The sequence below is a fragment of the Shinella sp. SUS2 genome (assembly GCF_001262505.1).
Lineage (GTDB): Bacteria > Pseudomonadota > Alphaproteobacteria > Rhizobiales > Rhizobiaceae > Shinella.
The window spans coordinates 1-40,473 of sequence record NZ_KQ410750.1 but is presented as its reverse complement, the minus strand read 5'-3'; the positions used below and the strand labels follow the sequence as shown (position 1 = coordinate 40,473).

Here is a 40,473-nt window from a genome sequence, read left to right as displayed (position 1 = left end):
TGTCCTTATGCCTGTCCATAGCGACAAAACGACAGATTCATCTCAACCGCTCAAGGCGGCGCTCCTCGGATGCTTACCACCTAGTCGCATATTTTAAATTAAAATTAGACTTTAAAGAGCTAACTTTGATCGAATCGGTTTTCGAGCACCGCGCGCATCAAAGTTACTAAAGATGGCACGCGGCATCGCCGACTGGTGTCATGGTTCCGCGTCTGGTCGTTGCAAAGGAAGGCAGCCCTCGACGAATGCCGGGTATTCACGTCCTGGCTTGCCCTGTGTTTGGATGGATTGCGAAGGCATGTCTGCAATGGACGAACGGCGATACGACAATACGGTTGCGGCAGAGCTCAGGGCTCTCAATCAGCTATTCGCGACGGTCCGTTATGATCGCAGGGGACGCATCAATTCGGCCAATCACCGTTTCGTCCGCTTGCTCGGACACGAGCTCGAGGACATTGTTGGCTCGAGTGCCGCGCTCTTTGAACGTCCAGGTGCTACGCCACTCTTGCAGACGGGCGCCTGGGACCGAATCCTGGATGGAGAGACCCATCGTGAAGGGCGGTTCTGGTTGACGAAGACGGGCCAGGAACTTTGGCTCGACATGACGTTTGTGCCAATCGGTATACCCTCTGACGACGACTTCGAGGTTGTGCAGATCATCTCGGATCTGACTGACCAGCAAGAGAAGATCGCAGACGAGCGTGGCCAGATCGAAGCGATCGGAAACTCCCAAGCCGTTATCCAGTTTTCTCTCGATGGCCATGTTCTTGATGCCAATACGCTCTTCCTCGAGACGATGGGTTACTCGCTGTCCGAGGTTCTAGGGCAACATCACTCGATGTTTGTCGATCCTGACTTTGCCAGCCACCAGGACTACCGTGATTTCTGGGCTTCGCTTGGGCGAGGGGAGCATCAGTCGGGTGAGTATCGCCGGCGCCACAAGTCTGGCCGGGATGTCTGGTTACAAGCCGTTTATAGCCCTGTTCTTGATCTCGCTGGCCGGCCCATCAAGATTGTGAAATTCGCCACAGATCGGACGGCTGAGAAACTGCGACAAGCCGATTATGAATGGCAGATCAATGCCATCCACAAGTCCAATTGTGTGGTAACGCTTGGAATGAACGGCACGATCCTCGATGCCAACGACAAGTTCCTCGACGCGGTCGGCTTCAGCCTTCAGGAAATCGCAGGCCGTCACCACCGGATACTTGTGGATGGCGCTGAGGCCCATGGTTTGGCCTATAATCAGTTCTGGCATGCGCTGAGACGCGGTGAGCATCAATCCGGCCTTTACAAGCGCGTCGGCAAGGATGGTCGCCAGATCTGGCTTCAGGCAACCTACAATCCGATCTTTGACGCAAACGGTGTTCCGTCCAAGGTGGTCAAGTTCGCTTCGGTTGTAACGGAAGAACGTCTTCTGCAGGCTGAATATCAGGGACAGATTGCAGCGATCAATCAGGCGCAATGTGTGATCTCGTTTGCACTTGATGGGACTGTCATCGATGCGAATGATAATTTTTTGGAACTCACCGGCTACAGGTTTGGCGAGGTCTACGGACAACATCACAGCATGTTTGTCTCTGCCGATGCAGCAGACTCTGACGAATATCGCAGTTTCTGGCGCGAGCTTGGCTTGGGCCGACATAAAGCGGGTGAGTACAAGCGTATTGGCAAAGATGGTCGCGAGATCTGGCTACAGGCGACTTACAATCCGATCCTCGACATGGAGGGCCGGCCATTCAAAATTGTCAAATATGCAGTTGACGTGACCGCCGAACGGCTGAGACAGGCCGATTACGAGGGACAGATCGAGGCTATCAACAAGTCGCAAGGCGTCGTAGAGCTTGCACTTGACGGTATCATATTGGCGGTCAACGACAACTTCCTTTCGACCCTCGGCTTTGAGCGTGACAACGTGGTCGGGAAGCATCATTCAGAGCTCGTCGAAAAGTCCTATGCCAAGAGCGTCGAGTATTCCCTGTTTTGGGAGACACTTCGCAGTGGGCAATATCACGCAGGCCTGTACAAAAGGCTCGGTAACGACGGTAGGGAGATCTGGATACAGGCTTCTTATAATCCAATCCTCGACCTGAATGGTTGCCCTCGCAAAGTGATTAAATACGCGACTGATGTGACTTCAAACGTCGCGCTTGCCGAGGCTTTTGAGGATGCAAAACGGCAGGCCCATTTGGATTCGGGTACCTCCCTGCCGAACCGGACAAAATTAGTAGCTTTCATGGAAATCGCTCTGGCGAGCGCTGCGGCAAGCATGACGGTATTCTACGTCGATCTGGACCGCTTCAAACCAATCAATGACACTCATGGTCATCATGTTGGCGATCTGGTTTTGGGGGCCGTTGCAGATCGCTTGCGGCGTGCCATACGCGCTGATCACATGGTCGCACGCGTGGGCGGCGACGAATTCGTCATTGCAGCGCCCGGAATGCCAGCCGAGGCGGTCGAACGGTTCTGCATGAAGCTTATGGAAACAGTCGGTGCGCCCATTCGCCATGAAAGCGGTGAGTTGACAGTTGGCATGTCGATTGGAGTGGCGATTGCGCCCATGGACGGCACAACGCCGGATGAGCTCCTGCGTGCCGCTGATACGGCGCTCTACCGCTCCAAGCAATCCGGACGCGGGCAGTTCAGTTATTTTGCTGCTGAGATGAACGACAAGATCATGTTGCAGCGTAAGATGACGGAGGATATGCGCCATAGCCTGACCGCCGGCCATTTCTTCCTTGAATACCAACCGCGTTTTGATACGCGTGCCCGTCAAATGCGCAGTGTCGAGGCCTTGGTTCGCTGGGCGCATCCGGAGCGCGGCCGCATCCCGCCATGTGACTTCATACCATTGGCCGAGCAAAATGGTTTAATCGTGCCGCTCGGGGACTGGATCCTCGACACTGCATGTGAGGCTGCCGCGAACTGGTCCGGGATCGGCGTTTCGGTCAACGTCTCGCCAGTGCAGTTTCGCGATACAAAATTCGTCGACAAGGTCAGGGATTGCCTTCGCCGCTCCGGTCTGAAGGGTGAACTTCTGGAACTTGAGATCACCGAGGGCGTCTTGCTCGAAGATGCTGAGCGGGCGATTGAAGTGCTCAACGAGTTGAAGGCCATGGGCGTGAAACTTGCCATGGACGATTTTGGCACTGGTTACTCTTCGCTTAGCTATTTGCGCAATTTCCCCTTCGACGTCATCAAGATCGATCGGAGCTTCATCAGCGATCTGGGTACGCGAGAAAGTGCGCGGCCGATCGTTCAAGCAATCCTCGGCCTTGGTCGCGCACTCGGCTTAAGCGTAACAGCGGAAGGTGTCGAAACAAACGAACAACTCGCCCTGCTGACGGCCGACCATTGCTCCGAGATCCAGGGCTTCCTGATGTCGAGGCCGCTGTCGCAAGCCAAGATTTCCGAGCTGATCGAGAAGGTGCCGGAAATCACGGGGGAAGCGTTGCTGCAAACTGCCTGAGCTTCAAGACAATTGATTGGTCAGACGGAACGACTATGTCGAGGACGAGATCCTCGGCCGACTGGAGGCGCTCGACAAGGACCCTTACGGCAGGCCGGGCTATCTGGCCAAAATCTCCTACTCGGACGACGACATGGGGGAGGATTTCCTTCAGTTCCTCAATATTGTCTTCGGCAACAGTTCCATCAAGCCAGGCCTGAAGGTGGAAGACATCAGCCCCTCACCCGGCGTGCTGGCGCTCTGCAAAGGCCCGCGTCACGGCATTGCCGGACTTCGCGCCAGGGCGGGCATAGGTGACACACCCCTTCTGATGTCTGCCATCAAGCCCGTGGGCCTGTCGACAGCACAGCTGGCTCGTCTCGCCCATGACTTCGCGCTCGGCGGCATGCATTTCGTGAAGGACGATCACGGCCTCGTCGATCAGAAGACGTCTCCGTTCGAAGAGCGGTTGCGGGCCTGCGTCGAGGCCGTCGGCGAGTCGAACGCGAAATCCGGCGGCCAGACAAGCTTTGTCCCCAACATTACCGGGCCAACGACATCACTCGTCGAGCGCGCAAGACGAGCGCAGGAAGCTGGCGCGGGTGCCGTGATGATCGCCCCGGCACTGGCCGGCTACGACGCCATCCGTGCGCTGGCGGAGGATTCGGACTTCTCGCTTCCCATCATCTCCCACCCCGCCTTTTCCGGCGCGAATGTCGTCTCACCCGACTGCGGCTTCTCGCACCGCAGCTTTTTCGGCACCTTGCACCGGCTGATGGGTGTGGACGCTGCCATCTACCCGAACTTCGGTGGGCGTTTCGGCTTTACTCGCGAAGAGTGCCTGTCGATTGCGAGGGCTTGTGCGGCCGACATTGGGGGACCCAAGGCGATCGTTGCCGCGCCGGGTGGTGGCATGACCTTAAGCCGTGTGCCCGAAATGCGAGAGGCCTATGGTGACGACGTCATGTATCTGATCGGCGGCGCGCTGCTGCAGGAGCCTAACCTGGTCGATGCCTGCCGCCGCCTGGTCGCCGCCGTCCATGCCTGACGGCCATTCCGCCTTGAGAACCCCGCATCAATTATGAGCCACTAGCAGTCCCATTTTATTCGCGACGGAGCAGTTGTTGAGGTCCTTCTGTGTGGTGGCAACAAAATTGAGCTCACGTATTTTCTATTTTAACAGATTTGGAATCCCGATTGACCCAATCTGAAAAAACGCAGCCGCGTCACCCCTCTCGTGCAACCGCGCCTCGCAGTGTAATGGTCGCCCGCAGGCCGCCCTTGGCCCGGTTCGTTAACTCCACCGTTCCGCCATGCGCGTGCAGTATGGCTCTCGCAATGGGGAGACCCAACCCGACACCCCCGGTCTCACGAGAGCGGGATTGTTCAAGCCGTGTAAACGGCTCGAAGACGCGGGAGAGATCCGCATCGGGTATGCCCGGTCCTGTATCGTCGATGGAAATGACGACATCGCTGCCCATTCGACTGAGACCAATGACCGCTTCGCCCCCGTAACGCTGGGCATTCTCTATCAGGTTGCGCAAGGCGCGCCGCATCGGCGTCCGCCGAAGCGGCAAGGTGACGGGTTCCATCGTGCCGGTTACCACCTGCGGACCGGTTTCGCTCAGTTCGGAGGCCAGATCCAGGAGCAGTCGCGAAATGTCCGTCGGTTCCATCGGCTGGTCAGGCGAGACGCCACGGGCATAGGCCAGCGTCGCCTCGACCATGTCCTGCATTTCATCCAGCGTCGCTGCCATGCGCTCTCGCGTCTCGTCATCATCGACCATCTCCGCCCGCAGGCGCAGCGCCGTGATGGGCGACCTAAGATCGTGACCGAGCGCCGCCAGCATTCGCGTCCGGTCGGCAACCATGCCGGATATGCGTGCCTGCATCCGCTCCATCGCGTCGGACAGTGCGCGCACCTCGTCGGGCCCGCCGCGCGGCATGGAAAATGCCGGACCGTCGATCCCCATCTCTTCCGCCGCCTTAACAAGGTGTCGCAGCGGGCCGGTGATCCGGCGCAGTCCAAGCCAGAGCGCTGCCATGATCAGCGCCAACGAAAGCAGAATAGTGCCCAGGATAGCCGGAGGGAGCTGGAAATCCCGGCGGTCGTTGCGGGAGCGGACATTGAGCCAGGTCCCGTCCTTCAAGAGCACGGACAGGCGAAGTTCGGTTGGAGCCACGCCTGCGGCCAGCAGCCGGTCACGCAACCAGGCAAGCGCGGCAGGAGGCGTCATGGGACGGCCGTCGCGCGGGGAGATCCCGACTTCTTCGGCACGAATCTCGCGCGGGCTTCCCAGCACATCTGTTACCCTGGATCGGACCGCCGGTAGCTCAGTTTCCTTCAAACTGATCGCGCTCTCTCCCACCTCGAATTGCGCTTGATGCGAGCGGGCCGCGGCAAGGACGCCCGGACGATTTTCCGGTTCGGCGGCTTCCAGTGCGAGAACGACCGCCGCTGCCCGCTCGGCGGTTTCGACTCTGAGGCTGGCTTGCAAGGCGGTCCCGCGTTCACCCGTGAAAAGCCAGAGGCTTATGAACTGGGCCACCAGGAAGGCGACCAGGATCAACAGTGCCAACTGCCCGGTCAGGCTGCGAGGGGCAAGCCGCATCAATTCACCTCTCGGACATCGGTCGCAAGGCTGTAGCCACCCGCCCGAATGGTGGCGATGATCCTGGGGCTTGCCGCGTCATCTTCGATCTTGCGGCGCAGGCGGCTGACCTGGTTGTCGATGGTGCGGTCGAAAACCTCGGCTACCCGGCCGGACGTCAGGTCCAACAGCTGATCGCGCGACAGCACGAAGCGCGGGCGTTCCAGAAAGATGGTCAGCAACTTGAACTCGGCGCTTGTCAGGCTGACTTCACGCCCGTCCTGATGCGTGAGGGCGCGGGTATCGGTGTCGAGCACCCAACCTGCGAAGGCCAGCTTGCGCCCACCAAGAGTACCAGCCATGGGCTCGGGCCGGTCAGAACGTCGCAAGATGGCCTTGATCCGCGCCAGGAGTTCGCGCGGATTGAAAGGCTTCACCAGATAGTCGTCGGCGCCGATTTCCAGACCAACGATGCGGTCGGTCTCCTCGCCCAAGGCGCTGAGCATCAGGATCGGCGGGCCGCCGCTGGCCGAAACGCGCCGCGCGGCGGAAAGCCCATCCTCGCCTGGCATCATCACATCGAGAACGATCAGATCGAACCTTCCGGCCTTCAGAGCCACGTCCATTTCCGCGGCATCGCGAGCAGGCGTTGCGCGCATCCCGTTCTTTTCCAGATATCGCGTCACCGCATCGCGGATTTCGCGATGGTCGTCCACGACCAGGATATGGGGCGATAGATCAGTCATGCCCTTACATAGCCTGCCGTTGCAGCAAGCGGGAGGAATTTTGCGTATCCGTCTGTCGCACTCCCTGTCCTTGCGACAGACGGATACAATTCAGGCCCCGTCGCGGCATCCTTCTGCGACAAAGCCCCTCCATCCTGGTCTCATTCGAAACACAGACCCGAAGAGGTGAGACCATGAAACGCAAGACGATCCTTACTCTTGGCGCCATCGCTGCCGTCGCAGTCATCGGCGGTGCGACCATTCCGGCCATCGCGGGCGGCGGCCCCTGGGGCATGATGGGAGGCCATGCACCGGGCATGATGATGCAGGGCGCCGACGGCGCAGGATGGGGGCCTGGCCGGATGGGCCAGCGCGCCGGCCATGGCCCGATGGGCATGAACGGCTTTGCCGAAAATCCGGTCTTCCAGTCTTTCGATGCCGACAAGGACGGCAAGGTCACGGCTACGGAGGCAGAGGCCGGTGTTTCCGCCCTGCTCGCCACCCATGATGCCGACAAGAGCGGCGCTCTGTCCGAGGCGGAATTTGCCGCGCTCTTTTCCGAGGTGACCAAAGGCATGGCCGCGCGACCCTTCGCCATGCTCGATGATGATGGCAACAAGGAAATCAGCGCCGAGGAAATCACCTTTCCCGTGAAGATGATGGCCCGCATGGGCCGCTTGACAGACATCAATGCCGGAACCCCGACCAAACCGTAACCAGACAGGGGATAGCGGGTGCCGAAAGGTGTCCGCCCAATCATTCAAAGGGACAGAGCCATGACACATCCCACAGGTTATTCCGGAGCGCAGATCGCGCTCCACTGGATCGTCGCCCTGCTGGTCGCCGGTCAATATATCTTCAAGGACTCCATCGCCTCTGCCTGGGATGCGATCCGGCAGGGCACGGACTATGCCTTCGACCCACTGATCCTGGCCCATGTCGCGGGCGGCGGGCTGATCCTCGTCTTCATCCTGTGGCGACTGGCCCTGCGTCTGACGCGTGGCGCGCCTCTACCGCCCGCGAATGAACCCGCGCCGCTAAAGCTGCTGAGCCATGTCGCCCACTGGGCCTTCTATGCGGTACTGGCGATCATGTCTGTATCGGGTGCATTGGCGTGGTTCGTCGATCTCACCATTGCCGCACAGGTCCACAACATCTTCAAGGTCGTGCTTCTGGCGCTTGTCGCTCTGCATGTCCTGGCTATTCCCTTCCATCGGATCGTGCTGAAAAACAACGTCATGATCCGCATGATCCGTCCGGCGGAGTAGCGGCGACTACCGAGTGGGGCTCGACCGTTAAAGGTCGCCGGCGGGGGGAGCCTGGCGAATGTGCTGGACAAGAGCAGTCATGGGTCATCATGCTGGAAACGTCTCGACGTAGCGGGTTCAATCGGGTTGGGCATCAATCCAAATTTCCAAGATCGACAGAAAGAGAAGACCGCCATGTCAGCGCCCGAAGAGCAAAGCCTTCCGATTGATCTGAAACTGTCTGAGCCGACAGTTGCTCGCCGGCGCCGCTGGTTTCGCAAGCGCTATCTGCTGGTCCTGCTGGTCCCGGTGTTCATGTTCTCGGGCGCGGTGCTGGGACTGTATTTTCAACCGACGGGCTTGCAGAAGTTCTACGCACTGACGGGCCTTACTCCCGGTGGCGGCTCGGATGCACCCATTGCTCTGCCGCCCGAGATCGAGCTGCCGTCGAAGATGGCGGAAACCCTGCTGCCCACCGATGTGGTGGGGTTGGCGCGGGTGATGCCGCGTGGCGATGTCTCGGTTGTGGCGGCACCCTACGGCGCGGGCGATGCGCGCGTTGCCGAAATCCTCGTATCCGTGGGTGACCGGGTGGAGAAGGGCACCGTGCTGGCGCGGCTCGACAATCACTCGGCTCTGACCGGCGCGGTCCTGACGGCCGAGGCAAACCTTGCCGTGCGCGAAGCAAACCTCATTCAGACCCGTGCCGCGATAGAGGCAAGCCGCAACGAAGCACAAGCTACGCTTGATCAGGCCCTGGCCACTGCGGCAGAAGCCGCCACGACGCTGGCGCGAACGGCAGAACTCGTTTCGCACGATGTGGGCACACAGGCTACGCTCGATGCCGCCCGTTCGGCGGCAGAGAGCGCCCAACTTTCCGTGGTGCGCGCCGAGGCGACGTTAACGCGCTATGCCGCAGTCACGCTGGACGAACAGCCCGATGTGATCGTGGCGAGCCGCAATGTGGATGCCGCCCGATCCGACCTCGCCCGTGCGCAGCTTGATCTTGCGCGCGCCGAGGTCGTGGCCCCGATCACCGGTACAATCCTCGACATCCATGTTACGCCCGGACAGCGCCCTCCTACCGACGGCATCATGGACATGGGCGACACCGACCAGATGATGGCCGAGGTGGAGATCTGGCAGGACCGCATCAGTAATGTTTTGGTCGGCCAACCGGTGGAGTTGGCCACCCCGGCACTGGGTGTCACGCTTCAGGGCCGGGTGGACAGCATCGGGCTGACCGTGGGACGGCAGGGACTGATTTCGGACGACGCGGCGGAAAACAAGGATGCGCGCGTGATCCAGGTCCTGGTGGTGCTGGACAAGGCCTCCTCTGAACTTGCCGCACGCTTCACGAATCTCGAGGTCATAGCCCGCATTGACACCACTGCGCGGGTCAATCCATGAGCTACCTGCTGCAACGCCTGTTCGGGCGGCTGCCGATCGGCTGGCTGCAATTGACCCATAACCGCACCCGCTTTGCGGCGGCACTGGCCGGCGTGGCCTTTGCCAATGTGCTGGTCTTCGTCCAGCTTGGGATCATGAATTCGATGGGTGCTGCAACATTGCGACCCTATGATTTCTTCCAGGCAGATATCATGATTTCGGCCAGCGACGCGAGCACCCTGACCGATGGCGGCAATGTCGCAAGGCAATGGCTGCTACAGGCAATGGGTGATCCGGATGTCTCCGCGGGCATGGGTCTCCTGATCGCCAATGTTCCCTGGGACCGGGGCGAGAAGGACATCAGTCTGACGACCTTTGGCGTGGACCCGGTCAAGAAAGAATTCCTGGCCGCCGATATCGCAAGCGATCTGTACCTCTTGCAGGTGCAAGATGCGGCGATACTCGACCGGCTGGCCCGGGGACTGGGCAAGGATGAAGCTTCCGCGATCCGTCCGCAATCACCGCTCTCCTTTGAAACGCAGGGCCGTACCGTCACCGCTTACGCCACCTTTGCCGGCGGAGGCGGGTTCGGTGGCGATGGCTATATGCTGGTCTCGGATCAGACCTTTTTGTCGCTGTTCCCGACGCGCAGTTCCACGGCGCCCGACCATATCCTTTTGACGCTGCGCCCCGGCGCGCAGACGGAGGCCGTGATCGCGCGCCTGAAATCCCTGATCTCCGATCCATCCCTGCGCATCCGCAGCTATGAACAAGCCGCGCAGGAGGACCTGCGCTACCAGCAGACCAAGCGGCCCACGGGCATCATCTTCGGCTTCGGCGTACTGATAGGCGTTCTCGTCGGAATCGTGATCGTCTATCAGGTGCTGTCCACCGACGTGGCCGACCACCTGCGTGAATACGCAACCTTCAAGGCCATGGGTTATGGCCCCCAGTTCTTTCTCGGCATCGTCTTCGAAGAGGCGCTGGGGTGGCGTCGCCTTAACCGAGTTTGGGATGCGGTAGTCTCTTCGACCTGAACTTCACGCATCAATCGACAAAGCGATTTCCCGCCAGGTCGAGATGGCGTGAGTGCGAAGCTGGCGATGGTCTGCGGCGGTCAAGTCTTTGCGGTGAAGAAGGAAGAGATTGGCGATCTGGCCGTGAGTGGAGACGAAACGCTGACATTGCCGCGCGGACTTGAAGCGCATCATGCGCCGCTCTCGTCGTCGCACAGCAAGATGGGAATTTTCAGCCTGGTTGTTCAATCCCTTGTGCGAGCGATGTTCGACCTTCGGCATCAAATCCGCCTTCGCAGCCGAATAGGAACGCAGCTTGTCGGTCAGCATCACGCGCGGGGCGATACCTTGACCCTTGAGCAGTTTGCGCATCAGACGCAAGGCTGCTGCCTTGTTCCTTCGGCTTTGCAAGAGGGCGTCGAGAACGTAGCCGTTGGCATCGACGGCGCGCCACAGCCAGTATTTCTTTCCCTTGATCGTCACCACCATCTCATCGAGCTGCCACTTGTCGGCAAACTGGCCTCGTGAGCGGCGTCGGAGCTGATTGGCGAACTTCAAGCCAAATTTCGCCGCCCATTCCGAGACGGTCTGGAATGAGACGTTGATGCCGCGCTCGGCCAACAGATCTTCGACGTCGCGTAAACTGAGCGGAAATCGGAAATACAGCCAGACCGCATGGGTGATGATCTCGGCAGGAAAGCGGTGGCGTCTGAAGTGGGCGGCAGGGAATTCGGTCATGACAATCCGAATATCAAGTCGGCTAAAACAGGCGGTTAAGGCGACGCCACCTCCGCGACCATCTGGACGATGCGAGCCAGCATCGTGTCGCGCCCGACTTTTTCCGCCCGGATGACGAGCGCGCCGGTCTGATTCAGCGTCCCTCCTACGACCGCTTCGCCGACTACGCGCGTCACCGGCATGGATTCGCCGGTCACCATCGATTCATCGATCGATGAGCGCCCCTGCTCGACCACGCCATCCACCGGCACGGTTTCCCCGGGCCGGACCCTGAGCCGCTCGCCGATCGCAATCGCCTCGACCGGCACATCTTCTTCCACACCGTCTGCCCCGATGCGTCGTGCGGTCTTCGGCGCGAGATTGAGAAGCGCGCGGATCGCGCCGGGCGTCTGTTCCCGGGCGCGCAACTCCATAACCTGACCAAGCAGCACCAGCACGGTGATGACGGCGGCCGCCTCATAATAGACCGCGACCGCGCCATCAGCGTCACGGAAAGCCTGCGGGAAGAGCTGCGGCGCGAATGTCGCGACGATGCTGTATCCCCAGGCGACGCCGGTCCCCATCGCGATCAGCGTGAACATGTTGAGGCTGCGGTTGACGATCGACGCCCAGCCACGCGCGAAGAACGGCCATCCGGCCCACAGCACCACCGGCGTCGCCAGGGCGAACTGGATCCAGATCGAGATGTGCATCGGCACCAGATGGTGCAGCGCCGGGATCAGGTGGCCGCCCATCTCCAGCAGGAACACGGGCAAGGCGAGCGCGAGGCCGATCCAGAAGCGCCGGGTCATATCGGCAAGTTCGGGACTGGGTCCGGCATCCGCCGCCGCGATCAGCGGCTCCAGCGCCATGCCGCAGATCGGACAACTGCCCGGCGCGTCCCGGCGGATTTCCGGATGCATCGGGCAGGTCCAGATCGTGCCCTCCGTTACGGCTGCCGTTAACGCCGCAACGGGGTGATGCTCATGGCGATCAAGTCTATGGGTGTGGCTAGGGTGGGAATGATCGCCATGGGTAGCAGCACCCTCATGGTGCGGCTCGGCATGCGCTACCCGTGCTGCATAATGCACGGGGTCGGCGTCGAACTTCGCCTTACAGCCGGCCGAGCAGAAGGCGTAACGCTCGCCTTCATACTCAGCCTTGTGAGCGGTCCTGGCGGGATCGACCACCATGCCACAGACCGGATCATGGTCGACGTGACCGGACGGCGTTTCGCCGTCCGGCTCATGATGGTGATGATGGCCGTGCGCCCCAGTCACCTCGGCGGCGCGTTCGCTCTTCTGATCGTCGTCGGCCATTCATCACCTTTCACACGCCGCGCGTGCCTTCCGGTCTTTGTTCACTCCTCGATCAGATGGAACTCTTCGAGCAGCTTGGCGATCTCCGTGCCTTCGAGCTTCTTCATCAGCAGCTTGCGCAGGAAGGCCGGTCCGGGAAGATCGATGCCCTTGCCGTCCCGCAGCGGACCGATCGCAGCAAGAAGTGTACGAATATCATAGGTCGAGTTGAAGACCTCCGGCACGCCGCGCTCGACATTCATCAGCGTGTAGACGGCCTCCATCGGGGTTCTCACCGAATATTCCGTGGTGAAGATGCAGTCCCGCTGCTTCGATTCCGCGAACTGGCCGATGAAGGCGAAGTTGACCGCGCCCTCCGGCACCACGTCCGGCCGGTCACCCGCCTGGCGCGGCATGAAGAAGGCGGTAATATAGGGCATCATCGTGGGAACGGTGCTGGCGCCGGATGCCGCGAGTTCGGGAATGTCCTCGACCGGCACGCCGAGGTGATAGAGCCATTCCTGGGTGATCTCCTCACCGGTGCATTCCTGCATCGGCTTCTTCACGAAGTCGCCGGGGCAATCGACAAAGAGCGCGTAGAACCAGGCGATCATCTGATCTTTGGGCTGCTTCTTGAAATGCGGCTGGCGATGAACCGTCCAGCTCAGCAGCCACGCCGAGTCCTTCACCGTGACGATACCGGCGGAGACGATCTTGCCGGTAAAGGGGTTCCGCTTGGTGATCTTCTCGACATAGGCCGGAATGCGGGCGTCGAGGGCAGTGATGGAGGCGGAGGCCCATTTCGTCTCCGGGATATGGGCGCCGAACACGTCGGGGCGGCCGAAGGCCGGATCCTTCGCGGCGATGCGGCGCCACAGGTCCCAGGCCGGCGCCGGTCCTTCATTGAGCTTCGCCGGCGTCCTGTGGTCGCCATTGTCGGAATTCTCGGTCAGCGAGCCGATCGTGATGAAGACGAGATCGTCTGGCCCGAGATCGACGCCGCCTTCGACGCCGCGCTCTTTCCAGTGAATGCGGGTCGCTTGCTTGCGGCCGGGCTGGATGTCGAAATCGACATCGGTGACCTCGACGCCGTAGCGGAACGTGACGCCGTGATCGGTCAGCCACTTCACCAGCGGCAGGACCATCGATTCATACTGGTTATAGCGGTTGAACTTGAGCGAGGAGAAGTCGGCGAGACTGCCGATATGATGGATGAAGCGGTGCAGGTAGAGCTTCATCTCCAGCGCGGAATGCCATTCCTCGAAGGCGAACATGGTGCGCCAGTAGAGCCAGAAATTGCTTTTGAGGAAGTCTTCGCCGAAGACCTCGTTGATACGCTTGTTCTCCATCTCCTCGCGCGTCGCGAGGAAGACCGAGAGCAGGTCCTTCTGGGCCTTGTCGTTTAGCGTCAACAGCGCTTTGTCGGGCACGTCCTGGCCCTGGTTCTGCGTCGTGCGCTGGAGCGAAAAGTTGGGATCGTCCTTGTTGAGCCGGTAGAACTCGTCGAGCACGCTGGCGTCCTCGATCTCCAGCGAGGGGATCGAGCGATAAAGGTCCCACAGGCACTCGAAATGTTCTTCCATTTCGCGGCCGCCGCGAATGACGAAGCCCTTTTCGGGCACGTCCAGACCATCGAGCGCGCCACCAGGGATTTCCAGCTCTTCAAGGATGGTGATGCGGTCGCCGGAAACGCCGCCGTCGCGGATCAGGAAGGCCGCGCCGGCAAGCCCCGCCAGCCCCGAACCGACAAACCAGGCCGTCTTCTTGTCGGCGCCCTCGGGCTTGCGGGGACGCACGAAGGCTTCATAGTTTCCGCTGCTATAGTGCATGGCGAACTCCTGTTCTTCTTGTTGGGATCAGTCTGCGGAGGGCTTGTAGCTGTAGAAGCCTTCGCCCGAGGCGATGCCGAGCCTGCCCTTGTCGATGTAGTTTTCCTTCAGCCAGGCGGCGAGCGACTGAGCATGCTCGTCGCCATGCGAGAGGATGTTGTAGGGGGTGTTCAATCCGATGATGTCGTAGATCTGGAACGGCCCCATCGGCGCGCCGGTGGCGATCCGCCAGACCTTGTCGACATCTTCCGGCTCGGCATAGCCGCCGGCCGCCAGATCGGCGGCCGCGTTCAGGAGCGGCACCAAAAGCGAATTGAGGACGTAACCCGCTTTCTCCTTGCGCACCGGGATCGGCACCATGCCGATGGCGGAGGCGAAGGCGATCAGGGCATCGAACACGGCCGGATCGGTGTCGTCCGTGCCCATCACCTCGGCGGTGTTGAACTTCCAGATGCTGTTGGCGAAGTGCAGCGCCAGAAACCGGTCCGGTCGGCCGGTGTAAGCCTTCAGGTCGCTCGGCAGCAGGGTCGAGCTATTGGTGGCGAAGATCGTCCTGTCCGGCGCGAGCCCCGCCAGTTTCTCGTAGAGCGCCTGCTTGATCGAAAGAACCTCCGGAACCGCCTCGATCACGAGGTCCGCGTCCGCGACGGCCGCGCCGAGATCGCTCAGCAGAGCGATCCGCTTGAGCGCCCCGGCCGCCTTGCCGCCAGCCGCGCCCGACACCTCGTTCGTGTAGGTTTCGACGAGCGCCGCCAGCCGTGCGCGCGCCTGTTCGAGCGCTTCCTCGCTGATGTCGTAGGCGACAACATCGAAGCCGCTATAGGCCGTCTGGAAGGCGATCTGGCTCCCGAGGACTCCCGTGCCGAGAACCGCCACTTTCCTGATATCGCTCATCCAATTTCCTTCTGCGCGGTATCGTCACTTAGAAACGGAGCCGCCACCTCCACCGGGACGCGGGCCAGCTTGCCGGTTTCCCGATCGACCAGGGCCAATTGGGTCAGCGAGGCGACGATCGTCCGGCCGTCTTCGGCATGGAATTCGACACATCGTGCATAGCGGGCACCCCGCGGCGCTCGGACGACCCAGGTGATCGCACTGACCTCGTCTCCCGCCCGGACATTGCCGCGATAGTCCACCTCATGGCGCAGCAGGACCGCGACGAACCGGTCGCGATCCTGCGGCCGCGCGGCCGTCAGCCAATGCGCCACCGACGCATCCTGAATCCAGGTCACCCAGACCGCATTGTTGACATGGCCGAGTTCGTCGATGTCGGCGTCCCGGGCGCGGAAGCGGATATGGAAGCGCCGATGCTCATCCACCTCGCCGACGAGTGGGTGTCCGTGCTCATCGCAGCCGATGCGTCGACGATCTGAAACGATCCCGCTCACGAATACGCCTGCTCCTCATGCGACGAACCCAGTCCTGCCATGGCGCGGAAGAAGCCGACGAGCATCTCGTCGCGCGGCATGGCGCCTTCGACATCGCCCTGCACCGCCAGTCCCATCCAGAGCGCGTAAAGACCGATACCGGTCTGCATCGGCGGCAAGGCCGGACGAAGTGCGAAGCGTTGCGTCAGATCGGCGACGAGCTCACCGAACATCCGATAGCAGGCCGCCTTGCCCTCCCGGTGCCGCTCGGCGAAAGCCGGATCGCGCCGGGCATGGAGCTGCAATTCGATCGAGAGCAGTGACCATTGTGCCTCGTCGGCCAACTTCGCGAGCCGCGCGGCCAGCACCTGCAGCGTCGCCTCGATATCGTCGCCGGAGCAGTGCGCGACCAGGTCGCGAAGCAGTGTGACCTCGTCCTGGATATGGCTTTGCAGGATCTCGACCAGCAGATCATCCTTGCTGGCGAAGTTCGAGTAGAAGGCGCCCTGCGAATGCCCTGCGGCGCTGCAGATGTTGCGAATCGACATGGCAGCGACCCCCTCCTCGATAATCGAGGAATGCGCGGCCGCGATCAGCCGGTCCCGCGTCTGGCGCTGCGTGTCCTTGCGCGTAAGCGGCATGGGTTCGTTCTCCAACCAACGGGCGAGACGTGCGAAACCTTTTCGGAGGTTCCGCGTTCTCAGTGAAACCAGATATCAACTGATATCCTAAATCAACGGCGATTTCGACTCGAAATCGTTCCTGGGCAACGAAATCTCAGTGTGAAGGAGCGCTCTTGGCTCAAACCTACATTGGCTATTCCCCGGACGTGGAGGTTCTCGGCGAGGACGAGGAGCGGCTGACCGCCGAGATCCTCGAGATCATGGCCACCACCAACCGGCGGGCCTTCGAGCGTCATCGCCACGCCGTGCGCGACGCCCATGCCAAAAGCCATGGGTTCCTGAAGGGCGAACTGATCGTTCATGAACTGCCCTCGCATCTGCGCGAGGGCTTGTTCGCCCGACCCGCCAACTATCCGGTGGTGATCCGCCTCTCTTCGGCGCCGGGCGACATCCACTCCGATACCATTCCCGCGCCGCGTGGCATGGCGATCAAGGTGATCGGTGTCGATGGCGAGCGGCTTCTCCCCGAAGACCAGGGCCACAACCAGGATTTCCTGCTCGTCAACATCCCGACCTTGAGCTTCGGCACGATCGGTAAATATCGCCAGCTCATCAGCCTTCTGGAGAAGAATGCCCAGAACCCGGCCTTTCTCCAGCGAGCGATGGCTGGGGTCGCGCGCGGCGTGGAGGCGGCAGTCGAAGCGGTCGGCGTCGAGCCCGGCGCCACGCTGCGCGGGCTCGCTCGCGACAATAACCATCTGCTGGGCGAAACCTATCATTCGATGGCGGCGATCCGCTTCGGCGACCATATCGCCAAGATCAGTGCCGCGCCGTTCTCCGACAACGTCCGTGCACTGACCGGCAAGGATGTCGGCGCGGTTGAGGATTCCACCATGCGCGATCTGGTGGTTGAACATTTCCGCGAGCAAGGCGCAGAGTATCAGCTCCGTGCTCAGCTCTGTGCCGATCTCGACAGGATGCCGGTCGAGGACGCCGCCGTGCTCTGGCCGGAAGACCTTTCGCCGCACCAGCCGATCGCGACCCTGCGCATCCCGCCACAGGAGGCCTATTCGCCGGCGCGGCGCGTCTACGGCAATGATGTGCTGTCGTTCAATCCCTGGCACGGTATCCGCGATCATCAGCCACTCGGCTCGATCATGCGCGTGCGCATCGCCGCCTATGAACGATCCACCCGCTACCGCCACGAAATGAACGCGCAACCGCGCGTCGAGCCGGCGAGCATCGACGTCATTCCGGACTGACGATCCGATCGTCACACGCAATCACGAAAGGAGGCCAGCCATGGCCGAGACCGAAGAAACCCCGCAGATCGATGAAACCCGCTTGCAGGCCATCCGCCGCCGCATCGAGGAAGTGGTTGGCGATGCGCCACAGCTCGCCAAGCTCGCCCTCGAGCAGATGGTGACGAAGCATAATCCCGACCTCAAGGGCACAGCCGGCTCGGCCGGTCGCGTCGGCGCGCAGTCCGGCAATGTCTCCGAGCTCACCGCCATCGCCAACCTCAAGCCCGGCGGCGCGGATCGGCTGAAACGCATATTCGGGCTGGTGAACGGCAATTTCGACGGGGCGCAGAAGGTCGGCACGCTGCACAACATGCGGTTCGTGTTCTTCGACAACGACACCCGCATCCTGTTCGCCACCGCCTATGACGGCGACTGGGACACCTATATCAACGACTTCGCCACCAAGATCCCCGATCTGATGGACCTGATCTTCGCCTCGGTCGAGGGCTGGCCGGGCATCGCCAGCCCCGAGGTCAAGGACTTCATCGCCGAGCATCAGATCACCGCCGCCGGCTGGTTCGTCGCCAATCCGCAGGTCACCGTCGTCGATGTGCGCCGGCTCCAACGGCTCGAACATGCCGTCAACGAATTCCTGGACAAGGTGGGCTGAGCCATGGCGATCCTTCAGAAACTAAAAGAGCACTTCTCGCGGGATAGCGTCACGCTCGACCTGCAGGACATCCAGGCGCTGATCCTCAGAAGCCGGCCGGAACCCTATGTCGGCGTTCACGCCATGCTCCATTTCGACGAGGCAGCGGGAGCCCGCAATCTTCTCGGCCGGCTGGCACCGCATATCGCTTCGGCCGACAATTGGAGCGAGGATCTCGATTTCTGGATCGGCGCTGCGCTCAGCTTCGAGGGTCTGAAGGCGCTCGGCGTTCCCGACGCCCAGCTCAAGACCTTTCCGCTCCCGTTCCAGCAGGGCATGGCCGCACGCGCGGAGCAGCTTCGCGACTTCGGACCCAACGCGCCGGAAAACTGGGAAGACGTGTTCAAGCCGGGCAACTGCCATCTCGCGCTGACCATCTACGCGGTCGACGATGATGCGCTCGACAAGGCGCTGGCGACGGCGCGCACCGAACTCGACCGGAGCAGCGGCGTCACCTTGCTCGGCGAGCACCGCTTCGGCGCGCCGGACGGCGCGAAAAACCCGTTCGGTTTCCGGGATTCGATCTCCCAGCCCGCAGTGGAGGGCAGCGGCGTTGATCCGCTGCCAGGCGAGGAGCGGCCGATCAAGGCCGGCGAATTCATCCTCGGCTATGAGAGCGAGAACGGCCAGCCGCTCGGCATGCCCGAGCCTGCGGTTCTCGGAAGGAACGGCACCTTCGTCGTAATGCGCAAGTATAACAGCCGGGTCGGTTGCTTCAACGCCTTCCTCAAGGCACATGGCGACACGCCGGAGGAACGCGAGCGCCTTGCCGCCAAGATGTTCGGGCGCTGGCGCTCCGGCGCACCCTTGACGCTGGCGCACGATCACGACGATCCCGACCTCGGCGCCGATCCGCAGCGCAACAACGACTTCACCTTCAAGGACGATCCCAAAGGCCGCGTCGTGCCGCTCGGCTGCCATATGCGACGGCTCAATCCCCGCGATTCCGAGTTGACGCTGCTCACCGACGTCAACATCCACCGCATCATTCGCCGTTCCTCGACCTTCGGGCCGGTTTATTCCGAGGATGTGGGGCCTGAGGACGATGCCAACGGCGATCGCGGCCTGTTCTTCATCTTCATCAGCGCGCGTGCCTACGACACGATCGAGTTCATGCAGCAGGAGTGGATCAACCGAGGCAATTTCGTCGACCTTGGCGAAGAGCGCGATCCGATCGTTGGCCTGCATGAGGATGATGGCCGGTTCACGATCCCGCAGGCGCCGGCGCGCAAGCGCATCGACGGTGTGCAGACTTTCAATGTCATGAAGGGCGGCGAATATCTGTTCATGCCAAGCCTGTCCGCGCTCAAATGGCTGGCGGCCGGGAGCTGGGGTTAGGAACCCGCCGGTCAGTCGTTGGCCTTTGTGAAGATGAACGTGCAATTCATCAGGATCGCTGCGTTCGGCCTCACCATGATCTTTGCCAGTCGCGTCTGGCCCGATCGGTAATCCTGACGTCTGCAAAAACTGCCTCTAACGCATGATCGGCGAGGACGCTTCGGTCATCCGGACCGCTTGAGCGCAGGCGTTTCGGATCCCGGGTGGCTTTTGCTCTTCATAAGAGCTTGTCCTTCAGCAGCGTCTCAAGCCAATCGGCAAATACCTGCAGCCGGTGTGAAAGGTGCTGGCGGTGGGGATAGAGTAACGTCATAGGCATCAGCTCGGCTCGATGGCCGGGCATCACCTCGACCAATTCTCCCGCCTCAAGATGCTGTTTCACGTCATAGGCTGGGATCTGGATCATGCCGAGGCCTGCGAGGCAACAGGCGATGTAGGCCTCGGCGCTGTTGACAGTGACCCGCCCGCGCAACGGAACCCGATGCAGCTTCCCTTGCTCCAGCCACTCCCAATCCTCAACACGGCCGCTGGTCGGAGAAGCATAATTGACCGCCCAGTGATCTCCCAGATCTTCAGGAGAGCCTGTCGATCACGATGGAAGCAGCCTTCTGCATCGAGGCGGTGGAGGAGGCACTTGCCCGTCATGGCAGGCCGGAAATCTTCAATACCGACCAGGGATCGCAGTTCACCTCCATCGACTTCACCGCCGTGCTGAAGAGGTCACAGATCGCCATCTCGATGGATGGCAAGGGTGCGTGGCGAGACAATGTCTTCGTCGAGCGGCTCTGGCGTTCGATCAAATACGAGGAAGTCTACCTCCATGCCTACAAGACTGTGTCCGAGGCACGCGCTGGCATCGGCCGATATCTGAACTTCTACAACACCAGACGCCCACATTCATCCCTTGACCGGCGGACGCCGGATCAAGCCTACTTCAACGCGCTGACACCAATGATGGTGGCGGCATAATCGAGGCGGAAATCCACTTAGCGAAACGCCCGAAGCTGTTCAGACAAACCGAGCCACCTCTCAAGCGCTTGTCGTTTGCGAGTAGTTTCAGGAAAGCCGCAGCTTCATCCTTGTTCGGCAGCGCAAGGCAAATGCGTCGAAGGTCTGGAAGGAAGGATGGTCGATCCGGCGTGCCGGGATCGCTTTTCTCGAACTGGGTTGCCGTTCGCTGCTCCACCATCATTTCCTCCATTCGCACGACCGTTTCGCGGCTACTTGCCTCTGTTCGGCGGGCAGAACGCGTCGTGCAAAGCCTGCACGACAGTCAGGATTTCCGGTCGGACAATCGAGTAATAGACAGTCGTTCCCTCGCGCCGCGCCTCGACCAGCCCGTCCGCTCTCAACCGCATAAGTTGTTGCGACATCGGCACTTGTTCGATTGCCAGTCCTTGTCGCAGTTCGGCGACCGATCGTTCACCATCGACCAGCGCGCACAGAACGAGCAGCCGCTGGGGGTGCGACAGACTGCGCATCAATTCGGCGGCCTTTTCGGCGGCCGGTATCATTTCCTCTACATTCATACTCTTGAATTTAAAACCTTTGAATGTTAGATGCAAGCCATAAAGCCTGGAAGCGTCTGAATTGAATGGCCTCCGGCAACCAGAAGTGGGCAGACCCATCATAGAAACAGCGGAGCGAAAGCCATGACTCATATTGTCATTCTCGGCGCAGGCCTCGGTGGAATCATCATGGCCTATGAGATGAAACGCAAGCTCCGGCGTGAAGATCGCCTGACCGTCGTCAATCTCGGCTCCAGCTATTCCTTCGTTCCTTCCAATCCATGGGTCGCGGTTGGCTGGCGGCAGCCGCAGGACATAACCGTCGATCTCGTTCCCGTTCTGAAGCAGCATGGAATCGCACTCAGGCCCGAGGGAGCACGTCGGGTCCAGCCCGCGCAAAACCGCGTCGAACTCAATGACGGCTCCCTTCTCGATTATGACTTCCTGATCATTGCTACCGGCCCCGCCCTTGCCTTCGATGAGGTGCCGGGCCTGGGACCCGATGCTCATACCCAATCCATCTGCCAGATCGGCCATGCGACCCAAGCGAAGACCGCATTCGACGCACTGGTGAAACGGCCCGGTCCCATCGTCGTTGGAGCTGTGCAAGGCGCCTACTGCTACGGTCCGGCCTACGAGTATGCCTTCATCCTCGACACGGCGCTGCGCAATGCGCGGGTGCGGGATCAGGTTCCGATAACCTTCGTCACGCCCGAGCCCTATATCGGCCATCTCGGGCTTGATGGCGTTGGCGACACCAAGGGGCTGCTCGAAAGCGCCTTGCGCGAACGTCATATCAAGTGGATCACCAATGCCCGGACGACGACGGTCGAGCCTGGCAAGCTGATCGCCGAAGAGGTCCACGACGATGGCACCGTCAAGGCAACCCACGAACTGCCCTTCGCCTTCTCGATGATGCTGCCGGCCTTCCGCGGTGTGCCGGCGATCGCTGGTATAGAAGGGCTGACCAATCCGCGCGGTTTCGTCGTCATAGACAAGCACCAGCGCAATCCGGCTTTCCCGAATGTCTTCGGCATCGGGGTCTGCGTTGCCATTCCGCCGGTCGGCAAGAGCCCGCTCGCGGTCGGCGTGCCGAAGACCGGCTTCATGATCGAATCCATGGTGACAGCGACGGCCGAAAATATTGCCGCTCTGCTGAAGGGTGAGGAGCCAAGGGCCGTCGCGACCTGGAACGCGGTCTGTCTCGCCGATTTTGGCGATGATGGCATTGCCTTCGTCGCGCAGCCGCAAATTCCCCCGCGCAACGTGAACTAGGCGTCACGCGGCAAATGGGTCCATGCCGCCAAGATCGGGTTTGAGAAATACTTCCTGCTCAAGGTGCGGCAGGGCAAGGCCGACACGTTCTACGAAAATCTCGTGCTCAACATGCTGGGCGTCGGGAAGCTGAAGGATATCCGCATCGAAACCGCCGAGTAGGTCACACCCCTCGGTTTCAAACACACTGGAGTATTCAAAATGACGATCGATCGCGCCGTATTGATGTTTGCCGGCTGCATGGTCCTGCTGTCCCTCGCGCTCGGCTTCTATGTCTCACCATGGTGGTATCTGCTGAACGTCTTCGTCGGTTTCAATCTGATCCAATCGTCGCTCACCGGGTTTTGCCCTGCGGCGATCCTGTTCAGGAAGCTCGGCTGTCCGGCGGGTGTCGCGTTCAAATAGCCGTCAGGTTTTCTTTTTAACGACCGTCGCGTGGAACGCCGGTCTTCTTTGGAAGCAATCCCTTCATGTATCGTCCGACCCCTTACCCTCGCGCGGCAATGCTCGCCCTGCTCGTGGCTTTTACGAGCCATGGCGCATACGCAGCCGACTTCATCGTGAAAACGACGACTGTTCCGAACATGAAGGCTGTGTTCGGGCAGGTCGAGAGCCGTATCGTGCTGCCGGCGCGGGTTCGCACCGGCGGCTCGGTGCGCGAACTGCGCGTCAGCCAGGGGGACGAGGTCAAGGAAGGCGACGCCATCGCTGTCATCGTCGATGACAAGCTCTCGCTCCAACTCGACGCCGCCCAGGCCAAAATCGATGCTCTCAGTTCCCAACTCGACAATACCAAATTGCAACTCGAGCGGGCGCAGCAATTGAGGGCAAGCGGCGCCGGTACGCAAGCCAGCCTCGATCAGGCCAGAATGCAGTTCGAGGTGGCGACCAATCAGGTGGTGGCGGCTCGGGCCGACAAGACCGTTATCGAACAAAGCACTCGGGAAGGCACCGTTGTCGCGCCTGCCACAGGCCGTGTCCTGACCGTGCCGGTGACGCTCGGCTCGGTCGTCCTGCCGGGCGAGGAGATCGCGCGCATTGCTCCCGGCCCCTACTATCTGCGTCTTTCTCTGCCGGAGCGCCATGCGGCCGATATCGTGCAGGGAGCAAATGTCACAGTCGGCGAGCGCGGCCTGAAACGGTCGCCGGATCAATCCGAAACGAGGCTTCCGGGTCGGATCGTCAAGGTCTACCCAGAAATCGTCGATGGACGTGTCACCGCCGATGTCGAGGTCGCCGGCATCGGCGATTATTTCGTCAATGAGAGGACCCTCGTATCGATCCCGGTGGGCAAGCGCTCCGTGCTTGCTGTGCCGCCGGAAGCGGTGCGGACGCTGCATGGGATCGACTACGTACGTGTCGCTGGAATAGGGGGCGCGATCGATGTGGCTGTCATCATCGGCGAGCGTTTCGAAGATAGCGGCCAGCCCCGCATCGAAATCCTCACCGGCCTTCATGACGGCGATCGGATCGTGCTGCCATGACGCCGCCAAGACTTAATCTCGGTCTGGCCGGTGGCTTGACCCGTGCCTTCATCGGCTCGCCGCTAACGCCGCTCTTCTTGCTGGCCGCCTTCGTCCTGGGGCTGGTTGCACTGGTATCGTTGCCGCGCGAGGAGGAGCCGCAGATCTCGGTGCCGATGGTCGATATCCGCGTACAGGCGAACGGCTTGAAGACCGAGGATGCGGTCAAGCTCGTAACCGAACCGCTCGAGACCATCGTCAAAGCGATCGACGGCGTCGAACACGTCTATTCCCAGACCGAGGATGATGGTGCGCTCGTCACGGCGCGGTTTAAGGTCGGCACCAATGCCGATGCCGCGATCCTGCGGGTGCATGAGAAGGTCCGGGCGAACATGGACCGCATCCCCGTCGGCATTCCCGATCCGCTGATCGTAGGACGCGGGATCGACGATGTGGCGATCGTCGTCGTTACGCTGCGGCCAACACAGAAGAGCGCCGGGCACTGGACCGCCAACGGGCTGACAAGGCTGGCGCACGAGCTGCAGGTCGAGGTCGCCAAGCTGCCTGATATCGGCCTCACCTATATCGCTGGCGAGCAGCCCGAGCAGTTCGAGGTCGAGCCAGATCCGGAAAAGCTCTCGCTCTATGGCATCACCCTTCAGCAACTCGCCGCCAAGATCGAGGGGGCAAACCGTTCCTTCCGCGTCGGCACGGTGCGCGAAGGCGGCCAGCAGCGCGCGATTGTTGCCGGGCAGACGCTGCAGGAGCTCTCCGAAATTGGCAACATCCTTCTCACCGCGCGCGACGGCAGGCCCGTCTATGTGCGCGATGTCGCAAAAACGGTCCTTGCCACCTCGCCGGCGGAGGCCCGTGTCACCGATGTCCGTTCGACAGCAGATGGGCTGCAAAGGGTTCCGGCGGTTTCTCTTGCGATCGCCAAGAGGCCAGGCACCAATGCCGTGGTCATTGCCGATGATATCGTAAAGCGTCTGGAGCAGACCCGCGGCCAGATCTTTCCGAAGGATGTCGAGATGACGGTCACGCGCGATTACGGCGAGACCGCCAACGAGAAGGCGAACGAGCTCCTGTTCCATCTTGGGCTCGCAACCGTCTCGATCGTCTTCCTGGTCGCCATTGCCATCGGCTTGCGCGAGGCGATGGTGGTCGCGGTCGTCATTCCGATCACCATCCTGCTCACGCTCTTCGCGTCCTGGCTCATGGGCTATACGCTGAACCGTGTCAGCCTGTTCGCCCTGATCTTTTCGATCGGCATCCTGGTCGACGACGCCATCGTCGTCATCGAGAACATCGCCCGCCACTGGGCCATGCAGGACGACCGATCGCGCAGCGCGGCCGCTGTCGACGCCGTTGCCGAGGTCGGCGACCCGACCATCGTCGCCACGCTGACCGTCGTGGCTGCGCTCCTTCCGATGTTGTTCGTGTCGGGGATGATGGGACCCTATATGAGCCCGATCCCGGCGAACGCCTCGGCAGCGATGCTGTTCTCTTTCTTCGTCGCGGTGATCCTTACGCCCTGGCTGATGATGAAGCTCGGCCGGAAGGAGGCAGTGCGCGGACACGCTCATGCCGCGGCCGATGGAGGGCGTCTCGGCAGAATTTACGCGATGGTCGCGCGGCCTGTCCTGCGGAGCCGCGCCCGGGCCTGGGCGTTCCTGCTGGTCGTCGGCATGGCCACGATCGCGTCGCTTGGCCTTCTCTACACCAAGCACGTCACCGCCAAGCTGCTGCCCTTCGACAACAAGACCAACCTTCAAGTGATCGTCGACCTGCCCAAGGGCTCTTCGGTCGAGGATACGGACCGGACATTGCAGCAAATGGTGGAGCGGCTGGGCGACATGCCGGAGATCGTATCCTTCCAGACCTATGCCGGAACAGCGTCACCTTTCGACTTCAATGGATTGGTGCGGCACTATTATCTGCGCGCCGAACCGCAGCAGGGCGATATCGTCGTCAACCTTCTGCCCAAAGGCTCGCGCGGCCGCGCGAGCCATGCGATCGCCCTTGATATTCGTAAGCGCCTCGAGGGCCTTGCGTTGCCGCAAGGCACAGTGGTGAAAGTGGTGGAACCGCCGCCTGGCCCGCCTGTGCTGGGGACGCTGCTGGCTGAGATATACGGACCGGACGCCGAGACGCGCCGTGCCGTCGCCGGAAAGGTTCGCGACGCCTTCAAGAGCGTGCCCTTCATCGTCGACGTCGACGACAGCTACCACAATCAGCCGCAGCGTATGCGTGTCGCGATCGACCAGGACAATCTCGATTATTATCGGGTCGAGCAGTCCGACGTCTATGACACGTTGCGTTATCTCTATGGCGGCACCACGGTCGGCTATTCGCATCGCGGCGGCGGCCGTCAGCCGATCCCGATCCGCATCGCCCTGCCGAAGGGTGAGAAGGTGATCGACGAACGCGCGCTCACCACGCCGGTCCCGGCCAACGCGCTGCCGGCGGGCCTTGGTGTCGTCGAACTCGGCGACGTCGTGTCGGTCTCCGAGCAGCCGGCATCGTATCCTGTCTTCCGGCACAATGGCCGGGCGGCGGAGATGGTCATGGCAGAGCTTGCCGGCGCTTACGAAGCGCCGATCTACGGCATGCTCGCCGTGAACGATGCGATTTCCAAGGCGGATTGGGGCAATGTTCCGAAGCCGGTGATCGCGCTCCACGGTCAGCCCGATGACGAAACCCGCCCGATCCTGCTCTGGGATGGCGAGTGGGAGGTGACTTGGGTTACTTTCCGCGACATGGGCGCGGCGTTCATGGTGGCGATCCTCGGCATCTATATCCTTGTGGTCGCGCAGTTCGGCTCGTTCAAGCTTCCGCTGGTCATCCTGACGCCGATCCCGCTCACCTTCATCGGCATCATGCTCGGGCATTGGCTGTTCGCGGCGCCGTTCACGGCAACCTCGATGATCGGGTTCATCGCGCTTGCCGGCATCATCGTGCGCAATTCGATCCTGCTGGTGGATTTCATCCGCCATTCCGGGGGGCAGGGCAGGCCAATGGTCGATGTACTGCTTGAGGCCGGCTCCGTCCGCTTCAAGCCGATCCTGCTGACCGCGCTCGCCGCGATGATCGGCGCGGGCGTGATCCTGACCGACCCGATTTTCCAGGGGCTCGCCATCGCGCTGCTGTTCGGTCTCGTCTCCTCGACGCTTCTCACGGTGCTCGTCATTCCGGCGATCTATGTGGCGCTGAAATGATCGGCGCTTGCATAGCCTCTTGAAAAATGGTCTAAATTGTAAGATAGTAATTAATTACTATCTTTGGGGTAACCGCTGATGCCGCGCTCGACCAACCTCTCAGCTCCGGAACGACGCAGGGTGACCGTCGAGACCGTCATCGATCTGGCGGCCGAACAAAACCCTGCGGACATTACGACCGGAGCGATCGCGCAGCGCATGGGTGTGACACAAGGCGCCTTGTTCAGGCACTTCCCATCGAAGGACGCCATTCTTCAGGCGGTTATGGAGTGGGTAGCGGAGCGCCTTCTGGCGCGCATCGACAAGGCCACGTCCGCGAAGTCCTCTCCGATTGACGCACTGGAAGCGGCATTCTTCGCGCATATCGAGTTCATCATGGAACATCCCGGTGTGCCCAGGATGCTGTTCGGCGAACTGCAGCGCGCGGAGCAGACCCTTGCCAAGCGAATGGCGCATACTTTGATCCAACGCTACGGCGAGCGTCTCGGGCGGCTCATCGCGGACGGCAAGGAGCAGGGTGAATTCGCCGACACGCTGGATGACAAGGCCGCCGTAGCGCTCTTCATCGGGGCGATCCAGGGTCTTGTCATGCAATCCCTGCTAGTTGGCGATGTTGCGCAGATACGTGCAATCGCCCCAGGTGTTTTTGCGTTGTATCGGCGCGCTGTCGAGGTGCCGAGATGATCGATCGGCATTCCTCGGCGACGAAATCTCCCGTTCGCTCGATCAAGACGACGTCAGCGAGGCGCGTCACCCCCATCGCAGATCATTCAATGACGCAGATTTGCCTGGAGGCAGGTCGATGAAACTGCCTTCATTGCAGCGCCGCACACTGTTGCTCATTGGCGTTGGAGCTGTGACCGCGGCCTTGTTTGGCTATGTGGTCCTGCGCTCCGGCCCTCTCGCGCCGGTGTCCGTTACGACTGCCGTCGTCGAGGCCCGTTCGATTTCACCGGCGTTGTTCGGCATTGGCACTGTCGAAGCGCGTTTCTCCTACAAGATCGGCCCCACCAGCGCGGGACGTATCGGCAGGATTCTTGTTGATGTGGGTGATCAGGTTCGATCCGGCCAGACCCTGGCCGAAATGGACCCGGTAGACCTTGATGCCCGCATCGCGGCACTTGAAGCGGCGATCGGCCGAGCGGAAGCGTCGATCAAAGTCGCCGAAGCGCAGGTGGTCGATACCAGGACGCGCAAGGATTACGCACTTGCTCAGGCGAAGCGGTATGAAGAACTCTGGAAGACCCGCGCCGTGAGTGAGGTCGCAGTCGAAACGAAGCGGCAAGAGAGCGAGGTGGCGCAGGCCGCTCTCTCGGCCGCTCAGTCCAATCTTCTCGCTTCGCAGCAGGATCTCCATCGTAACCGCGCCGACCGTGACGGTCTGGTCAAGCAGCGGGAGAACCTGGTTCTGCTTGCGCCGGTAGACGGTGTCGTTTCCGCAAGAAAAGCAGAACCGGGAACGACCGTGGTCGCAGGCCAATCGGTCGTGGAAATGATTGATCCAAAAAATCTCTGGATCAATGCCAGGTTCGATCAGATTGCCGCCACGGGCTTGCGGCAGGATTTGCCCGCCACGATCGCGCTGCGCTCACGCGCCGGCGAGGGATTACCGGGAAGCGTTGCGCGGGTGGAAGTCCTTGCGGATGCGGTGACGGAAGAAAATCTTGCAAAGGTGAACTTCGACACGCTTCCCGTGCCGCTGCCCTCAATTGGCGAGTTGGCCGAAGTATCGGTCGCCCTGCCCGAGATCGCCGCCTCGCCGACCATTCCGAATGCCGCGGTCCAGAACCTCGGCGGCAAGTTGGGTGTCTGGAAGATCGAAGGTGGGAAGATCCGGTTTACGGTTGTCCAACTGGGGGCTGCCGACCTGGAAGGAACCGTGCAGATCACGAAGGGTCTGAAAATTGGCGACGAGATTGTCGTCTACAGCGCCTCGAAATTGCTCAGCACGAGCCGCATTCGTGTCGCTGACAATCCGGCGGAGCTCCTCAAATGATCAGTCTTGCCGGACGCGACATTTTGCATTCCTGGGGGAAGTTTGTCTTCACGGGTGTCGGTCTGGGTCTGCTGATCGGTGTGACCTTCACCATGGCAGGCGTCTATCGGGGGATGGTCGATGACGGCAAGGTGCTGCTCGACAATAGTGGCGCCGATATGTGGGTTGTCCAGCAGAACACGCTCGGTCCATACGCCGAGTCCTCGAGCATCAACGATGACATTTACCGCATGATCCTGGCGATCCCCGGTGTCGAGCGAGCCGCCAACGTGACTTATCTTACAATGCAGGTCCGCAAAGGAACCTCCGACGTGCGATCCATGGTGGTGGGCGTTGCGCCAGGGGACATGGCGACACCTGGCCGACCGCCCTTCCTTGTCGCCGGGCGGCACATCACGCGCAGCCACTACGAGGCGGTTGCCGATGTCGCCACTGGTTTTTCTCTGGGAGACAGGATCGTTGTCCGAAGGAACCATTTTACCGTTGTGGGTTTGACGCGACGGACGGTGTCGTCGGGCGGCGACCCGATGGTCTTCATCCCGCTGAAGGACGCGCAGGAAGCGCAATTCCTCAAGGACAACGACTCCATTGTCCGTCAGCGCCGGCGCACTAGCGAGAATCCCGAGTTCAATCGGCCGGGCGTTCCCGGCTTGCTGGACGCCATCATCGCCTCGCAAAACAGCAACCCTTATGTAAACGCCGTTCTGGTGCGCACCAAACCGGGATACGACCAGGACCGGATCGCGACAGACATCGCGAGGTGGAAGCGACTGACGGTCTACACCCGCCCGCAGATGGAGGAGATTCTGGTCGGTAAGCTGATCGCCACCTCGGCCAAGCAGATCGGCATGTTCCTCGCGATCCTGGCCGTTGTCAGCGCAGCGATCGTCGCCTTCATCATCTACACACTGACAATGGACAAGATACGCGAGATCGCTGTGCTGAAGCTGATCGGTACCCGCAATCGCACGATCGCATCCATGATCCTGCAGCAGGCAATCGTGCTCGGGCTGATCGGCTTCGTCGTTGGCAAGATCACGGCGACCTTTGCAGCGCCGTTGTTTCCGAAATTCGTCCTTCTTCTTTCCGCCGATACGATCATCGGCGTTATCGTTGTCATCGCCATATGCGCGCTCGCCAGCATCGTCGCGATCCGGATGGCGTTGAAGGTCGACCCCGCCGAGGCGATCGGTGGCTGAGATGGGCGGCGGGATACTGATCGAGAAAATCCGCAAGCGATATGGCAGCGGCTCCACCGCCGTCGATGCCCTCAAAGACGTCAATATGCGGGTCGCGCCCGGCGAGGTCGTCGGTTTGATTGGACCGTCGGGTTCTGGGAAGAGTACCTTACTCAAAGCTCTGGGGGCGGTCATCGACCCGAGCGGTGGGCGGATGACCCTTGGTGACGAGCTGATCTATGACGATGGATGGAAGATCCGCGATCTGCGTGCGTTGAGGCGCGACAAGATCGGTTTTGTCTTCCAGGCGCCTTACCTCATTCCCTTTTTGGACGTGACCGACAATGTCGCCCTGCTTCCCATGCTTGCCGGCATCCCAAATCATGAATCACGCCAACGCGCGCGAGAGCTTCTAAAAGCACTCGATGTCGAGCACCGAGCCGATGCGATGCCATCGCAGCTCTCCGGCGGCGAGCAACAGCGCGTTGCCATCGCGCGCGGATTGGTCAACCGGCCGCCTGTCATTCTTGCCGACGAGCCGACCGCCCCGCTCGACAGTGTGCGCGCGTTGACCGTGATCCGGATCCTCAACGACATGGCCGTGAAATTCGGAACGGCGATCATCGTCGTCACGCACGACGAAAAGATCATCCCCACCTTCAGGCGCATCTACCACATCCGCGACGGGGTCACCCACGAAGAAGCAGGCGAAGGGCGCGGCTTCGAAACGGGCCCGTGAGAACGATTATCTTTCCGCTGCAACGATGGCGGTGTTTGCTGACCGGAAGCTGACGGCAATTTCTGCCGATCTTCAGTAGCCCGTCAGTCCCTCTGTGCATGATTTCCTCCATCGACAACACAGCCCAGGAGAAGAAATCATGAGAAAGACATTGGCAGTGCTTGCATTGCTCGCGGTGCTTCCGGCAACGGCTGCGTTTGCTGGAGAGGCGTGCGACGTTCCGCCTCAGAAGAGGCAATCCTTCGAAGCTCTCGGGAAGCTTGCGGGCGACTTCGGATGGACCATCGACAAGATGAAGATCGACGATGGCTGCTACGAACTTCGGGTCACTGACACCAGCGGGAACGTCCTCAAGGTGAAGATCGATCCCGCAACGCTCGAGGTCGTCGATGGCAGCGTCAAGCGCTTCGGCGATGGCAGTACCATCGGTACGTCGCCGGAGACGGAATTGGACTAGCGATGGTTGCCTTGCGAGTAGGCTTAGCCTCGAAGCTGTCTATCTGTGGGTGACACCGGGTCGTCCGGCGGGCGAGCGATCTTGGTCTTGATCGCAGACCTGCCGGGATCCGGTGATCGCCCAATGGCCGTAGACCGTGTGGTTGGCTAGTGAGGTTCCAAAGGCCGGTTGTATCTTGAATTAGTCCTTTAGTTAGAATAATTCTAAACTGAACATTTTTCTGCGTTTTCCTTCCATCACGGAATGAGGTTGCGTCGACGCAGCATCATCCCGCTGCACACACAATCACTGCTCGGAGCACCATTCATGCGCGCCCTTCACAAGGAAAATCATCTCATCGAACGGATAGGCTGGCTTCGGGCGGCTGTACTGGGTGCCAATGACGGGTTGATCTCGACGTCGAGCCTGATCGTCGGTGTCGCCGCGGCGACCAACGCCTCGCATGAGATCCTTGTTGCCGGTGTTGCCGGTCTGGTGGCCGGGGCGATGTCGATGGCGGCGGGCGAATATGTGTCGGTCAGTTCGCAGGCCGATACCGAGGAAGCCGACATGGCGCGGGAACGGCACGAGCTGGCGACGCAGCCGGAGGCCGAGTTGGCCGAACTCGCGGCAATCTACGAGCAGCGCGGCGTGGCCCCAGAGCTGGCCCGGCAGGTCGCCGAACAGATGATGGCGAAGGATGCCTTCGAAGCCCATGCGCGGGATGAACTCGGATTGGCGAGCCATGTGATGGCAAGACCGGTTCAAGCTGCGCTGACCTCGGCGGTCACGTTTGCGGCGGGTGCGGCTTTGCCGTTGATCGTCGCCCTGCTTGCGCCGGCCGGAACGGCTGCATGGACCGTGTCCCTTGCTTGCCTCATCGGTCTTGCCATCCTCGGCGCAATCGGGGCACGGGCGGGCGGCGCCAGCATCTGGAAACCGACTATCCGGGTGGTGTTCTGGGGCGCTGTCGCGATGGCCTCGACCGCATTGATCGGCTCCGTGATCGGCCGGGCGGTGTGACGATGAAACGTCTGTCGCTCGATTTCCAGACCGTCATGTCGGCAATTGCGGTCCTCGGGATGATGCTGGCCGTCGCCGGGACCTGGCCGCCGGCGGAAGGCCTTTCCATTCTAAGATCTCCCGGTCTGGCGATGGTCTATTTGGCCGGAGGGCTTCCCGCCACCTGGAGCGCCCTGACGGCGTTGTGGCGCGATCATATCCTCGACATCGATCTTCTGATGGTCGTCGCGGCCGTGGCGGCGGCGATCGTCGGGGCGCCGTTCGAAGGCGCGGTGTTGCTGACGTTGTTCAGCGTGTCGACCACGCTTGAGCACCAGGCATTGGGACGCGCGCGCAGGGCTGTTGAGGCGCTCATGGCGCTCCGGCCGGAGACGGCTTTCCGCAAAGGAGAGGACGGGACCACGGTGGAGGTTCCTGCTGCGGAGCTTGCCGTCGGCGATGTGGTGGTGCTGCGTCCGGGCGCACGCGTGCCGACCGACGGTGTGATCCTGCATGGCCGTGGCGGAATCGACGAAGCCAATATCACCGGTGAGTCGATGCCGGTCTCCAAGGAACCGGGCGAGCAGGTTTTCGAGGCGACCGTCAATCTTGACGGGGTCCTTGACGTGACCGTCACCAGGACGGTCGGCGACAGCACGATCGCGCGCATGATCCAGCTCGTCACCGAGGCGCAGGAAGCGAAGGCGCCGTCCGAGCGCTTCAGCGCGTGGTTCGGCCAGCGTTATACGGTCGGTGTCCTGCTGGGCTCCGCTCTGGCCCTTGCGGTCTTCTATTGGCTTGGCCGCGACTGGGAACAGGCCCTCTACAAGGCCGCGACACTCCTGGTCGCCGCCAGTCCCTGCGCGATCGTCATCTCAGTCCCGGCAGCGATCCTGTCGGCGCTCTCCGCCGCGGCGCGAGGCGGCGTGCTGTTCAAGGGGGGCGGTGCGCTCGAAACGCTCGCCGCTGTCGATACCTTCGCGTTCGACAAGACCGGGACCCTGACCAATGGACGTGCAGAGGTTACGCGCATTGTCGCCCTGGATGGTGAGGATCGCCGTTTCCTTTCGCTCCTTGCCGGGCTGGAAGCGCATTCCGAGCATCACATCGCTGCCGCCATCCGTCGTGAGGCCCTGGTTCATGGCGTTGAGCCGGTGGCGGTCGTGGACGTTACGTCGCATCCGAGCGCCGGCATCGTCGGCTACGATTCCTTCGGCCCGATATGGGCCGGCAACGCTCACCTCGTCGAGGACATGGGCGCCTCCGTCGATGATCCGGCGTTCCGTGAACTCGCCGACAGTTCTCAGACCGTGGTCTATCTTGGGCGCGGTGCGACCGTTCTGGGGGCGGTCAGTGTTGCGGACGAAGCAAGAGCCAGCTCAGCCCCGGCGCTGGCCGCGCTTCGCGCCGGTGGCGTCAACCGCATCGTGATGATGACCGGCGACCGCAGGCCGGTGGCCTTGCGCATCGGTACGGAACTTGGCCTTGCGCCCGGCGAGGTTCATGCCGAGATGCTGCCGCAGGACAAGGTGCTCCAGGTCGGCGACCTCGCGCGTGATGGCAAGGTCGCTTTCGTCGGCGATGGCGTCAACGATGCCGCCGCATTGGCTCGCGCCGACGTCGGCATCGCCATGGGCGCGGCGGGGTCGGACGTCGCACTGCAGGCCGCCGACGTCGCCCTGCTGTCGGAAGACATGAAGAAGCTGGCCGATGCGCACCGGCTTGCACGGCGGACGGCCGTCATCATCCGACAGAATCTCGTCCTCGCGATCGGCGCCATGCTGGTACTTGTGACCGGCGGCCTGTTCTTCGACCTGCCGCTTCCGCTCGCGGTGATCGGACACGAAGGCGGCACCGTTCTGGTCGTGCTGAATGGCCTACGCCTCCTGTCGGACCGAATCCGCGCCACCGACGGCTATCTCCACCATTCTCGTCAATATGAGTTCCAGGATCAAACGGGCAGCACGTCCGGATCGCGGGCGACCTCGCCCACCACACCATGATTGGACCCAGTGCTGATTGGGCGGCAGCCGGACCTTCCCTGTCCTAAAAACCGCAAAGGGACACCGATGCTGACTTTGACATCGCTCGGCGCGCCACCGCATCCTTATCGACTGCGGGCTGTTCCAGGGGCTCAAGAACCTGCGCGAGCTTAACTGGGAGAAGCTTCCGGTTCAGCCTGCGGCGATCGGCGCGGTCATCCTGACGCAGGCCCATCTCGACCGTTCCGGATAGTCGCCGGCATCGGATAACACATGCCTCGTCTCACTTGCGCCAGATCAAGAACGTTCCTTTGCCAATGGTGTATCAGGGGGGGAAATGAAGGATCGGATCGTGGTCAAGGCACAAGAACTACCCTCAAGTTTCCACCACGTGCGGTTGGTTCTCGCTCGCGGCAAAGACCATCCGGAGGGAGATCGGGAAGAAGGCTATGATCTTCTGGTTCCGCTCAACCACGAAGGATTCCTTGATCCGCTGGAATGGAAGAAATCTCGCGACGCCTGTCGCGTCCGATATTTTCGGGACGGTAAGACGGCCCGCATCGGGCTGTTGCGGCGCAAGCCCGGCGGGCAGTGGTATTTCGATTACGAGCTGGGTGATCGGGACGACGAGATCGGTTTCCGCCTGGGCGAGGAGTGCTTCCGTCTTGGCGAATACATCTCGGTCGGGCGGGAAGGCGCGTTTGTCACCTATCAGGTCGCGCGCGTCGAAAAGCCCTGACGCCGGGCGAAATTGCAGAAAAGGAGAAAGAACCTTGTCGAATACACCTCACACTCTTGGCGACGAATTCCCAGACCAGATGGACGCCATTCATGCCCTGAAGGCGAAAAGCCCGGAGTTTGCGCATGTTTTGACGGAATATGACGCGGTGAACGACAAGATTCATCGGTCCGAGACACGTCTCGACGCCATTTCCGAAGCAGCCGAGGCCGATCTGCGCCGCCAGCGGCTGATGTTAAAAGACAAGATCGTGGCATCGCTCCGCAACGCGTGAGGGGACTGCGAGGCCGCGTTTTGCTGCCCCGCTTGCATTACCCGATTTCGGGGAGATCAGCGACACCACTCTCCCCGAAACCATCGCTTACAGCCGACCAGACCGACCCATCAAGGCCCGAGTGTGGCCGCATGCCCGGCCGCAATCTCCCCCTCAATTCACGAACGGCCAAGATACAGAGACGCTGCCATGCCGGCCGCAAGGCCGAGCACGCTAAGGGCGCTGACGGGCCCGCCGATCCTTGAGCCTCCGACCCATGCCGCCATCACGGCTTTGACAAGTGTATTCATGGCCACGGCGATCAGGATCGCATCTGCCGCAAGACCGGGCTCGATCGAATGCGACGCCAGGCGGGCCATGGAGATCGAAATCGCATCCACATCGGCGATGCCCGAAGCGGCGGCGGTCACCAGAACGCCCGCATTCCCGAACGACTGCTGAAGCAGATGCGACACCACCATGACCACGGTGATGAGTGTCCCCATTTTCAGGGCAGGCGCCAATTCCAGCGGGTTGGTGATCGTAAGTTCCGGCTGTTCGGAGGAGCCGCGACTTTGTAGCAGCAGGAGCCCGGCGCCGATGGCGAGCACGCCACCGCCGATGAGCAATGGCCATTTGAGATGCGGAAGCAAGCTTGGGTTCAAGGCCGTCGCCACGACTGCAACGCGGATGATCATGGTCAAGCCGGAAAGAAGCACGCCACAGGAAAGCAGCGTGCTGGACTCGGGGTGCCGGCGGGCAAGCCTTGCCAGCGTCAAGGTCGTCGCTGTCGAAGAGGCGAGCCCGCCCGCGATCGCCGTCATCAGGACGCCAAGCCGGTCCCCGAACACGCGGACGGCGACGTAGCCGGCGAAGGAGACCGCGGCGATCAGGATGGTCAGCAACCAGATCTCATATGGATTGACGGTGCCCCAGGGATCGACCGGCCTGTTCGGCAGGATCGGCAGCATGAGAAAGGTCATTGCCAGAAGCGTCAGGCCCGACCGGATCTCATTCCAGCTCAGCGACGCGACCCAACGATGCAACGGCTCGCGCAGGGCAAGCAGCACAGCCGTGGCAACAGCCCCGGCGATGGCGGCTGCAAGGTCGCCGACGACGGCAAGCGTTCCCAGCAGGAACGTGGCTATGCCGGCGACGACGGATGTCGCGCTGTAATTTCGCTCGGCCCGCGCTTCGAGCCAGTGGTAGGAGGCGAATGCCGCGGTGAACCCGAGGAAAACAAGACCGATCACGAGGCCAGAGTCGAACTGCCGGGCCAGGGCGCCGGTAATGCCGCCGGTGAGACCGGTCAGCGCGAACGTTCGTAGACCTGCCGCGCGCAGATGGTCTTCCTCGTTGCGGGTACGCCATCCACGCTCCAGGCCGATCAGCAGACCGATCGAAAGCGATACCGCAAGGCGGCTGAGCAGGGCGTCAGTGTCCATGGTCTCCCGAGTTGCCTTTCAGCATCTGGCGTCGATGTCGATGATCATTTGTCTATGAAGAACCTTGCCTCAAACCCGTCAATCCTGCCGCTTGCGGGAGATTGGAGTTCTATCCGTCCATTTGTTCCGGCAGCAATGGTCCGGGCGATGGCGAGCCCCAGGCCGGCCCCCCGCACCAGAGCCTGACCGCGCTCGAAGGGCTCGCTCAGCCGCGCAAGCACTGCGGAAGGCACGACCGGGCCGGCGTTCGTGACGCGCAGACAGCCGTCTGCCGACAAGGTGACGGCGACCGGTTCGTCCCGCACGCCATGCTTGAGGGCGTTTTCGATCAGGTTCCGGGCCAGGATGGCGAAGGCGTCGGCGTCGATGCTTGCGAATACCGGCGCGTCTGGCAGTGTCAGGTCGATGCGCCCTGCAGTCTCGGCCTGCCCGTCGAATTCGCTCACAACCATCCGCAGGATGGCGCCGATCTCGACCGGCGCCTCGGCGAGAAGGCGTCCGCCCTCGGCTCTCGCCAGTTGCATGAGTTTCTCGGTGAGGCGGGAAAGGCGCCGCAAGGCGGTCTGCATATCCTCGGCGCGCTCGCGCGTGGCGTCGTCCGGCGCTTGCGCGATCATGCGCTGCGCCTGCGCCAGTGCAGCAGCCACCGGTGTCCGCAGCTCATGGGCCGATTTGGCCGCCAGGCTGCGCTCGGCCTGCAAGGTACGCGTCAATCGGTCCAGGAGGTGGTTGACCGCTTTGGCGACGGGGCCGATCTCCGAGGGCAGGTCCTCCGCGTCGATGGGTGTCAAATCACCGCCGCCGCGCGCCTCGATCTGCGAGCGGAAGGTCCGAACCGGGGTCATGGACAGCCGGACAATGACCCAGATGCCGATCAAGCCGAGCGGGACAATGACGGCCAGCGGCAGGCTCAGCCCGAGCAACAGTCGCCCGGCGGTCATCCGGCGATGCGACAGGGGCTCCGCGATGGTGATGGTCAGATTCTGCTGGAGGGTCGCGTCGGAGTAGAGGCGGTGCGTCGGCGTCGTGGCAAAGCCCATTCCGGAAAACGGCGGGAATGCCGCGAGATCGGCGCTGTGCGATCGCAGCAGAACCTTGCCCGCGGCATCGCGCACGACATAGGTGAAATACTCGTCGTGCTGGCGGAGCGTGGCAACGCGCTGTTCGGTGTCGTCGGCATCGCGGCCGATGATCTCGATCGCCGCAAGCGGCAGGATGCGTTGCGCCGTCTCTTCGAGGGCGCTGTCGAACACCTCGTCCATTTCGTGGCGCAGCATCTGCGCGGTCACGACCGCGGCAAGTGCCCATAACACCGTTAGCCCTAGCCCCAGCCATAGCGAGAGCCGCCATTGCAGGCTCCTGGGCCGCTTCATCTTGCCGTGCCAAGACGATACCCGATGCCCCGCACCGTATCGATCGCGCCGTGGCCGAGCTTCTTGCGCAGTCTGCTGACGTGAACCTCGATCGTATTGCTCTCGACCTCTGCGCCGAATGCATAGAGCCGATCTTCGAGCTGCGCCTTGGTCATCGCGATGCCGGGCCGCTGCAGAAATGCTTCGAACAGCGCCCATTCGCGACCGGTAAGCTCAACAGGGCGCGCGCCGTGCATCACGGTCCGGGCGGCGAGATCGATGCGCAGGTCGCCGATCTCGATGAGAGGATTCGGGTTGCCGCTGTATCGCCGCGCCACCGCATTCAGCCGCGAGGAGAGTTCCGACAGATCGAACGGCTTGATCATGTAGTCGTCGGCGCCGGCATCGAGGCCCGCGATGCGGTCGGAGATCTGGTCGAGCGCCGTCAGGATGATGACCGGCGTCACGCTGCCCTCGGCTCGAAGCTTTTTGAGAAAGGCGATGCCCAATCCGTCCGGGAGCATCAGATCGAGCAGGATGAGATCGTATGCCGCGCTTTGGAGATGTTCGCGCGCCGCATCGAGCCGCGTCACCCAGTCCACCGAGTGGAGGGCGGCAACCTGCTCGCGCACGGCCTTTCCGAGGATAGCATCGTCTTCGATCAGTAGAACTCTCATCCCAGGGTCACCCGTCTCGCCATCCTCCTGCCTAGCGTCCGATGCTGTCGGTTTGCTGAAGACCGCCCCATCGCTGCTTCAGGCGTTCGTCAGGAGAGCGTGCCATGGTTCCCCCCGAAAGCGCGTTGATCAGGAACAATGAAACGATGAAACATTTGCTGGCCGCGATCCTCGTTCTGGCGTTTTCCGGTCCCGGTATCGCCAAGGCTGACGACGACGATTGCCATGTCTCGATGGATCGATGGAAGCCGCGGGAAGCGGTCGAAACAATGGCCGCCAGTCAAGGCTGGACCGTTGCCAGGATCAAGATCGATGACGGCTGTTACGAAATCCGGGGAACCGACCGGAATGGCCTGGCTTTCAAGGCCAAGGTCGATCCGGAAACCCTCGAAATCGTCAAGTTCCGGCACAGGGATCGCGATGACGACCGTCACGGATCGAGGCGTCAGCGGCCGCCAGCCTCGCAGAACGACACCGTAGGCGGAACATCCTCCAACACCCTGCTCGGGACGACCGTGCGGCCCAAGACCACCATCAAGTAGCAATCCCATCTCGCTATCGCTCAAGCGCTGCGACCGTCGCAAGGAGATCCCGCCATGCCTCATGATCCGGCCCGTTATTCCAGAAGCATGATCGTCATCCACTGGCTGACAGCCCTGCTGATCCTCGGGGCCTGGCTGACCTCGACGGGAGGCCGTCATATGGCCGAAAACCCGCCCTTGCTGCATTTCTCGTTCGGGTTGGCCGTGCTCGTCCTGGTGCTTCCGCGCTTGATCCTGCGCCTTGCGGGCGGAACCCCGGACGCGCCGCAGTCCAATGGCCGTCTCGCCCTTGCCGTCAAAGCCGGACATGTGCTGTTGTATCTGTTCCTCATTGCCCTGCCGTTGAGCGGTTGGTACGCGGCGTCGCGCCTCGGTGTTCCCGTTTCTTTCTTCGGCTTCCAGCTTCCGGCGATCACCGAGCGGGTGCAGGGCGCACCGGGCCTGATCGCGGACATTCATGAGAATGCCGGCACGATCATCCTCTACCTTGCCGGACTGCATGCCGCGATGGCGGTCTGGCACCAGTACGTCCTGCGCGACGGGACGTTGCAGCGGATGTCTCCGCGCTAACGCAGCGGCAGCCAGCCACGCGCCTGAGCGGAGCGTGGCTGGCTGCCGTCTTGTTCAGTCCCCGGAGCTTTCGCGGCTGGCCTGCCGACAGGCCGGTCGCTCCTGCATCTGCTGCGGACCTGACCGTGTCCGATGTTTCCTGACGAAGTGCTGACGGAAAATCCCGACGGCCGTCAGGCAGCCCTCAGGCGGCTTCGCCACAGTGACGAGGACGGGTCGGCGCTCTGCGACGACCCGGACACCGTTTCCTCGCAGAAGGCAAGCCGACATGAAATCGCTTCTCGCAGCTCTCGCCATGACAACCGCCCTCACGTTCCCTGGCCTCGCCATGGCCCGGCCGGTGACATTGACCACTACGCTGACCAACTATGGCGGCGACGGCGCCTATCTCGCGCTCTACGTCACCGATCCCCAAGGCAAATATGCCGGCACGCTCTGGGTCGCTGGCGGCAAGTCCAAATATTACGAGCATCTATCGTGAGCGCGACGAACATCCCACCTTTCCTTTTGTGATTGAGGCCGCGAGATAAGCTCCTTCATCGACAGGAGCGGAA

At 61.7% G+C, this 40,473-nt stretch carries 34 protein-coding genes and 5 pseudogenes; 26 read left to right on the top strand and 13 right to left on the bottom strand.

Annotation, left to right across the window (positions count from 1 at the left end; all coding sequences use genetic code 11):
* Positions 1 to 298: 298 nt before the first annotated feature.
* Positions 299 to 3,472, top strand: coding sequence for a bifunctional diguanylate cyclase/phosphodiesterase (locus AKG11_RS29135; RefSeq protein ID WP_197284033.1), 3,174 nt, complete (start codon positions 299 to 301; stop codon positions 3,470 to 3,472).
* A gap of 16 nt (positions 3,473 to 3,488) precedes the next feature.
* Positions 3,489 to 4,499, top strand: a complete 1,011-nt coding sequence (locus AKG11_RS29130; RefSeq protein WP_082342762.1) for a RuBisCO large subunit C-terminal-like domain-containing protein — start codon at positions 3,489 to 3,491, stop codon at positions 4,497 to 4,499.
* A gap of 178 nt (positions 4,500 to 4,677) precedes the next feature.
* On the opposite strand, the gene AKG11_RS29125 is transcribed toward AKG11_RS29130, so the two are convergent.
* Positions 4,678 to 6,063, bottom strand: coding sequence for an ATP-binding protein (locus AKG11_RS29125; protein ID WP_245290270.1), 1,386 nt, complete (start codon positions 6,061 to 6,063; stop codon positions 4,678 to 4,680).
* Complete coding sequence (locus tag AKG11_RS29120) at positions 6,063 to 6,788, bottom strand: response regulator (RefSeq protein ID WP_050746450.1); 726 nt, start codon at positions 6,786 to 6,788, stop codon at positions 6,063 to 6,065. The genes AKG11_RS29125 and AKG11_RS29120 overlap by 1 nt, the downstream gene beginning before the upstream one ends.
* A 173-nt stretch (positions 6,789 to 6,961) precedes the next feature.
* Here AKG11_RS29120 and AKG11_RS29115 point away from each other — a divergent pair, with 173 nt between their 5' ends.
* The 4 genes from AKG11_RS29115 (at position 6,962) to AKG11_RS29100 (ending at position 10,440) form a co-directional block, all read left to right on the top strand.
* Positions 6,962 to 7,483 carry an EF-hand domain-containing protein gene (locus AKG11_RS29115; RefSeq protein ID WP_050746449.1) on the top strand — a complete coding sequence of 174 codons (522 nt, stop codon included), beginning with the start codon at positions 6,962 to 6,964 and terminating at the stop codon, positions 7,481 to 7,483.
* A gap of 60 nt (positions 7,484 to 7,543) precedes the next feature.
* Positions 7,544 to 8,035: a cytochrome b gene (locus AKG11_RS29110; RefSeq protein WP_050746448.1), complete on the top strand. Its 492-nt coding sequence runs from the start codon at positions 7,544 to 7,546 to the stop codon at positions 8,033 to 8,035.
* A 174-nt stretch (positions 8,036 to 8,209) separates the two neighbouring features.
* Positions 8,210 to 9,424, top strand: coding sequence for an HlyD family efflux transporter periplasmic adaptor subunit (locus AKG11_RS29105; RefSeq protein WP_156334155.1), 1,215 nt, complete (start codon positions 8,210 to 8,212; stop codon positions 9,422 to 9,424).
* Entirely contained in the window at positions 9,421 to 10,440 is a 1,020-nt protein-coding gene (locus AKG11_RS29100) for a hypothetical protein (protein ID WP_050746446.1), read from the top strand. The genes AKG11_RS29105 and AKG11_RS29100 overlap by 4 nt, the downstream gene beginning before the upstream one ends.
* Positions 10,441 to 10,443: 3 nt before the next feature.
* Here the strand turns inward: AKG11_RS29100 and AKG11_RS29095 are convergent, their stop codons facing one another.
* From AKG11_RS29095 to AKG11_RS29070, 6 genes and pseudogenes are all read right to left on the bottom strand, one after another.
* On the bottom strand, positions 10,444 to 11,157 hold the full coding sequence (locus AKG11_RS29095; protein ID WP_037095196.1) for an IS6 family transposase: 714 nt from the start codon (positions 11,155 to 11,157) through the stop codon (positions 10,444 to 10,446).
* A gap of 50 nt (positions 11,158 to 11,207) precedes the next feature.
* A pseudogene (locus tag AKG11_RS29090) lies at positions 11,208 to 12,455 on the bottom strand (YHS domain-containing protein); the annotation flags it as partial.
* A gap of 41 nt (positions 12,456 to 12,496) precedes the next feature.
* Positions 12,497 to 14,263: an oleate hydratase gene (locus tag AKG11_RS29085; RefSeq protein ID WP_035219816.1), complete on the bottom strand. Its 1,767-nt coding sequence runs from the start codon at positions 14,261 to 14,263 to the stop codon at positions 12,497 to 12,499.
* Between the two features lie 27 nt (positions 14,264 to 14,290).
* A complete protein-coding gene (locus AKG11_RS29080; protein WP_046407406.1) occupies positions 14,291 to 15,157 on the bottom strand; it encodes a 3-hydroxyacyl-CoA dehydrogenase in 867 nt (288 codons plus the stop codon).
* Positions 15,154 to 15,651, bottom strand: coding sequence for an acyl-CoA thioesterase (locus AKG11_RS29075; protein ID WP_197284032.1), 498 nt, complete (start codon positions 15,649 to 15,651; stop codon positions 15,154 to 15,156). The genes AKG11_RS29080 and AKG11_RS29075 overlap by 4 nt, the downstream gene beginning before the upstream one ends.
* Complete coding sequence (locus AKG11_RS29070; RefSeq protein ID WP_050746444.1) at positions 15,648 to 16,271, bottom strand: TetR/AcrR family transcriptional regulator; 624 nt, start codon at positions 16,269 to 16,271, stop codon at positions 15,648 to 15,650. The genes AKG11_RS29075 and AKG11_RS29070 overlap by 4 nt, the downstream gene beginning before the upstream one ends.
* A gap of 155 nt (positions 16,272 to 16,426) precedes the next feature.
* Here AKG11_RS29070 and AKG11_RS29065 point away from each other — a divergent pair, with 155 nt between their 5' ends.
* Genes AKG11_RS29065 through AKG11_RS29055 form a run of 3 tightly spaced genes read left to right on the top strand, consistent with a single transcriptional unit; the run spans position 16,427 to position 19,544 of the window.
* A complete protein-coding gene (locus AKG11_RS29065; RefSeq protein ID WP_197284031.1) occupies positions 16,427 to 17,515 on the top strand; it encodes a catalase family protein in 1,089 nt (362 codons plus the stop codon).
* Between the two features lie 40 nt (positions 17,516 to 17,555).
* Positions 17,556 to 18,167 (top strand): hypothetical protein, encoded by a 612-nt coding sequence (locus AKG11_RS29060; RefSeq protein WP_035219808.1) that lies wholly within the window; start codon positions 17,556 to 17,558, stop codon positions 18,165 to 18,167.
* Positions 18,168 to 18,170: 3 nt separating this feature from the next.
* Positions 18,171 to 19,544 carry a Dyp-type peroxidase gene (locus tag AKG11_RS29055; protein WP_050746443.1) on the top strand — a complete coding sequence of 458 codons (1,374 nt, stop codon included), beginning with the start codon at positions 18,171 to 18,173 and terminating at the stop codon, positions 19,542 to 19,544.
* A 217-nt stretch (positions 19,545 to 19,761) separates the two neighbouring features.
* On the opposite strand, the pseudogene AKG11_RS29050 reads toward AKG11_RS29055, so the two are convergent.
* A pseudogene (locus AKG11_RS29050) lies at positions 19,762 to 20,124 on the bottom strand (LysR substrate-binding domain-containing protein); the annotation flags it as partial.
* A gap of 2 nt (positions 20,125 to 20,126) precedes the next feature.
* On the opposite strand from AKG11_RS29050, the pseudogene AKG11_RS29045 reads away from it, so the two are divergent.
* A pseudogene (locus tag AKG11_RS29045) lies at positions 20,127 to 20,513 on the top strand (transposase); the annotation flags it as partial.
* A gap of 251 nt (positions 20,514 to 20,764) precedes the next feature.
* On the opposite strand, the gene AKG11_RS29040 reads toward AKG11_RS29045, so the two are convergent.
* The gene (locus tag AKG11_RS29040; RefSeq protein WP_324256103.1) at positions 20,765 to 21,205 is read right to left on the bottom strand and encodes an ArsR/SmtB family transcription factor; all 441 of its coding nucleotides are present in this window, start codon (positions 21,203 to 21,205) and stop codon (positions 20,765 to 20,767) included.
* Between AKG11_RS29040 and AKG11_RS29035 the strand changes: the two are divergent.
* The 13 genes and pseudogenes from AKG11_RS29035 (at position 21,197) to AKG11_RS28975 (ending at position 35,354) form a co-directional block, all read left to right on the top strand.
* Positions 21,197 to 22,489 (top strand): annotated as a pseudogene (locus AKG11_RS29035) (NAD(P)/FAD-dependent oxidoreductase). The gene AKG11_RS29040 and the pseudogene AKG11_RS29035 sit on opposite strands and share 9 nt — an antisense overlap.
* A 39-nt stretch (positions 22,490 to 22,528) precedes the next feature.
* The gene (locus AKG11_RS29030; protein WP_050746441.1) at positions 22,529 to 22,732 is read left to right on the top strand and encodes a YgaP family membrane protein; all 204 of its coding nucleotides are present in this window, start codon (positions 22,529 to 22,531) and stop codon (positions 22,730 to 22,732) included.
* 65 nt (positions 22,733 to 22,797) lie between these two features.
* Positions 22,798 to 23,811 (top strand): efflux RND transporter periplasmic adaptor subunit, encoded by a 1,014-nt coding sequence (locus AKG11_RS29025; protein WP_082342756.1) that lies wholly within the window; start codon positions 22,798 to 22,800, stop codon positions 23,809 to 23,811.
* Positions 23,808 to 27,008: an efflux RND transporter permease subunit gene (locus tag AKG11_RS29020; RefSeq protein WP_050746439.1), complete on the top strand. Its 3,201-nt coding sequence runs from the start codon at positions 23,808 to 23,810 to the stop codon at positions 27,006 to 27,008. Before AKG11_RS29025 ends, AKG11_RS29020 begins: the two co-directional genes overlap by 4 nt.
* A gap of 78 nt (positions 27,009 to 27,086) precedes the next feature.
* Positions 27,087 to 27,692, top strand: coding sequence for a TetR/AcrR family transcriptional regulator (locus AKG11_RS29015; protein WP_050746438.1), 606 nt, complete (start codon positions 27,087 to 27,089; stop codon positions 27,690 to 27,692).
* A 118-nt stretch (positions 27,693 to 27,810) separates the two neighbouring features.
* A complete protein-coding gene (locus AKG11_RS29010) occupies positions 27,811 to 29,004 on the top strand; it encodes an efflux RND transporter periplasmic adaptor subunit (RefSeq protein WP_023513025.1) in 1,194 nt (397 codons plus the stop codon).
* The gene (locus AKG11_RS29005) at positions 29,001 to 30,203 is read left to right on the top strand and encodes an ABC transporter permease (RefSeq protein WP_023513024.1); all 1,203 of its coding nucleotides are present in this window, start codon (positions 29,001 to 29,003) and stop codon (positions 30,201 to 30,203) included. Before AKG11_RS29010 ends, AKG11_RS29005 begins: the two co-directional genes overlap by 4 nt.
* Before the next feature lies 1 nt (position 30,204).
* Complete coding sequence (locus AKG11_RS29000) at positions 30,205 to 30,921, top strand: ABC transporter ATP-binding protein (RefSeq protein ID WP_024271190.1); 717 nt, start codon at positions 30,205 to 30,207, stop codon at positions 30,919 to 30,921.
* Between the two features lie 139 nt (positions 30,922 to 31,060).
* A complete protein-coding gene (locus tag AKG11_RS28995) occupies positions 31,061 to 31,378 on the top strand; it encodes a PepSY domain-containing protein (protein WP_023513022.1) in 318 nt (105 codons plus the stop codon).
* Between the two features lie 306 nt (positions 31,379 to 31,684).
* Entirely contained in the window at positions 31,685 to 32,380 is a 696-nt protein-coding gene (locus AKG11_RS28990; RefSeq protein ID WP_023513021.1) for a VIT1/CCC1 transporter family protein, read from the top strand.
* 2 nt (positions 32,381 to 32,382) lie between these two features.
* The gene (locus AKG11_RS28985) at positions 32,383 to 34,362 is read left to right on the top strand and encodes a heavy metal translocating P-type ATPase (protein ID WP_023513020.1); all 1,980 of its coding nucleotides are present in this window, start codon (positions 32,383 to 32,385) and stop codon (positions 34,360 to 34,362) included.
* 316 nt (positions 34,363 to 34,678) lie between these two features.
* Positions 34,679 to 35,080, top strand: coding sequence for a hypothetical protein (locus AKG11_RS28980; RefSeq protein ID WP_050746437.1), 402 nt, complete (start codon positions 34,679 to 34,681; stop codon positions 35,078 to 35,080).
* A gap of 34 nt (positions 35,081 to 35,114) precedes the next feature.
* Positions 35,115 to 35,354, top strand: coding sequence for a YdcH family protein (locus AKG11_RS28975; RefSeq protein ID WP_023513018.1), 240 nt, complete (start codon positions 35,115 to 35,117; stop codon positions 35,352 to 35,354).
* Positions 35,355 to 35,512: 158 nt separating this feature from the next.
* On the opposite strand, the gene AKG11_RS28970 is transcribed toward AKG11_RS28975, so the two are convergent.
* Genes AKG11_RS28970 through AKG11_RS28960 form a run of 3 tightly spaced genes read right to left on the bottom strand, consistent with a single transcriptional unit; the run spans position 35,513 to position 38,807 of the window.
* Positions 35,513 to 36,778 carry an MgtC/SapB family protein gene (locus tag AKG11_RS28970; protein ID WP_023513017.1) on the bottom strand — a complete coding sequence of 422 codons (1,266 nt, stop codon included), beginning with the start codon at positions 36,776 to 36,778 and terminating at the stop codon, positions 35,513 to 35,515.
* Positions 36,779 to 36,822: 44 nt separating this feature from the next.
* The gene (locus AKG11_RS28965; RefSeq protein WP_035219798.1) at positions 36,823 to 38,151 is read right to left on the bottom strand and encodes an ATP-binding protein; all 1,329 of its coding nucleotides are present in this window, start codon (positions 38,149 to 38,151) and stop codon (positions 36,823 to 36,825) included.
* Positions 38,148 to 38,807, bottom strand: coding sequence for a response regulator transcription factor (locus AKG11_RS28960; protein WP_024271189.1), 660 nt, complete (start codon positions 38,805 to 38,807; stop codon positions 38,148 to 38,150). Before AKG11_RS28960 ends, AKG11_RS28965 begins: the two co-directional genes overlap by 4 nt.
* A gap of 155 nt (positions 38,808 to 38,962) precedes the next feature.
* Between AKG11_RS28960 and AKG11_RS28955 the strand changes: the two genes are divergently transcribed.
* The 3 genes and pseudogenes from AKG11_RS28955 to AKG11_RS28945 all read left to right on the top strand — a co-directional run.
* Positions 38,963 to 39,349, top strand: a complete 387-nt coding sequence (locus AKG11_RS28955) for a PepSY domain-containing protein (protein ID WP_245290269.1) — start codon at positions 38,963 to 38,965, stop codon at positions 39,347 to 39,349.
* A 54-nt stretch (positions 39,350 to 39,403) separates the two neighbouring features.
* A complete protein-coding gene (locus AKG11_RS28950) occupies positions 39,404 to 39,919 on the top strand; it encodes a cytochrome b (protein WP_023513013.1) in 516 nt (171 codons plus the stop codon).
* A 268-nt stretch (positions 39,920 to 40,187) separates the two neighbouring features.
* Positions 40,188 to 40,397 (top strand): annotated as a pseudogene (locus AKG11_RS28945) (DUF2271 domain-containing protein); the annotation flags it as partial.
* Positions 40,398 to 40,473 lie beyond the last annotated feature (76 nt).

Excerpts from the sequence above, each read along its gene's own strand:
- AKG11_RS29005 (WP_023513024.1), top strand. The coding sequence starts at position 29,001 with ATGATCAGTCTTGCCGGACGCGACATTTTGCATTCCTGGGGGAAGTTT.
- AKG11_RS29120 (WP_050746450.1), bottom strand. The coding sequence starts at position 6,788 with ATGACTGATCTATCGCCCCATATCCTGGTCGTGGACGACCATCGCGAA.
- AKG11_RS29105 (WP_156334155.1), top strand. The coding sequence starts at position 8,210 with ATGTCAGCGCCCGAAGAGCAAAGCCTTCCGATTGATCTGAAACTGTCT.
- AKG11_RS28985 (WP_023513020.1), top strand. The coding sequence starts at position 32,383 with ATGAAACGTCTGTCGCTCGATTTCCAGACCGTCATGTCGGCAATTGCG.
- AKG11_RS29115 (WP_050746449.1), top strand. The coding sequence starts at position 6,962 with ATGAAACGCAAGACGATCCTTACTCTTGGCGCCATCGCTGCCGTCGCA.
- AKG11_RS29095 (WP_037095196.1), bottom strand. The coding sequence starts at position 11,157 with ATGACCGAATTCCCTGCCGCCCACTTCAGACGCCACCGCTTTCCTGCC.
- AKG11_RS29025 (WP_082342756.1), top strand. The coding sequence starts at position 22,798 with ATGTATCGTCCGACCCCTTACCCTCGCGCGGCAATGCTCGCCCTGCTC.
- AKG11_RS29125 (WP_245290270.1), bottom strand. The coding sequence starts at position 6,063 with ATGCGGCTTGCCCCTCGCAGCCTGACCGGGCAGTTGGCACTGTTGATC.
- AKG11_RS29085 (WP_035219816.1), bottom strand. The coding sequence starts at position 14,263 with ATGCACTATAGCAGCGGAAACTATGAAGCCTTCGTGCGTCCCCGCAAG.
- AKG11_RS29015 (WP_050746438.1), top strand. The coding sequence starts at position 27,087 with ATGCCGCGCTCGACCAACCTCTCAGCTCCGGAACGACGCAGGGTGACC.
- AKG11_RS28990 (WP_023513021.1), top strand. The coding sequence starts at position 31,685 with ATGCGCGCCCTTCACAAGGAAAATCATCTCATCGAACGGATAGGCTGG.
- AKG11_RS29000 (WP_024271190.1), top strand. The coding sequence starts at position 30,205 with ATGGGCGGCGGGATACTGATCGAGAAAATCCGCAAGCGATATGGCAGC.
- AKG11_RS29100 (WP_050746446.1), top strand. The coding sequence starts at position 9,421 with ATGAGCTACCTGCTGCAACGCCTGTTCGGGCGGCTGCCGATCGGCTGG.
- AKG11_RS28970 (WP_023513017.1), bottom strand. The coding sequence starts at position 36,778 with ATGGACACTGACGCCCTGCTCAGCCGCCTTGCGGTATCGCTTTCGATC.
- AKG11_RS29110 (WP_050746448.1), top strand. The coding sequence starts at position 7,544 with ATGACACATCCCACAGGTTATTCCGGAGCGCAGATCGCGCTCCACTGG.
- AKG11_RS29020 (WP_050746439.1), top strand. The coding sequence starts at position 23,808 with ATGACGCCGCCAAGACTTAATCTCGGTCTGGCCGGTGGCTTGACCCGT.
- AKG11_RS29135 (WP_197284033.1), top strand. The coding sequence starts at position 299 with ATGTCTGCAATGGACGAACGGCGATACGACAATACGGTTGCGGCAGAG.
- AKG11_RS29080 (WP_046407406.1), bottom strand. The coding sequence starts at position 15,157 with ATGAGCGATATCAGGAAAGTGGCGGTTCTCGGCACGGGAGTCCTCGGG.
- AKG11_RS29055 (WP_050746443.1), top strand. The coding sequence starts at position 18,171 with ATGGCGATCCTTCAGAAACTAAAAGAGCACTTCTCGCGGGATAGCGTC.
- AKG11_RS29010 (WP_023513025.1), top strand. The coding sequence starts at position 27,811 with ATGAAACTGCCTTCATTGCAGCGCCGCACACTGTTGCTCATTGGCGTT.
- AKG11_RS28995 (WP_023513022.1), top strand. The coding sequence starts at position 31,061 with ATGAGAAAGACATTGGCAGTGCTTGCATTGCTCGCGGTGCTTCCGGCA.
- AKG11_RS28980 (WP_050746437.1), top strand. The coding sequence starts at position 34,679 with ATGAAGGATCGGATCGTGGTCAAGGCACAAGAACTACCCTCAAGTTTC.
- AKG11_RS28950 (WP_023513013.1), top strand. The coding sequence starts at position 39,404 with ATGCCTCATGATCCGGCCCGTTATTCCAGAAGCATGATCGTCATCCAC.
- AKG11_RS28960 (WP_024271189.1), bottom strand. The coding sequence starts at position 38,807 with ATGAGAGTTCTACTGATCGAAGACGATGCTATCCTCGGAAAGGCCGTG.
- AKG11_RS29070 (WP_050746444.1), bottom strand. The coding sequence starts at position 16,271 with ATGCCGCTTACGCGCAAGGACACGCAGCGCCAGACGCGGGACCGGCTG.
- AKG11_RS29060 (WP_035219808.1), top strand. The coding sequence starts at position 17,556 with ATGGCCGAGACCGAAGAAACCCCGCAGATCGATGAAACCCGCTTGCAG.
- AKG11_RS28965 (WP_035219798.1), bottom strand. The coding sequence starts at position 38,151 with ATGAAGCGGCCCAGGAGCCTGCAATGGCGGCTCTCGCTATGGCTGGGG.
- AKG11_RS29040 (WP_324256103.1), bottom strand. The coding sequence starts at position 21,205 with ATGAGTCATGGCTTTCGCTCCGCTGTTTCTATGATGGGTCTGCCCACT.
- AKG11_RS29030 (WP_050746441.1), top strand. The coding sequence starts at position 22,529 with ATGACGATCGATCGCGCCGTATTGATGTTTGCCGGCTGCATGGTCCTG.